Here is a 57671-nt window from a genome sequence, read left to right as displayed (position 1 = left end):
CCGAAGGGACGGCGTCCGGCACCCGGCCGGCGAGCGCGCCAGTGCCGGCTAGCCAGGCGCGATCGGCATCGCAAAGCGGCGATGCCGGCCTGCCGACGATCCCCGCCAACCTGCCGCAATGGCAGACCATGCTGCGCGCGGGTGCCGGCGGGCCGGCGTCGCAGCACTATTCCCCGTTGCTCTTCGATGCGGCTGGCAAGGCGTACATGACGCTGCAGACGCCGGTGGTCCGCGCCCGTCGGCAGATCGGCTCGATCGCGATGCTGCTCTCGATCGACGCGATGCTCGCGCACCAACTGCCCAGCGAGCTGACCTCCAAGTTCAAGATCTCGCTGGTGGCCGAGGACGGGCGCGAACTGAGCACGTCCTCGACCCGCCCGCGCCTGCCGCGCGACGCGTTCTCGCAGTTGCGCCTGCAACCGCCCGGCAACGGCCTGTCCGTGCGGGTGTATACCTACCCACGCATCGGCAACCTCACGAACAATACGCTGGTGTGGCTGGTCGCCGGTCTCTCCTGCCTGGTGCTGTGGAGCCTGCTCAGCCTCTGGAAGTTCACCCGACAACGGGCGGCGGTTCAGCAGGCCCTCTTCGAGGAGGCTTCGTTCCGGCGCGCGATGGAGAACTCGGTCTCGCTCGGCATGCGCGTACTGGACCTGACCGGGCGCATCACCCACGTCAATCCCGCGTTCTGTCGGATGACCGGGTGGGACGAAAGCGATCTGGTCGGCCAGGTTGCGCCGTTCGCCTATTGGCCGCCGGACTCCTACGCGGAGATGGCGCGCCAATACGACATGACGCTGCGCGGCAAGGTGCCGGCCAGCGGCTTCGAGATGCGGGTGCGGCGCAAGGACGGCTCGATCTTCCACGCCCGCATGTACATCTCGCCGCTGATCGACGCAAGCGGCAAGCAGACCGGCTGGATGGGCTCGATGACCGACATCAGCGAGCCGCGCCGGGTGCGCGAGGAGCTGTCGGCCGCGCACGAGCGTTTCACGACCGTACTCGAAAGCCTGGATGCCGCCGTGTCGGTGCTCGCGGCCAACGAGGCGGAGTTGCTGTTCGCAAATCGCTACTACCGCAACCTGTTCGGCGTGCGCGCCGACGGCCACCTGGCGCTGGCCGGCACCGGCTTCGACATGACGCAGGTCTCGAACGATTCGATCGACCTGGTCGACACCTATGCGGGACTGCCGGCCAGCGCGCTGACCGACAGCAGCGCCGACACCATCGAGGTGTACGTCGAACGCGCGGCCAAGTGGTTCGAGGTGCGCCGGCAATACATTCAGTGGGTCGACGGGCATGTCGCGCAGATGCAGATTGCCACCGATATCACGGCGCGCAAGCAGGCGCAGGAACTGGCCCGTCAGCAGGAAGAGAAGCTGCAGTTCACCAGCCGGCTGACCACGATGGGCGAGATGGCCTCGTCGCTGGCTCACGAGTTGAACCAACCACTGGCCGCGATCAGCAACTACTGTTCGGGTGCGGCCGCGCTCGTCAAGTCCGGCCGGGGTTCGGATGCGACGCTGCTGCAGGCGCTCGACAAGACCGCGCAGCAAGCGCTGCGCGCCGGCATGATCATCAAGCGGATACGCGCGTTCGTGAAGCGCAGCGAGCCCAAGCGCGAGCCGGCCGACGTGCACGATATCGTCGCGGACGCGGTCGGGCTGGCCGAGATCGAAGTGCGCCGCCTCGGCATGCGCGTGGCGATCGACGCCGGCAGCCCGCTGCCGGCGGTGTCGGTCGACCCGGTGCTGATCGAACAGGTGCTGGTCAATCTGATCAAGAACGCGGCGGAAGCGATGTACGGCGCCCCACGGCAGAACGATCCCGAACGGAGCACGATACACGTCTGCGCCTCGCGCGAGGACGAGATGATCTGTGTGACAGTGCGGGACACCGGCCCGGGCATCGACCCGGCGCATGCCGAGCAGCTGTTCGAACCCTTCTTCAGCACGAAGCGGGACGGGATGGGGATGGGCCTGAACATCTGCCGCTCCATCATCGAGTCGCATCGCGGCCGTTTGTGGGCCGAAAACAGGCAGGACGCGGCCGGCCAGGTGCTCGGCTGCGAGTTTCATTTCACCTTGCCGATAGGCGAAGCGCCGTCGGCACGCTACGATTCCTAACAACAGTCACAGGGGGACGCCATGAGCAGCCAGCCAGGCCAACACGAAACGGTCTTCGTCGTGGACGACGATGAGGCGGTCAGGGATTCCTTGCGTTGGTTGCTCGAGGCCAACGGCTATCGCGTCGAATGCTTTGCCAGCGCCGAAGCCTTTCTGGAGGGCTATCAGCCGAACCAGATCGGCTGTCTGATCCTCGACGTGCGGATGCAGGGCATGAGCGGCCTGGAACTGCAGGAGCGGCTGATTGCCGCGAACTCGGCGCTGCCGATCATCTTCGTGACCGGCCATGGCGACGTGCCGATGGCCGTCTCCACGCTCAAGAAAGGCGCGAAGGACTTCATCGAAAAGCCGTTCGACGAGGCCGAACTGCGTGCGCTGGTCGAGAAGATGCTGGCCATGGCGCGCAGCGAGAGCAGCGCGGTGGAACAGCAGCGCGAGGCCCAGGAACGCCTGGCCAAGCTGACGGCGCGCGAGAAACAGGTGCTGGAACGCATCATCGCCGGCCGCCTGAACAAGCAGATCGCCGACGACCTGGGCATCAGCATCAAGACGGTGGAAGCGCACCGCGCGAACATCATGGAGAAGCTCGAGGTCAATACGGTCGCCGACCTGCTGCGCCTGGCGCTGTCCGGGAAGTAGCGCGGCCGGATTCGGTGTTTCGCGGGGCGCGACGAACCGCTGACGGCACGATCTCGCGACCCTGGCGCGTCACGACCCGTCGCGGTCGCGACGATGACACCTCGCATGCGTCCGAGCAGGCAAGACACCGGGCCCGCGCGCGCTGGCGCCACCACGCGGTGCCGTCCGCGTTCCTGCATGCAGGTCCTGATGCTTTGCGCAAGGAGGGTTTGCGCACGCAGGTGCCGCCCACGCAGGGCCGTGCGCTGAAGGGACTTGCCGAGAACCGTCCGCATCGGGTCGCGGGTACGCCGTTGCCCCGGCCCCGGCGCCGCCATGGCCGTCATTGCTGCCCGTTCGTTACCGCCGTGTGCAACCGCGCACGCCCGCGGGGCGCGAGCCACGCGGCTGCCGCCGAAGGTGCCTGCACGCCCGTCGCAGCAGGTCGACGCCCGGCTGCCAATGGGGCAAAGGGGCAAAGGGGCAATGGGGCAATGAGGCGAAGGGGCAATGGGGCAATGGTCAGCGCGACAGCGTCGGAGAAATGCCTGCGAACCCGGACCAGGCTCGCGCGACCGTCCTGGGTCGGCGCGGTGTGCGGCGCACCTTGAAGTCGTCACCAGCGAGCGGCAGCCTCGTCACGCTGGAGGGTCGCTCCGGAGGCAGGCCCGCGAGAGCATATAATCGCGGCTCCGCTTGATCCAGATTGCGCCTGCCATGACTGCCCAAACGATTGACGGCAAAGCCGTCGCCCAACAATTGCGCGCCGACGTGGCGCGCCGCGCCGCCCTTCTCGCCGCCGCCGGCCACCAGCCCGGCCTCGCGGTGGTCCTCGTCGGCGACGATCCGGCCAGTCAGGTCTATGTGCGAAACAAGGTCAAGGCCTGCGAGGAGAATGGCCTGTTTTCGCTGCTCGATCGGCTGCCTGCGGACGTCACCGAAGACGCGCTGCTCGCGCGCATTGCTGAACTGAACACCGATGCCCGCATCGACGGCATCCTCGTGCAGTTACCCCTGCCCGCTCACATCGACAGCCACAAGGTCCTCGAAGCGATCGCGCCGGACAAGGATGTCGACGGCTTCCATGTCGCCAACGCGGGCGCGTTGATGACCGGCAAGCCGCTGTTTCGTCCGTGCACGCCGTATGGCGTGATGAAGCTGCTGGAAGCGTACCGGGTGCCGCTGGCCGGCGCCGAGGCAGTGGTGATCGGGCGCTCGAACATCGTCGGCAAGCCGATGGCGCTGCTGCTGCTTGAAGCCGGCGCAACCGTCACCATCTGCCATAGCAAGACCCGCGATCTGATCGCACACACGCAGCGCGCGGACATCGTGGTCGCCGCCGTTGGCCGGGCGAAGATGCTCAAGGGCGAGATGCTGAAACCGGGTGCGGTCGTGATCGACGTTGGCATCAATCGCGACGAGAACGGCAAGCTGTGTGGCGACGTGGATTTCGACAGCGTGGTCAACGTTGCATCGGCGGCGACTCCGGTGCCGGGCGGCGTCGGACCGATGACGATCACGATGCTGCTGGTCAACACGCTGGAAGCCGCCGAACGCAAACGCCCGTCGCCGCAGGCCTGACGCGCCGGCTCGGCGTGTCCGCAAGCGTCAAGTGCTGGCCTCGCGCGCTGGCGGTGCGGACCTCGATGGCGAGCGCGCCGGGCTTCGCGGACCGCGTGCCGGCGTGACCGGCGGCCGCTTCGATGCGTGTTGTCGATGCGTGTGGTCGATGCGTGTGGTCGATGCGTGTGGTCGATGTGCATAGCCGATGCCTTTCGCCAACGCATCTCGCCAACGCATCTCGCCGATGCAGTCGCCGGGTTTTCGCACAACTGAAAGGAATACGATGACAGCCACCAATCCGCTGCTGGACTTCTCCGACCTGCCCCGCTTCGCCGACGTGCGGCCCGAGCATGTCAGCCCTGCGCTCGACGTCCTGCTCGAACGCGCGCGCGACGCCGTGGCGCGGGCCGCGGCGCCTGAGACGCCGGCCGGCTGGGACGCGGTGGTCGCGCATCTCGAGGCGGCCACCGAGCCGCTGGGCCGGGCCTGGGGCATCGTCGGCCACCTGAGTTCCGTTGCCGACACGCCTGAACTGCGCGCCGCACACGCGGAGAACCTGCCGCGCGTCACGGAATTCTTCGCCAGCGTCGGCCAGAATCTGGCGCTCTACGAGAAGTACAAGGCGATCGCCGCGTCCGGCGCACCGCTCGATGCGACGCGCCGCAAGATTCTGGACGACGCGCTGCGCGATTTTCGCCTCTCCGGCGCCGAATTGCCCGACAGCGAGAAGCCGCGTTTCGCCACCCTGCAGGAAGAGCAGGCGGCGCTTGCGAAGCGGTTCTCGGATCACGTGCTGGACGCAACGAACGCCTTCGCCCACTTCGTCGAGGAGGAAGCGGAATTGGTCGGCCTGCCCGACGATGCCAAGGCAGCCGCGCGCGAGGCGGCCGAGAAGGCCGGCCGCGACGGCTGGAAGTTCACGCTGCAGTTTCCGTCCTATTTTCCGGTGATGCAGTACGCCGCGCACCGGCCACTGCGCGAGACGATGTATCGCGCCTATGTCGCGCGCGCCTCCGAACTCGGCCCGGCCTACGCGCAGGGCAAGGCGGATTGGGACAACAGCCAGGTCATGCTCGACCAGCTTCGGCTGCGGCGCGAAGAAGCGACGATGCTCGGCTATGCGAGCTTCGCCGAGGTCTCGCTCGCCACCAAGATGGCCGAATCGCCGGCGCAGGTCGTCAGCTTCCTGGAGGATCTGGCCAAGCGCGCGCGTCCGTTCGCCGAACGCGACTGGGCGGAGCTGCAACAGTTCGCCAGCGAAGCGCTGGGCATGGCGACGATGGCCCCGTGGGACGTGTCGTTCGCCGCCGAAAAGCTGCGCGAGCGGCGGTACGCGTTCTCTGAAAACGAGGTCAAGCAGTACTTCCCTGAGCAGAAGGTGCTCGACGGCCTGTTCGGCCTGGTCAGCCGGCTGTTCGACGTGACGATCGAGCGCGACGAGGCCAGCGTCTGGCATCCCGACGTGCGCTTCTTCAAGGTTGTATCAGGCGGTCGGACCATCGCCCAGTTCTACCTCGATCCGTATGCACGGGAAGGCAAGCGCGGCGGCGCTTGGATGGACGACGCGCGGGGCCGCCGTCGACACGCGGACGGCACGGTGCAGACGCCGGTCGCCTACCTGGTGTGCAATTTTTCGCCGCCGGTCGGCGGCAAGCCGGCGCTGTTCACGCATGATGAAGTGATCACGCTGTTCCACGAGTTCGGCCACGGGCTGCACCACATGCTCACGCAGGTGGACGAGTTGAGCGTGTCGGGCATCAACGGCGTCGAATGGGACGCCGTCGAGCTGCCGTCGCAGTTCATGGAGAACTTTTGCTGGGAGTGGGACGTGGTGGCCGCAATGAGCGCGCACGTCGATACCGGCGAATCGCTGCCGCGCGCGCTGTTCGACAAGATGCTGGCCGCCAAGAATTTCCAGAGCGGCCTGGGCACGCTGCGGCAGATCGTGTTTTCGCTGTTCGACATGCGGCTGCACATGGATTTCTCGTCCGCCGACACCGGCGCGATCATCGCCTTCGCGCGCGAATTGAACGATCGCTATCATGTCGTGCCGCAGGCGTCGTTCTCGCGCTGGCCGAACAGCTTCAGCCACATCTTCGCCGGTGGCTACGCGGCCGGTTACTACAGCTACAAGTGGGCCGAGGTGCTGTCCGCCGATGCCTACGAGGCGTTCGAGGAGGCGGCGCGACTCGAAGGCCGTGGCATCGTCGATGCGGAAACCGGGGCGCGCTATCGCCGCGAGATCCTGTCGGTCGGCGGTAGCCGTCAAGCGATGGCCTCGTTTGCCGCGTTCCGCGGCCGGCCGCCGCGTATCGACGCATTGCTGCGCCATCACGGCATGGACGGCGGCATCGACGGCATTACCGGTGCGGAGAAGACTGCGCACTGAGTCGACCGCGCGCCAGCGCGCGTTGGAACGCACAAGACAAAAGGCCCGCTTCGTCCTGAACGAAGCGGGCCTTTTGCGTTTCCTTCAGCCGGCGGTCGCGGCAGAGGCGTGTCGGATCGGCACAGTCACCGGAAGCTCAGCTTCGGCGACCGCGTCGCCAGACGCGCCGCCGCGTCATCGGTTGAAGACGCCCATCAACAGCGTGATCACGAAGATCACCAGGAAGATGTAGAACAGGATCTTCGCGATTTCGGCGGCGCCTGCGGCAATGCCGCCAAAACCGAACACCGCCGCGATGATCGCGATCACAAAGAATATGGCTGCGTAGCGAAGCATGCGAAGTTCTCCTTGTCGTTGACGGCTATGCGCCGCCTCAGTCGTCGATGGTCAAGACGCGCGGGACGCGTCCCCGCCAGAGGCGGGCCGCTTCAGCGGACCGTCCCGGAGTGACGGCGCGTCGGCGAGACACTAAAAGCAAGCTTCGGACCATCGCCGTGCACAGACTGGAACGGTAAGGTGGGGCGAACGCCTGCATGGCAGCGCGGCTGCCCCCGTGAGCGCGTCAGAGCCTGGAGGACTGGTACGTTGGCCGGCGTACGGACAGCGCCGACGCCATGCGCCGCATTCGATGCGCAGATGGGCACAAGGCTGCCGGCGCCGGCACCGAGCGCCCGACGTCAGGAAAAAGCAAGGTGCGTCGAGCCATCGACGAGGCGAACTTTCCCTGGGATCAGAAAATCTTGCCGGGATTCATGATGCCGGCGGGGTCGAATACCGCCTTGATCTCACGCATCAGTCGCTGTTCCAGCGGCGATTTATATTTCGCGAAATACTCGCGCTTGAGCTGTCCAATGCCATGTTCGGCGCTGATGCTGCCCCCGTAGCGCATCACCTCGTCCAGCACCTCGGCCGTCAGCGCCTCCCCTTCATGCTGGAAGAAGTCGCGCGGGCTGCCCAGCGGGCGGGACAGGTTGTAGTGCAGATTGCCATCGCCGAAATGGCCGAACACGATTGGACGCACATCGGGGCAGAGCCGCCGGACACGCGGCTCGACCGTTTCCAGAAACGTCGGGATCGACTCGATCGGCAAGCTGACGTCATGCTTGAGATGGGGACCGTCGGCGCGTTGCGCCTCGGAAATTTCCTCGCGCAACGCCCACATCTCGTTGATTTGCGCGAGCGAGCTGGATACCACTGCGTCGACGCAGCGCTCCGCTTCCAGGGCCGCGCCGATGACCTGTTCGAGCAGCGCCTCCAGTGCCGCCGCATCGGCAGTGTCCGCCAATTCGATGAGCACATAGGCCGGGTAACGCGCACCGAAGGGAAAGCGCGCGGTCGGCACCTGTTCCAGCAGCAAGTCGACGCAGGCGTCGGTGAAGTACTCGAACGCCTGCAGGCGCGGGCCGCACTTCGCGTAGATCAGTTCGAAGAGCGACAGCGCATGGCCCGCGTCGTTAACCGCGGCCACCACGACTTGCCGCTCCGGGGTGGCCGCGTAGAGCCGCAGGGAAGCGGCGGTGATCACGCCCAGCGTGCCTTCCGAGCCGATCAGCAATTGCTTCAGGTCGTAGCCGGTGTTGTCCTTGCGCAGCGGCCGCAATCCTTCGAAGATCTCGCCGTTCGGCAATACCGCCTCGATGCCGAGCACCAGGTCGCGCGCCATCCCGTAGCGCACCACATTGACGCCGCCCGCGTTGGTCGCCAAGTTGCCGCCAAGTTGACACGAATCCTCGGCGGCCAGGCTCAGCGGCAGCAAGCGCCCCGCATCGGCCGCGGCCCGCTGCAGGTCGCCCAAAATGCAACCCGCCTCTGCGACAAGCGTATTGGCGACCGTATCGATGGCGCGGATCGCCTTCATCCGGTCGAGGCTCAGGATGACGTTCTGCGCGCGCGAGTCCGGCGTCGCGGCCCCGCACAGTCCGGTGTTGCCGCCACGCGGTACGACTGGCGCTCGCTCGGCGGAGCATAGCGCGAGGCAGGTGGCCACCTCGGCCGCCGTGCGCGGCCGGACGACTGCCTGGGCGTTACCACGATAGATGCCGCGCCAGTCGGCAAGCCAGGGCGCGATTGCGTCCGGTGCGGTCAGCACGCTGTCGGGCCCGAGGGCGTTGAGCAACGTGTCGGCGAAGGCGGGGCGCGAAGCGGCTGCAGCAGTCATGAGAGCGGGTATCAATCGGCGTGGATTGGCCTGACCGGCGTGGCTCGGCGGCTTGGATCAGCGCAACGCAGCGGGTGGAGCGAGACGGTCCGCGCGAACGCAAAACCCGATCTTAGCCCAAAGCACTGGCCAGCTCAGGCCCTGCTGCCGGTGGGGCGGCCGCGCGTCGGCCGCGTCGGCCGCGTCTACCGCGTCTACCGCGTCTACCGCGTCGGCCGCGTCTACGGCGCCTAGCGCGTCGGCCGTGGCAGTCGCGCCGTGCGACGCAACGCGGCCGGCGTACGTCGCCTTCCCCGGTCGGCCGCCCCAAAGCGGACGACCCAATCCGGGCGCCGCAACGCGGGCGCGGCTTCAGCGCCTGCCCTGCTGCCTGTCCGCCCCAGGCGCCTCGTCACGCACCGGCTGCCGAACCCGCGTTACTCCGCCGCGTTACTCCGCCGCGTTACTCCGCCGCGAGACGCGCCGCCAGCCTGCCGCGCAATTGCAGATACGCATCCGCCAGACTGTGGCCGCTGGTGTCGAAAGCCATGTCTGCGCGGTTGTACAGCTCGGAGCGTCCGGCCAGGATGCGCCGCAGATCATCCATTGCCTCATCGTTGCCCGACATCGGCCGCAGGTCGCCCTGTGCGATCACGCGACGCATGTGGTCCTCCGGCGTGGCCTGCAGCCATACCGTGTAGCAATGCGCGAGCAATCGATTGAAGGTGGCCGGTTCCGACACCAGCCCGCCCGGCGATGCGATGACGGCTTTCGGATGGGTATCGATCACCGCTTCGAGCGCGCGATGCTCATAGCGTCGGTAGGCGCTCGCCCCATACAGCGAATGGATCTCGGCCGGCGGACAGCCGGCGAGCTTCTCGACCACGCGATTCAGCTCGACGAACGGCACCTTCAGGTCGTCGGCGAGCATGCGGCCAAGCGTCGACTTGCCAGCGCCGCGCAGGCCGATCAGCGCGATGCGATGGTCGCGATTCGGGTCGCGCGGCGTTTGAGAGAACAACTCCGTCAGGGCGAGACGCGCCCGCTTCAGGGCCTCGCTGTCGCGCCCCTGCAGCACCTCGCGGATCAGCAGCCATTCCGCCGACCCGGTAGTCTCGTCGCCGACGATTTCGGCGAGCGAGCAATTCAGCGCACTCGCGACCTGACGCAGCACCAGCACCGACGCATTGCCGACGCCCGATTCGAGATTCGCGAGGTGCCGCTCGGAAAGCGCCGCCTCCACCGCCAGCGCCTTGCGGGTCAGGCCGCGCCGCAGCCGGAGCGTGCGCACGCGTTCGCCGAGTGCGGTCAGGAACGGATCGCGCTCCTCCCGCTCGGGCGCCGCGCGCTCGGTGGCGCCGATTTCGTCGGCGGAAAGCTTGGCCATGCTACCGGTCCGTCTTCAGGGAATCGCGTCATCTTACTCGACCTCGCCGCCGCCCGGCACACCGCATCGCCGTCGCGTCCGCCGGGGCACGTGGCGCTTTCCCCGCCCGGGCACCCGACGTGCCGGCCGACCCTGCCGACCAACCTGGACCGGCGGCACGGTCGACGTTTGGCGACCCATGCGCGGCTCACGCGTCGCCCGAGAGGTCGAAGAAACTGGTTGCGACCAGATCCAACACGGTTTCGCGGCCGTTGCTGACCAGCCAGCGCCATCGCAGCACGCCCAAGGTCGGCTGCGAACTGGATCGTCGTTTCTCCAGCACGGTGGCCGTCAGCGTCAGCGCGTCGCCGGCGCGCACGGGCGCGGACCACTTCAGATAGTCGAGACCAGGCGAACCGAACGACTCGGACCCGTCCAGCGCTGCGTCGCATGCCAGTCGCATCGCGATGCCGCAGGTCATCCAACCGCTCGCAATCAGACCGCCCCACCGCCCACCCGCCGCCCGTTCGGGGTCGACGTGAAATGGCTGCGGGTCGTATTGCCGCGCGAACGCGACGATCTCTGCCGCATCGACCTCGCGCGGCCCCGCGACGATCGTCTGTCCCACCTCGAATTCGGCAAACTTCATCGGCTCTCCCGGCGTCGGCCCCGAGGCGCCAACGCGTGTTCAATAGGTCTCGATGTGCAGGCGTCCTTCGCGACGCAAGCGTTCCCACAACACGGGCCAGTCCAACCCTTCCTGTTCCGCAATGGCGGCCAGCGCCTGTAGCACGCCCTCTTCCATCGCCTTCAGACCGCACACGTAAATATAGCTGTCTTCGCCACGCAACAGCGCGGCAACGTCGGGCGCCCGCGCGCGCATCAGGTCCTGCACATAGCGCCGCGGTTCGTCCGGGGAGCGCGAGAATGCCAGGTTGGTGTCGATGAAGTCCTTCGGCAAACGGGTCAGCGGACCGAAGTACGGCAGCTCGTCGGCACTGCGCGCGCCGAAGAACAGCATCAGCCGGCCCGTGGCGCCGCTCAGCCGCTTGCGCCGGCGGTATTCGGTCATCGCGCGCATCGGCGCCGCGCCGGTGCCAGTGCAGATCATCAACAGGTCCGAGGCGGGATGGTTCGGCATCAGGAACGTGTGGCCGAACGGACCGATGACCTGCACGCTGTCGCCTTTTTGCAGGTCGCACAGATAGTTCGAGCACACCCCATCGCGGCCGTCGCGGCCGTCGTTCCGTGCCGCACGCACCCGCTTCACGGTCAGCGACAGATTGTTGTAGCCCGGACGTTCGCCGTCGCGTGGACTTGCGATCGAATACTGGCGCGCATGATGCGCACGACCATCGGCTGTGCCACCGGGCGGCAGGATGCCGATCGACTGGCCCTCCAGTACCGGGAACGGCAACTTGCCGAAGTCCAGCACGATGTGATGGATCGCGCTGTCGGCATCCTCCGCGGTCAACCGGTAGTTGCCTACCACCGTCGCGGTGGTAGGCAACTTGTGCGTGTAGAGATTGACGTAGGGCCGCGCGGCAGACCATGGCGGCAGTTGCGAGCCGCGCGCCGTATCGACCGTCAGGCCATCGCCCGCTTCTTCGCGTGCGCCGCCCGGCTCCTGTTGCTCGGCGCCAGGGGCGTCGGCCGACGTCGCCACGGTGCCTTGCGCCGGCAACACGTCCCAACCGTACTGGTCCTCGAGACTGTAGGCGTCCTCCCGTGCCACCATCCGCCAATTGTCGATCGCGCCGGTCGGACAGGGCGGCACGCAGGCCATGCACCCGTTGCAGGTTTCGGCGCGCACGACATAGTTGGTGTCATCGTGCGTGATGGCGTCGATCGGGCAGGTTTCCTCGCAGGTGTTGCAGCGGATGCATACCTCCGGATCGATCAGATGCTGGTTGAGTACTCCGCCTGCAATCATGCTTGGCATTGGTCCGTTCATGCTGCCTCTCCCTCCTCGGCGCCTGGCGGCCACCATCGGTGGCCGGGGTCCGTCGACTACCGGCCCGCCCGCCGCGGCCGCTATGCGCTACCGCGCGCTCAGTTGAAACGCACGTACTCGAAGTCCACCGGTTGGCGATTGATGCCGATGGCGGGCGGCGCGATCCAGTTGGCGAACTTGCCGGGCTCGGCGACCCGCCCCATCAATGATGCGACGAACGCGCGGTCCTCCGCGCTCGGTAGCCATTCGTTCTGGCGCGCCTGCCATTCGCGGTCGCTGACGATCCGGCCATCCGGTGCAACGCGCACCCCTGCAAAGGTGCCGATCTGCCGATTGAACGCCTTGTGGGGCACGCTCAGGCGGAAGTCGACGCCGGCCTTTTCCAGCACCTTGTTCCAGCGATTGACGCCGGCCATCGAATCCTTGATGTAGTCGTCGCGCAGCACCTCGTTCATCGCATTGAGCATCGGCACTTCGCGCTCGACCAGCCGTCCATCGGTAACGTCGAGCAGCCGGTAGGTCTGGTTGTCCAGCCGGTGGTCGTCGTCGCGCTTACCCTCCTCGTAGCGGCCCTTCAGACCCGAGCTGTAGAACGTCGCCGCGTTCGACGAATGGTCGGCGCCAAACAGGTCGATGGTCACCGAATAGTGGAAATTGATATATCGCTGGATCGTTTCGAGATCGATCACGCCGGCCGCGCGCAGCTTGTTGACGTCGTCCGTCTTCAGCTCGTTCATCACCTGCGCCGTGCGCTGGATCACGCGCGACACGCCGGACTCGCCGACGAACATGTGATGCGCTTCCTCGGTGAGCATGAACTTGGTGGTCCGCGCCAGCGGATCGAAGCCGGACTCCGACAGCGCCGCCAGCTGGAACTTGCCGTCGCGGTCGGTGAAATACGTGAACATGAAGAACGACAGCCAGTCCGGCGTACGTTCGTTGAAGGCGCCCAGAATGCGCGGATTGTCGTCGTCGCCCGAACGCCGATCGAGCAGCGCCTCCGCTTCTTCGCGACCGTCCCGGCCGAAGTAGCGGTGCAGCAGGTAGACCATCGCCCACAGGTGCCGCCCCTCCTCGACGTTGACCTGGAACAGGTTGCGCAGGTCGTACATCGACGGCGCGGTCAGACCAAGGTGGCGCTGCTGCTCCACGGACGCCGGCTCGGTGTCGCCTTGCGTGACGATGATGCGGCGTAGGTTGGCGCGGTGCTCGCCCGGCACTTCCTGCCACGCCGGCTCGCCACGGTGCTCGCCGAAACCGATCCGCCGATCGGCGTCGCCGGGCGTCAGGAAGATGCCCCAGCGATAGTCCGGCATCTTCACGTGATCGAAGTGCGCCCAGCCACCGGCATCGACGCTCACGGCGGTGCGCAGGTAGACGTCGTAGCCGTGAGAGCCGTCGGGTCCCATGTCGCCCCACCATGACAGGAAATTCGGCTGCCATTGTTCGAGCGCGCGCTGCAGCGTGCGATCGTCGGCCAGATTGACGTTGTTCGGAATCTTCTCGCTATAGTTGATCGACGACATCGTGTGTTCCTCTTTCCGGTTGATCGAAGTTCGGGGTCAGACGCGCGACACGTCGAATTGCGCCTTGCTGCCTTTTCCGTACACCTTCAGCGCACCCTTCTCGCCGACGGCGTTCGGACGGTTGAAGATCCAGTTCTGCCAGGCGGAGAGGCGCCCGAAGATGCGGGTTTCCATCGTTTCGCGGCCGTTGAACCGCAGGTTTGCTTCCAGGCCGGTAAGTGCGTCCGGCGACATCGCCGCGCGCTCCTCGATCGCGATGCGGATCTCGTCGGCCCAATCGATGTCGTCCGGTGCCGCGGTAACCAGGCCCAACCGCTCGGCGTCCACGGGTCCGATCGGTTGACCGATGCGTGCCCGCGCCGCGTCGAGTGGCTCGCGCTCGCCGTAGAAGCGCCGCACGATGCGGGACTCGCCGCTCACCATCGGATAGAGACCGAAGTTGGCTTCGGAAAGCGTCAGGGCCGGCTCACGCGACGGCTCGTCCGGCAGCGCCGCCATATAGGTGCGGTCGGCGGCCAGTGCGAACTCCGCGAACGTGCCGGTGAAGCAACTGCCCGGCTCGATCAGCGCGAACAGCGAACGCGACGAGACATCGAGGCGCGCCAGGGTGCGGCGCAGCATGCCGATTGTCTCGCGCACGAACCAGTGCTCGCGCTGCGCGAGCAGTACCGCGTCGACGTCGAGCAGCGCCTGTGTCTCGCCCTCGGCGCGCAGCAGCCAGGTGCCGATGTCGAGCTCGTTGGTGCGCAGCGAAAGAATCGCGTCGTCCAGTTCGCGCGCGAAACGCAGCGGCCACCAGTTCGCGCCCGCGGCGACGATGTCCGCGCATGCCGTCGGTTGCGCGGCGCGCGGCGCGCGCATGGTCAAGGTCGCGGTACGACGCGCGCGGTCGATCGTCACGTCGACCGTTTCGTAGGACAGTCCGTCTTCGCGTTCGCTCCGTTCGATGCGTGGCAACGCCACCCCTTGCGCGTCGTGCGGACGGTCGCTTTGCTGAGCAAGCTCCAACGCCCTTGCCTCGATCGCTTGCTGGAAGCCATTGGGCTTGACCACTTCGTCGACCAGGCGCCACGCCTTGGCGCGCTCGCCGCGCACGCCTTCGACGATCGTGCAGAAGATGTCCGCCCGATCATGCCGGACGCGCCGTTTGTCGGTGAGCCGCGTGAGCCCACCCGTGCCAGGCAGCACGCCGAGCAGCGGCACTTCCGGCAGCGCGACCGACGACGACCGGTCGTCGACCAGGAAAATCTCGTCGCATGCGAGCGCGAGCTCGTAGCCGCCGCCGGCACAGGCACCGTTGACCGCGGCGATGAATTTCAAACCGGAGTGGCGCGACGAATCCTCGATACCGTTGCGAGTCTCATTGGTGAACTTGCAGAAATTCACCTTCCACGCGTGCGACGAGACACCAAGCATGAAGATGTTCGCGCCCGAGCAGAACACACGCTCCTTCAGGCTGGTGAGAACCACCGTCCGAACCTCCGGGTGCTCGAAGCGGATGCGTTGCAGCGCGTCATGCAATTCGATGTCGACGCCCAGATCGTACGAATTCAGCTTGAGCCGGTACCCATCGCGGATGCCGCCCGCCTCGTCGATATCGATGCCGAGGGTCGCCACCGGCCCGTTGAACGACAGCCTCCAGTGCCGGTATTGCGAGGGGTCGGTGCGATAGTCAACTGACGTCATGAGTGTTCTCTTTATGCCGGGGTTAACGCACTATAGTGCCTAATATTCAAGATGTGAAGCATTTTTTTGCACATGACATGTTAGGCCCCTCCTCACCGCGCTGGTCATCTCGACGAACAGATCGACGCCGGCCCGCGAGACCAGCCATCGCGCTGCTGGCGCTAGCCGCTAGACGCGCTTGGCCACGATGAGCCGACAACGGAAGTCGCCACCGCGTATGCCGCGCGACGCCTCAGCAATAACCCGAACATGCACTATATTGCTTGACAGGCATTGGCTTGCCCGCTACTTTTGCGAAAAACGCGACCACCGCACGAGTGGCGCAGGCCGGCGCACCTGCCAAGGAGGCCCATGTCCCCGAATCACCTGCAAGACCGGATTGCGGTCATCACCGAAGCCATCGCCGGACGCACGCTCGACGCGCAGTTGGCGAGCTGGTTGAACGAACGGTTTCCGGCCGATGGGCCAGCGGTCCGCGACATCACCGCCGCGTGCCATGCCGGTGTCGCACAGGGATGGCTGTGTCAACACGAACACGGCGGCATCAGATACGGACGGGCCATCGAGGCACATGCGGCAACGCATGGCTTCTCCGTCGACGTGGTCGACATGAACGACGTGGCGGGACCGCATCACGTTCACCCGCACGGCGAGGTCGACCTGATCATGCCGCTCGACGCCGCGGCCCGCTTCGACGGCCACCCGGCGGGATGGTGCGTGTATGGCCCGGCATCCTCGCATCGCCCGACCGTTAGCGGCGGCCGTGCGCTGGTGCTCTACCTGCTGCCGGACGGCGCGATCGAATTCACGCGGCGCACAGGGCTCGCGGCCCGCCAGGCTGACGCGTCCGCGTCGTGAGGACGCGTGCGTGCAAATCTGCGTCGCAGCAGTCACGCCGGCCGCGACACCTTTGAGTCCGCGGCCAGCATGGCGGCACGGTAGCCCGCAGAGCCGGGACACGGCGCGTCCATTTCTTCGCATCACACCCAGGAGCCGAGACCAATGACCGACACCCTGCCCAATCTGATCGCTGGCGAATGGCAGCTCGGCGGCGGCGACGGCACCGTGCTGTCGGATCCGGTTACCGGCGAAGCGCTGGTGCGCGTGTCCAGCCAAGGACTCGACCTCGACCACGCGTTCGACCATGCACGCGGGCCCGCCCGCATGGCGCTGCTCGAACTCGGCTATGCGCAGCGCGCCGCCCTGCTGGGGGAAGTGGCGAAGGTGCTGCAAAGCCATCGCGATGACTATTACGAGATCGCGTTGCGCAATTCCGGGACGGTGCGTGCGGACTCCGCGGTGGATATCGAAGGCGCGATCTTCACCTTGTCAGCGTACGCACGCTCGGGCACGTCGCTCGACGGCGATGCCGTGCTCGCGACCGGACAGGCATTGCCCGATGGCGCCGTCGACTCGCTGAGCCGCGACGCCAGTTTCGGCGTACGTCATCTACTGACGCCGACGCCGGGCGTCGCCCTGTTCATCAACGCCTTCAATTTCCCCGCCTGGGGCTTGTGGGAAAAGGCCGCCCCCGCGCTGCTCAGCGGCGTTCCGGTGATCGTCAAACCCGCGACCGGCACGGCATGGCTGACGCAACGCATGGTGGCCGACGTGGTAGCGGCCGGCGTCCTGCCGCGCGGGGCGCTGTCCATCGTGTGCGGCAGCGCGGAAGGTCTGTTGGACCGGATCGAGGCCTTCGACGTAGTGTCATTCACCGGCTCCGCCCAGACCGCGACGCGACTGCGCACGCATCCGGCATTCGTGGTGCGCGGCGCACGGCTCAACGTGGAGGCCGACAGTCTGAACAGCGCGATTCTTGCCGCGGACGTCAAGGCGGACGACTCCGCGTGTGCGCAGTTCGTCGCGGAGATCGTCCGCGAGATGACGGTCAAGTCCGGCCAGAAATGCACGGCGATCCGCCGGGCATTCGTACCCGCCCCGCTGCTCGCGCCAGTCGCCGATGCGTTGCGCGCGGCGCTTGCCGGTGTGCGGTGTGGCGACCCGCGCGACACTTCGGTGACAATGGGCAGCCTGGTCAGTCGCGCGCAGTGGCAGGCCGCGCATGAGGGCCTGGAGATGCTGGCCGGCGAGACCGAACGACTGGTCGACGGGCGCCGCGCCGCGCTGATCGGCATCGACCCCGAGCGCGCGGCGTGCATGGCGCCCTCGCTGTTGCTGTGCCCTGACCCGGAACAGGCTCGCCGCGTTCACGACCTGGAAGTGTTCGGCCCGGTGGCCACGCTTGCGCCCTACGAAGTCGGCAGCGCAAGCGCTGCCACGGATCGCGCGTCCTCGCTAGCCAGGTTGCCGGAGGCGCGCGCGGTCGCCTATGCGCGACGTGGTGGCGGTTCGCTCGTCGCGTCGGTTTACGGCAGCGACGAAACGCGGCTTGCCCATCTCGCCGCAGCACTCGCCAGCACCCATGGCCGCGTGCACGTTGTGTCACCGTCGGTTGCCAAGACGCAGACCGGCCACGGCAATGTGATGCCGCAGGCCATGCATGGCGGCCCAGGACGCGCGGGCGGCGGCGAGGAGCTGGGCGGACTGCGCGCGCTGAACTTCTACCATCGCCGCAGCGCAGTGCAAGGCCCGGCGGCGACTCTCGCCGCGCTTGCGGTCGCGCCGGAGCCGCTGCGGTGACCACGGCGGCATCGATCCATTGCAGATCGGTATGTACGCGCGCCTGTCTGGCGCGTCGCCCACGCCGAGGTACACGCCGACGTAGATCTCGAACGGGCGCGCGCTGGCACCGATGCGGGCCTTGGACCAGTCAAACGGCGCGGCCGCCAAGCAGCGCTCACGCCGACGACGCGCAGCGCGACGGCCAGCGATGCAGCGATCCCTGCCGTGGCCGCGCACGCCACAAAGCACCCCACAACGCTCGCTACAGCTTGCAAGGCCGCCTCGAATGCATGCCACCCCGCAACCCGCGCGGCGGCGCACTCAGCGACCCGTCATGCAGCGCCCCCTCCGACAGGCATCGAGGAGAACAGCAATGGAGACACTGATCGAGCGCCCCGCCACGCCGACGCTCGGCGGCTGGCGAGCGCCGCCACCGCGTTACAACTTCGCCGAAGCGGTGTTCGCGCTCAACGCCGAACGCGGCGACAAGGTCGCTTACATCGACGATGCCGGCACGACGAGCTACGCGGCTCTCGAAGACGCGGCGCGGCGCTTTGCCGGCAGCCTGCGCACACTTGGCATCCATCCGGAAGAGCGCATTCTGCTGGTGATGCTCGACACGGTGGCGCTGCCGATCGTGTTTCTCGGCGCGCTCTATGCCGGCGTGGTGCCCGTGGTCGCGAACACGCTGCTGACGCCGGCGGATTACGCCTATATGCTCGAGCACAGCCGGGCGCGCGCCGTCATTGCATCCGGCGTGCTGTTGCCGACCGTCGCCCAGGCGCTGGCCGACGCACCGCACGAGGGCGCAATGCTGATCGTCTCGCAGCCGGCCGACCCGGACCTGCCGTGCGAGCGCGTGCTCGAACGCATGATCACCGAGGCGGCGCCGGCGCCGCGCGCGCTCGCCACCTACGACGACGACATCGCCTTCTGGCTGTACTCGTCGGGGTCCACTGGCCGGCCCAAGGGCACGGTTCACACTCACGCCAACCTGCATTGGACCGCCGAGCTGTATGCGAAGCCGATCCTCGGCATCCGGCCGGACGATGTGGTGTTCTCCGCCGCCAAGCTATTCTTCGCGTACGGCCTCGGCAATGCGCTGACGTTTCCACTGTCGGTTGGCGCAACCACCGTGTTGATGGCCGAACGCCCGACCGCGGACGCGGTTTACCACCGCCTGCGTCAGCACCGTCCGACGATTTTCTGCGGCGTGCCCACGCTGTACGCGAGCATGCTCGCGCATCCGGACGTGCCGGCGCGCGAGACGGTGGCGATGCGCGTGTGCACATCGGCCGGGGAGGCCTTGCCGCGCGAACTGGGTGAACGCTTTCGCGATCATTTCGGCTGCGACATCCTCGACGGCCTCGGCTCGACCGAGATGCTGCACATCTTCGTGTCGAACGTGCCGGGCGACGTCGAGTACGGCACCACCGGCCGCCCGGTGCCCGGCTACGAAGTGGAACTGCGCGGCGAGGACGGCCAGCCGGTGCCGGATGGGGAGATCGGCGATCTTTATATCAAGGGCCCGAGCGCGGCCTTGATGTACTGGACCAACCGCGAGAAGTCGCGCGCCACCTTCCTCGGCGACTGGATGCGCAGCGGCGACAAATATCGCCGCCTGCCGAACGGCTGCTTCGTCTACGCGGGCCGCAGCGACGACATGCTCAAAGTCAGTGGCCAGTACGTCTCGCCGGTCGAGGTGGAGATGGTGCTGTGCCAACACGAGGCGGTGCTGGAAGCGGGCGTCGCCGGCGTCGAGCGGGACGGCTTATTGAAGACGCGCGCCTTCGTGGTGCTGAAGCATGGCGCGGCGGATCCGGCACTGGCCGACGAGTTGCGCGCCTTCGTCAAGGCACGCCTCGCGCCGCACAAGTATCCGCGCGAAATCGTCTTCGTCGAGGCACTGCCGAAGACCGCCACCGGCAAGATTCAGCGCTACAAGCTGCGGGAGCAGCTCGCATGAGCGCACCCGGCGAGACGCCGCCGCGCGGGCCCGCGATCAATCGCGCGGCAGCCGGCGAGACGCGGCGCGGCCGCGGCAACGACTCCGCCTACGACTTCGGCGGGCCCGGCAAGTCCGACGGGGCCGGGCCGATGACGCCGGCGCCGCGGCAGGTGCAACTCACCGTTGCCGGTGCGCCGCTGGCGATCGAAACCGTCTGGCTGAACGGCGCTGCGGCGGATCGACCGCTGGCCGTGTTTCTTCACGAAGGGCTGGGGTCGGTCGCGCTGTGGAAGGACTGGCCCCAACGCCTGTGCGATGCGCTCGGTTGCCAAGGCCTGGTGTATTCACGTCCAGGTTACGGCCGCTCGACGCCGCGCGCCGACGGTGAACGCTGGCCGCTCGACTTCATGCGGCATCAGGCGGACACCGTCTTGCCGGCGCTGCTCGACGCCTTGTCGGTAGCGCCGGCCACGCGCCGTCGCATGCTGCTGGTCGGTCACAGCGACGGCGCGTCGATCGCGCTGTGGTACGCGGCCCTGTTTCCGCAGGCCCTCGCTGGCGCAGTGGTGATTGCGCCGCATACCTTCGTCGAGCCGCTGACCGTCGCCAGCATTGCCGAGGCGCGTACCGCCTTCCTGGAAGGCGGCCTGCAGACCGCGCTGTCGCGCTATCACGACGACGTGGCGTCCGCGTTCTGGGGCTGGAACGAGGTCTGGCTCGACCCGTCGTTTCTCGACTGGGACATGCGCAGCGCGCTCGGCACCATCGCGCGCCCGCTGCTGGCGGTGCAAGGCATCGACGATCAATACGGCACGCTCCGCCAGCTCGATGCAATCGTCGAGCAAGTGCCGCATGCGCGCACGGCCGCCTTGCCCGACTGCCGGCACTCCCCGCATCGCGACCAGAGCGAGGCGCTGAATCGCCTGATCGCCGATTTCGCTGCTGGTCTGGAGGGCTGGCGCGCGCCTACTTGACCGGGATTTTCTGGTTGGCCGGGATCGGCACCGCGCTCACGCCATTCTTCGCGCTGCCGGTGACGACCCGGTCGCTGTAGGTCAGATAGACCAGCGTGTTGCGTGGACGATCGACGATGCGTACCACATGCAGCGTCTTGAAAATAAACGACAGGCGTTCGGAGAACACGTCGGTCTGCTGGGGAAGCGGGCCGGCGAAACTGACCGGGCCGGTCTGCCGGCACGCGATCGACGCCTCGGTCGGATCTTCGGCAACGCCCAGCGAGCCCTTGATGCCGCCCGTGCGCGCGCGCGACACGTAGCAGGTGACGCCGGGCACCAGCGGGTCGTCATAGGCTTCGACCACGACGCGGTCGGAACCGGTGATTTTGAAATGCGTGCGCACGCTGCCGATCTCCTCGGCCTGCGCGGCACCCGGCGCGAGCGTGGCAGCGCCGGCGCCGAGCAGCAAGAGCGACAGCGCCGCGCCGGCGACGCGGCCGATGCCAGACGTTCGCCACCCGGCATCGGATCTGTGCGACTGCGACTGCAATTGCGGCTGCGACTGCGACTGCGACGCCGCTTCGCTCGCGCGCCCGCGATGACGGAAGTCTGACTGGAATGAACGTTTCATCGAGAGCTGGCTCGGTTCGGACGAGGTGGGTGGCCCTGCACCGCCCGACCCTCCGGTCGGCACGGACCGACTCCTACCTTACCCGATAAGCGGCGCCGCCGATGACCGACGCGCCGCCGTTCCGCCTTGCGATGCATGGCTCAGGGCGAGACCAGCTTCCAGTTGCCCTTTTCGATGCGGACCACCACCATGGCGCGCGCATCCATGCCCTGATGATCGGTCGGCGATGTGTTGATCACGCCGTGGGTCACCGGCAGCTCGCGAATCTGTTCGAGCCCCTGCCGCAAGGCCTCTCGAAACGCCGTGGTGCCCGGCTTGGCCTTCGCCAGCGCACCCGGCAGCACGCGCTGGAAGGCCAGGAAGGAGTCCCACATGCCCGCGCTCTGCGCGGTGGCGCTACCGGCGCCGAACTGGGCGTCGTAGCGTTGCGTGTAGGACAGCCCGACCTGGCGGGTCGGATGATTCGGCGGCAGTTGGTCGGCAACCATCACCGGCCCGACGGAGACGAAGGTGCCGTCGCAGGCCTTGCCGCACACCCGCAGGAAGTCCTTGTTCGCCACGCCCTGGGTTTGGTAAATGCCGCCGCGATAGCCACGCTCGGCCAGCGATAGCTCCGGCAGCGCCCCCGCGGTACCCGAGGCGCCGATGAACACGGCGTCCGGTTTCTTTGCCAGCATGCGCAGCACCTGGGCGGTGACGGACGCGTCGTTCTTCGCATATCGCTCGTCCGCCACGACCTGGATGCCAGCCGCCGGCGCCTTTTGCTTCAGCAGGTCGATCATGCCCTCGCCGTACGAGTCGGCGAAGCCGATCGCGGCAACCGTCTTGACGCGCTGACGTTTCATCTCGGCCACCAGCGCATCGACGTTCTGGCTGTCGTGCTGCGAGAACTTGTACGCCCACTTGCGCGGCCCATCGAGCGGGATGACGATCTTCATCGACGACGCGAGACTGATTACCGGCGTCTTCGCTTCGGCAGCCACCGGCATGATCGCGAATGCATTGGGCGACACCGACGGGCCGATGATCAGGTCCACGTGTTCCTCGTTGATCAGCTTGCGAACATCGGTGACGGCGCGGGTGGTGTCGGTGGCGTCGTCCAGCACGATGTATTGGACGCGCGTGCCATTCATCTCGCTCGGCATCAGCTTGAGCGTATTCATCGCAGGCTGACCAAGCGAGGCCGCTGGCCCGGTGAGCGACAGCACCACGCCGACCTTCACGTCGGCCCAGGCTGGCGCAGCGAGCAGCGCCAGGCCGATCGCGACTGCGGACGCCAGCGTCGCGCTTCGAACGCGTGAGGGGATCGTGGCCGCCGCCCTGCCGCGCGAACGCATTGCTGCCCACCGCGCGCGTGAGCCGAGCCGCCGCGAGCCATGCGCCGACCCGCTGGCGCCGAGTCGGCGCGCGCACATCGGTGCGCTCGCGGTGGCCCGATCGCGCGTCCGCTGCGGCGCGACCTCGGTCGCAACATCAGTTGCAATCTCAGCTGGAATCTCAACTGCAAGCCGCGCCGCAAACCGCGCTGCAAGCTCAGCTGCAACCTGAGCTGCGCCCCGGCTGGCCATCGAAGCCACCAGGTTGCTGGCCGCGCTCACCACCGGCGGCGATGCACTGCTCACTTCAACCTCGCGGGCCCCGCCGTTGACTGCTGCTTTCATCGTCTCTCTCCTTGCTGGCTGTCCCGTGCCTGCGCAGCCGTGACGATGGCCACGGACACGGGGTTGTTGTATGCGTGCCGCCGCGCGGCGTCAGCCGCCGTCCGGTCGGCTGGCCGTGACAGCTGCTCCGGCGCCGTCGGCGGGTGCAAAGATGTGCGGCACGCCAGCGTCCTCGCAGCACTGCCGAAGACGACGCACCGCGCTCTCAGGCGTGGTCAAGATCGGCACCCCGCTGAGCGCGGCGCTTGCCTCGCGTGCGCGGGCCAGTGAGAACTGGCCGAGAATCACTGCGTCGACCTCGCGCAGTTCGGCAACCGCCGCCGCGACCAGGCGGTCATGCTTCGCGCCGTCTCCGGCCTGCAATGCCGCCAGCGCGCCTGCGACGCAGTGGCCCTGAACCGACACGCGTCGACCACGCGTATCGGCCATCGAACCCAGCTCGTCCAACAGTCCGGCGAGACTCGGTTCGAAGCTCACCATCACGGCGAGGCGGTCGCCGCGCGCCAGCGCCGCCTCGAACGCGGCTTCGTTCGGGCGCAACACCGGGATGGCCACCGCGCGCTTCGCTGCGTCGATCGCCGCCCCGAACGCCGAGCAGGTGAACAAAATGCCGCCAGTCGGATCCGCATCGCCGCCGCTCGCGGCGGCATAGCGCGCCAAGGCGACGATGCGATCCGTGATCGCCGGCGCCAGCGCGCCCGCGGCCTGGCGGTCGACGGCGAGCGAATCGTCCATCAGGTTGAAGACGCGGGCGGCCGGCCAGTGCGCGGCGAACGCCGCATGCGCCGGTGCGGGCGACTCAGGCAGCGCGTGGATCAGCATCACACGCGGCTGGCGCGCGTGGCTATGCGCATGGGTGTGCGCGTCGGTGTGCGCGTGGCCGCAGGTCGCCTCGGCGCTATCGGGAGGCTGGGCTGACGGAACTGACGCGTTGGACGGAACGGACATCGAAGGCATCGGATCAAGGCGGCGCAGTGGACGCGGCGGCCGCGTCCACGCGCGCAAGGAAGGCATCGATCAACTCGTTGAACGTGTCGGGCACCTCGAGATTCGGCACGTGGCCGGCGGCCTCGATCGTGACGCGCTCCGCGCCACTGATGCCGTCGCCCAATGCCGCGGCGATCTCGCGATAGCCGTCGCAGTCGCGTGCGCCGCCCACGATCAGCGCGGGCGCACGCACTTCGCCGAGACGAGCCTCGATCGGCGGCAGCGGCGCCGCGCCGTCATGCGTCCATTGCCAGCCATCGTAGCGCTCGATCATCTCAGCCAGCAGCGCACGCGCCACCGGCCGGGCGCGGGCCGCCTCGAAGATCGGATGACCGAACCAGTAGCGCTTCGCCGCCGCGACGCCGCGCGCGCGCGCATGCGCCGCCGCTTCATCCGGGGGACGCGGCGTAGTCCACCGATGGCCTGGCAGCCCGGGCGAAACCAGCGACAGCGAACGAACAAACTCCGGACGCGCGAGCGCGGCGGCCAGCGCGACGTTGGCGCCGAGCGATACGCCCACCAGGTCCGCGCGCGCAACACCGAGCGCGGCGCACAACTCGAACAGATCCTGCACGTGCGCAGGCAGCGCGGACGCGGCTCCGGTCTCGCGTGCTCGACGCGTCGAGCGGCCGAAGCCGCGCAGTTCATAGCGGATCACGCGACGCTGCGCGGCCCAATGCGGGAACTGCAGATCCCAGCATGCGGCGTCGAATGAAAAACCGTGCAGCAGCACGAGCGCAGGGCCGGCACCGGCTTCCTCATACCAGAACGCGTCGCCGTCGAGTTCGATGTAGCCCTCGCGTGCATCGTTCATGCACGGCGCTCGACGGGGTTGGACAGCGTACCGATGCCGCTGATGCTGACCTCGATCGGACCGCCGAAGCGGGTCAGGTCGACGTTCTGCACCGCCTGACCGCCGTTCGACTGCTTCAGCGCGGTACCCATCGCGATGATGTCGCCCGCTTCGAGCGTCATGTAGGTCGACATGAACGCAATCACGTCGGCGACTTTGTAGAACAGATTCGCAGTGTTGTCCTCGGTGACCAGGCGGCCCTGGTGGACACAGCGCACGGCCAGGTCGTGCGGATCCGGAATCGCATCGCGGGTCGCGATCCAGGGCCCCATCGGCCCGAAGGAGTCGCTGCCCTTGTACCGGCCCGGATAGCTCACCCAACTGTCGACGTACTCGATGGTTTCGGGATCGTCGCGCTTCGGATGAATCGCGCGGTAATGGAAAGTGTCCTCGCCGCGCATCGTCGGCGCGGTCAGATCGTTGATGATCGTGTAGCCGAACACGTGCGCCAGCGCCGCTTCGTGCGCGATGTCGCTGCCGGTGCGGCCGATCACGACCGCCAGTTCCGGTTCCGGATGGACCCGCCCGAAGTGTTCGCGCAGACGAATGGGCTGGCCATGTCCGATCAACGACGAGGCGGGCTTCACGAACGCGGCCGGGTGCGACGGACCGCGCATGATGCGATCCTTGTTTGCGCTGTTGTTCAGCGCGACGCACAGCACCTTGCCGGGTCGCGGCAGCGGCGGTAGCCAGTGCAAGGTGTCGACCGCGACCGGAGACGCGCCCTCGCAAGCCACCTCCAGTGCCGGGCGCGTCGCGGGCCAGCCATCGATGACCGCCTGCATGGTGAAGTCGCGGCCATCGGGCGCGGCGCCCGGCAGGACCGCCAGGCCATCGTCGACCGCGACCGCGAGCCGTGGCCGACCCTGATGCAACACTGTACCGAGCCTCACTGGGTCATCTCCTTGAAGTCATGCGCCGGACAGGCCGCGGGATCGATCATCACGAGCGCACCGCAACCGGTGATCTGGGGAAAGGTGTAGAAGTCGTAAACCGCGCGCGCCGTCTCGTCGAGCGCGCTGCGCATCGCGAACCACACGGTCAGTTCCGCCGCTTCGGTGCCGCCACAACGCATCAGCGTCTCGGTCGGCAATGCGACCAGTTCGTCGAGGCGATCGGGCAACGCACGCAGGAAGTAGCGATCGAAGGCCTCGTTCGCGATGCCGAAGCGCGCGCCGCTGATCTGGTGAGACATGCCGCCGGTCGCAATCACGACGACGCGCTCGGCGCCCGGCCGCGCCGCGACGGCCCGGCGCAACGCCTGCCCCAGGCGCAGCAGACGACGCGGCGTCGGCAACGGTTGCCGCACCATGTTGACCGCGAGCGGCGTGATCGTCACCGGCCACGGCACCTCGCTGAGATACGGCAGCCACGAATAGATGCCGTGGTCGACGGACAGCGCATGGCAGACGGTCAGGTCGAACTCCTGCGCGACGAGCGACTCGGTGAGGTGGATACCCCACGCCGGATCGCCGGGCAGGTCCGGCAAGGGTCGCACGCCCCACCCTTCGTCCGCCTGCGGAAAGCGCTCGCCGACGCCGATCGCGAGGGTTGGATAGGCGTCGAAATCGAAATGGTTCAGATGATCGTTGTAGACGACGATCAGGTGATCGGGACGCATCGCCCGCAGCAGTTGCTTCACCCGATCGGTGCCGTCGCGCCACGCCTGCCAGCGTGCATCGAAGCCCGCGCGCACGCCGCGATCGAAAGCGACACCCATCGAGGGCGAATGCGAGATGCCGATGCCGCCGACCACGCGTGCCATGGTCAGCTCCGCGACGGCAGAAAGTCTACGTGCCGCGGACAGGCTGCTTGCAGCGTCCCGACATCGGTGCCGACATTGTGGGCACCAATGTGCCAGAGCGACTCGCCGACGGTCGCCGCCAGTTTCAGGATGGCCTGCAGATGCCCCCCTGCGTAGAGCAAGGCGGTCCAGTCGCGCTTCCGCACGGCGGCCTGGACGGACGGCGTCAGGTCGTAGCGCGCCATGTATGCGCCTTCGTCGGCGAGGAACGCGTCGCGCGCCTGGGCGGCGCGCAGGCTCAGCGCGAAGCGGTTCAGCGCGCGTCCGGCCAGCGCCCGCTCGGACGTGAACAGGATGGTGCCGGGTTCGTCGAGATCGCAGGCCGGCAACGGCAGCGCCGCTGCGTCGCACGAACCACGCATGGCGGCGACCGGTGTGGGCGAGGAAGGCGGTGTCGGCATCGTCTCGGGCGGCGCAGGATTGTGGGAGTCGTTCATGCCGGCGCAGCATGCAGATGACCGGTCGAACAGCACGATCTTAGGAGTCGTGTGTCCGCCGCGCTGTCCATCGCGTTGAGGACACGCCCGCGCATGGTTAACCACGATTGCCGACCCTGCGCATGCTGCCTAGTTTGAGCCACGCCACGCCGGATTCGCGTCGCAACGCCGGCATCGAGCAGCCGTGAATGCGGCGCACCGCCCGTGCGCGGCGCCAACCCTGAAGAACCACAGCCCGACGACATATGCGATATTGGACCGTAGGCTCGCGAGGTACCGGATCGCGCTCCGGTGAATTGCTGCTGCGCCTGCTCGATGTGATCGGAGCGCCCGGTCCGCAGGAATTTTGCGACGGTGTCCTCGACGGCTTGCGGGACGATATAGCGCTCGACCACTGCATGGCGTTTCACTACCCGGCCCACGATGCGATCCGCGTGGTGTCCGGAGCCGGCCTGCGCCGCGACTTTGCCGGCTTCGACAACGCGCGGCCGTACATCGCTCAGCGATTGTTCCGGCTCGATTCGAACCATCCGCTGCTGACCGATCCGCAACTGCGTGAAGCCGGCCAGGTGCTGGTTCAGCATCAGTCGCTCGACGACGTCAAGCTGAACGCGCATCGCGCGCTCTACGCAGGCACCGATACGGCCGAACGGCTGTCGGTGCTGCATTGCCTGCCGGATCGCAGCTGGCTCGCGCTCAACCTGTATCGGCCCAGCAGCCTCGGCGCGTTCTCACCGCAGGAGATCGCGCATCTCGACGACGTGGCCGCGCCGCTGGCGCGCGCGGCCGCGCGCCATATTGCGCTGTCGGCACCGTCGGCACCGTCGGCGTCGTCCGGGCCGGCCGTCGCCGCACCGCGGCCACGGAGTGCGGATGCGAGGATTGCCGCGCTCGAAGCGGCACTGGCTGGGCGACAACCGCCGCTGCCGCTGCGCGAACGACAGGTGATGGCGCGTCTGCTGTGCGGCATGACAGCCGACGGCATCGGCGCCGATTTGGGCATCGCCAGCGCCACGGTCGTGACGTACAAGCTGCGCTTGTTCCGTCGGCTGGGCATCAACACGCGTGCGCAACTGTTCGCGCGACATTTCGGCGGCTGAGCGACGGGCATCCGGGCGGCCCGACGCGCGCGCTGTCGTCTTCGCTGGGGACCACGCGGCGTGGCTGGCGGCGTTAGCCTCGCGAGACACGCCTTCGACAGCCGCCGCGCAGCGGAGCGGCGAGCGGGCGCGATGCGGCGCGCACGCCTGGCCGCGTTCACCCATGCCGAGGCCAAGGCCCGAGCCCAAGCCGTCGCAGTCCGACGGCCCCACCCCTTGCACCGGCGCGTCGTCAACGCGTGCCGCACCGAACGATGAAGCAACCGGCCAACCTGTCAGCGGCCGTCCAGCAGTCCGCCACCGACAAGCTGCTGATGCGCGTCGCGATCGACGAGATCCAGGCGGAATTCGCGCATTGTCTCGATCACGCCCGTTACGAGGCGCTCGCGCAATTGTTTACGCCCGACGCTCGCTATACCAGCGGTGCCCGCGCGCTGCGCGGACGCGAGGCGATTCGCGCGTTCTTCGCGACACGCGCGGCGCTCGGGCCGCGCGCGTCTCGGCATCTGTACAGCGGACTTCGGCTGGTCGACACGCAGCCCGATCGGATCACCGCGACCAGTGTCTGGCTATCGTTCGCAGCAAACGCTGCGTTGCCGCTCGACGAAGTGCCCATCTTCATGGTCGCGGATTTTCACGACACGTTCGAGCGCGGCGTCGACGGTCGCTGGCGGATCGCGGCGCGGACCATCATCGCCGCGTTCCGCAACCCCGCCGCGGCGCCGCGCGTGGCCTGAGACGGTAAGTCGCCGGGTGCGAGTCACGCGCCGATCCGGGACACGCGCCAACCGAGCGGCGCCGTGTGCAGTTCGGCGAGCGACAGCGGCGCGACATCGATCCGCCAGAACGCCTGTGGCGGCGCCTCGAGGGCGACAACCAACGCCGCGCGGATGATGGCCGCATGCGTGACCGCGACCACGCGCCGACTGCGCTGCGGACCGGCCGATGGCGCGGCCCGCGCGGCCTCCGCTTGCGCATCGAGCCAGTCACCGACGCGCGCGAGCAACGCCCGCAGCGACTCGCCGCCGTGCGGCGCCGCGTCCGGATCGGTGCGCCATGCGGCGAGCGCATCGGGTTCCGATGCCTGCAGGTCGGCGAGGGAGCGCCCGCGCCATCGTCCCGCATCCCAGTCGCAAAGCGCGGGCACCACCTCGACACCGTGCGCCACGCCGTCGTGTGCGCCGTCGAGCCGGATCGCGCACCCCAGGGCACACGCCGCGGGACTGCTCTGAACCGCATCGCGCCGTCCGACACGGGTGCGCAGTGCATCCCGGAGGGCGTCATCGAGATCGGCTTCCGGCGGCTCGTCGTCGGCGAACGCCGCCCGCCGCGTGGCTGCCGTCGCCGGCTGGCAGAGCATCGTGAGTCGGAGGACCATCGCAGCGGGGGCGCCGGGCCCCAGAATTGTCGCAACTGGCATGATAGCGTTGTCGCTGTCCGCCGACGCCGCATGGCGCACGTTGTGCGGCGACGGATGCGCGCCGCTGCCGGCACAGCTGCGCGTGCACTTGTCGCTGCCGCCATCAGTGCACTTTCGGCGCGCTTTCAGCGCACTTTTCAGGGCACTTTTCAGCGCACTTTTCAGCGCACTTTTCAGCGCACTTGTCAGCGCACTTGTCAGCGCACTTACCGGCGCACCTGCCCTGGCGCGCGCGATGGGTCGCCGGCCGCGCCCCAATGCGCTTAGAATGCAGGGCAACAGGCCCGGGGAAGCCGGTGAAATACCGGCGCGGTCGCGCCACTGTAAGCGGGCAGCTTCAGCTTGCCCATGAGCCAGACCCCCGCGCCGTTGCGTCGCGCAGCCGCGCGACGTCGATCCTTCGATCCACCGCTGGGGCGCGCAACCCCGAGGAGAACCTGATGGCTCACGCCGCCTTCCCGTCCCCGGCCGACACGCTCGGCCAACCCACGCCCATCCCGGTCGGCGAACTGCTGCCCTGGGCGATCTTCGCCGGTCTGCTGCTCCTGCTCGCGCTGTATTTCGTCGGCGCGGAACAAGGCGCGACTGCGATCTTCTCGGGCACCGCGGTGCATGAATTCGTCCACGATGGCCGGCATCTGCTCGGCTTCCCGTGCCACTGAGGATGCGCAGCATGGTTGGCAAACTGCTCGTCCGCGGCATGCTCGCCGGCTTGCTCGCGGGCTTCGTCGCCTTCGGTTTCGCGCGTATCGTCGGAGAACCCCGCGTCGACCGGGCCATCGCGTTCGAAAGCCTGCACGAACACGGCGAGGCTGCCGCATCGGACGCACCAGGGCTTGTACACGACCACGGTCATGCGCATGCCGGCGCGGCGCAGGCGGACGGTGACGACGATGCGGTGGTCAGCCGCTCGACGCAGCGTGGCCTCGGCCTGCTGACCGGCGTCGCGGTCTACGGCACCGCGATGGGCGGCCTGTTCGCGTTGGTCTTCGCGTTCGCGCATGGACGCCTGGGGCCCCTGCGGCCCCGCGCGCTGGCACTGACGCTCGCACTGCTCGCGTATCTCGTGCTGATCGTCGTACCGGCCGTCAAGTATCCGGCCAACCCGCCAGCCGTCGGCTCGGGCGACACGATCGGCACGCGCACCGCGCTGTTCTTCGTGATGATCGCGGCCTCGATCGTCTGCGCGGCAATCGGTTTTGCGGTGCGTCGCCGGGCGCTGGCAGCGCTGGGCAACTGGAACGGCAGCACGCTGGGCGCCGTCGTCTTCGTCGTGCTCGTCACGGCCGTGCAGCTCGCGCTGCCCACCATCGATGAAGTGCCGGCCGGCTTTCCCGGCTCCCTGCTGTGGCAGTTCCGAGTGAGCGCGCTGGGCTTGCAGCTGATCCTGTGGACTGTGCTCGGCCTGGTGTTCGGTTGGCTGGTCGAGCGCGATGCGCGACTGCCAGCTAGCTCGGGCGCCGCGCTGCGCGCCTGACCGCCCGCCTCGACCGGCTACCGCCGCTGCTGTCGGGCCGCGTACCCGCTGCTGGCGGTGCAAGCGGTGCTGGCGGTGCTGGCACCGGGCGCGCGCCTCGCGGCGCGGCCCTTCAGGCGCTCGCCGCCTTGCGCGAAGTCGCGCGGTCTCATGATCGGTCCGCCGCCGACGCGGCGCCACGATACAAGGTCGACTCGGTGAAATCCTCGCAGCCGAGCACCCGGCCGATCAGGATCAAACTGGTGCGTTCCAGGCCCAAGCCGGCGGTCCTCGCGACGATGTCGCCCAGCGTGCCGACGACCTTGCGTTCGTCCGGCCAACTCGCGCGATAGACGATCGCGACCGGACAGTCGGCGCCGTAGAACGGGAGCACCTCGTCGATGATCCGCGCCAGATGACGCACGCCGAGGTGGATTGCCAGCGTCGCGCGGTGACGTGCCAGCTCGCCGAGCGTTTCTCCTGGCGGCATGTCGGTCTTGGCCGCAAAGCGCGTCAGGATTACCGTCTGCGACACCGACGGCAGCGTCAATTCCACGCCCAACGTCGCCGCGCTGGCCGCGGTGGCGGTCACGCCCGGCACGATGTCATATGGAATGCCGAGCACACGCAGACGTCGAATCTGCTCGCCAATCGCGCCGTATAGCGCTGGATCGCCGGAATGCAGCCGGGCCACGTCCTCGCCGCGCCGATGAGCCTGCGCGAGCAATGTCACGATGGCGTCGAGGTCCAGCGGCGCGGTATCGACAACCTGGTGGGCGCGGTGACCGTCGAGCACCGCCGGTGGCACCAGCGAGCCCGCGTAGAGGATCACCGGGCAACTGCGCACCAGCCGCTGCCCCTTGACGGTGATCAGCTCCGGGTCGCCCGGACCCGCGCCGATGAAGTAAACGGTCATGCCGTGGTCTCTCCTGCGTCGTTGTACCCGCCCCGCCGCCATGCGCGTAGCGCCGACGCCAACGCGTCGACCGCATCGAAGCAGCGTACGCCGGCGGGCAGCATCGGACGGCGTTGCATCATCACCGGCACGCCGCGCTCGCGCGCGACGCGCAACTTGGCTTCGGTCGCCGGCCCGCCGCTGTTCTTGCTGACCAGCACGTCGATGCCGAGGCGCTCGAACAGCGCGCGCTCGTCGTCGAGCGAAAACGGCCCACGCGCGGCCAGCACCGTGGCGCGTGCGTTGCCGGGCTGCGGGTCGAGCACGCGCACATGCCAATGCTGCGTGGCAGGCACCGCATCGAGATGCGCGAGCGCCGCGCGTCCGTTGGTGAACAGCGGCCGGCCGAACGGCGCCAGCAATTGCCGCAGCGCCGCCCAATCGTCCCATTCGCGCCAGTCGTCGCCGACGCCGGGCGTCCACGCCGGGCGGCGCAGCGCCCAGCACGGCACACCGACGCGATCCGCGGCCGCCGCGGCATTCGCGCTGATCCGCGCGGCGTAGGGATGCGTCGCATCAATCAGCAGCGCGATCGCATTGCGCCGCAGATAGTCCGCCAGCCCGTCGGCGCCGCCATACCCGCCGACGCGGACCGCGCAGGCAAGCGTCTCTGGCACGCGACCCAGACCGGCCAGGCTGTACACATCGTCGCCCGCCAAGCCATCCGCCAGCCTGAGCGCGTCGCCCGTGCCGCCGAGCAGCAGCACGCGCGGTGCCGATTCGTCTTTCATGACGCGGCCCCGACGATCAGACCCGCGCGATCGATCGCGAATACTTCGATTGCAACCTCCGCGGGAGCCACGTCGCGGGCTACCGCGCGAGCGCGCTCGCACACCGCGTCGCCCAACGCGATGCCGGCGCCCCGGGCAAGGGCCAGGGCTTGCTGGCTGGTATTGCAGGCAACGATCGCCTCTTGCAACGGCGCCGCCGCGCCCAACCGCGCCGCCCAGTCGGCGAGCAATCGCAGGTCGATCGACGCGTGCCGGCTGTGCAGGTCGAGATGACCGGCCGCCAGCTTGCTCAGCTTGCCGAAACCGCCGCACACGCTCAGACGCGCGACCGGTGCACGCCGCATGTGCTTGAGCACGGCGCCGGCGAAATCGCCCATCTCGATCAGCGCGGTGTCATCGAGCCCGTAGCGCTCGCGCATCGCCTGCTCGCTGGCATTGCCGGTACACGCGGCCAGATGCCGATAGCCATTGGCGCGCGCGACGTCGATGCCTTGATGTATCGAGGCGATGTAGGCCGAGCACGAAAACGGCCGGACGATGCCGGTGGTGCCAAGGATCGACAGGCCACCCACAATGCCGAGACGCGGATTCATCGTCTTCAGCGCCAGCGCCTCGCCGCCGACCACCCCGATCGCCACCTCGAAGCCGCCCACGTAGTCCGCATCCGCGGCGAGCCGTTCCAGATGCTCGGCGATCATGCGTCGCGGCACCGGATTGATCGCGGGCTCGCCGACCGGCAAGGTCAGCCCGGCGCGCGTCACCGTGCCGACCCCTTCGGCCGCGCGAAACACCACGCCGGGCCCGGCCTGACGGCGCACACGCGCAAAGACCGTGGCGCCGTGCGTGACGTCGGGATCGTCGCCGGCATCCTTGACGGTGCCCGCCTCGACCGTGCCATCGTCGCGCCACCGGCAGAACACCAGCGGCAGCGTCACCACCTGGCCCTTCGGCAGGACGATCTCGCTGGCCTCGCCGGGATCCATGCCCAGCAGCAGACGCGCCGCCGCGAGCGCGGTCGCCGTCGCGCAGCTTCCGGTCGTCAGCCCGGTGCGCAGCGGGGCGGGCCGTTCGGGCGACTCGTCGCGCATCATCGCGGTCGCCCGCCAACGATCCGTGCCGACCGGGCTGCCGGTGTACCGTGCACTTCGACGCCCACGCCGACGCGCGCGCGGCGGCACGCTCGCGCGCTCATGCCGGCTTGCACGCGTGCCACAGCGTGATCGGCAGTGCCGGCCGCCAGGTCTCGAAACTGCCGAGCGGCCGCGCTTCGGCCAGCGCGATGCGCAACAGTGCGCCGCCGTGCCGGCCGTGCCAGTCGAGCAGACGCGCTTCGGTCTGCAGGGTCACCGCATTGGCCACCAGCCTGCCGCCCGGGCGCAGCGCCTGCCAACAGTGCTCCAACACGCCGTCGTCGGTCAGGCCACCGCCGACGAAGATCGCGTCCGGCGCCACCAGGCCCACCAGCGCCGCGGGCGCGGCGCCCTCGATCAGCGTCAGATTCGTTGCGCCCAGCGCGTCGCGGTTGTGGCGGATGAACGCCTGGCGCTGCGGCGAGGACTCGATGGCGATCGCGCGGCAGCCGCCCCCGGCCCGCACCCACTCGATGCCGATGGCGCCGCTGCCGGCGCCGACGTCCCACAGCAGTTCGCCGGGGCGCGGACCGAGCCGGCCCAACACCAGGGCGCGCATGTCGTGCTTCGTCAGTTGCCCGTCGTGCCTGAAGGCATCGTCGGGCAAGCCGGGCGTCAGCGGCAGCGCGGCTTCGGCTTCGGCTTCGGCTTCGGCTTCGGCTTCGGCTTCAGGCAGCGACTGCGACCGCATCGCCAGCGCGGATGAGCCCTCTCGGCAGGTCAGCGCAACCAGGTTCAACGCGGGTGCGCTGCGCGCGCCCCATGCCGCGGCGCGCGCGTGATCGACGCGGCTTTCCAGCGGACCGCCCAGGTGACCGAATACGGTCATGCCGCTATCGCCATACCCGTTCACCGTCAGCCAGCTCGCCAGCGCCGCCGGTGCGGCACCATCGGGCGTCAACACCAGCAGCCGCGCGCCGTCGCGCAAGTGCGCACGCAAGCTGTCGAACGGCCGGCCGAGCAGCGACAGCATGACCGCATCGGCGAGCGGCCAGCCAAGCCGGGCCGCCGCGAGCGAGAAGGAGGATGGCGCCGGCAGCACGCGGTACTCGTCGGGCGGCAGCGCACGCGCGAGGGACGCGCCGACGCCGAAGTGCATCGGATCGCCGCTGGCCAGCACGCAGACCGGCTCGCCACGCCGGGCGAGCACCGGCTCCAGCGAGAACGGTTGCGGCCACCGCACACAACGCGCGTCGAAACGGGCCGGCAGCATCGCGAGATGGCGGGCGCCGCCCACCACCAGCGACGCCTCACGCAGCGCCCTTCGCGCCGGCGTGCCGAGGCCAGCCAGCCCGTCCTCGCCTATCCCGATTACCGTCAACCAGGGCTGCATCGCCGCCTGTCCCCAAGAGGACCGCTGCCGCGGTCCAACCGTGCGCCCGCTTGCGCCGCCGTCAAAGCCGGCATAATACAGCGTTTGCCAAGCCAGGCGGGGCGCCCAGGTGCGCCGCGGATCTAGCAGTCGCGCGCTGGGTACGTCCGGTACGGCGCTTGGTGCGGACCCTGGTGCGGACGCTGGTGCGGCGGATGGTGCGGCGGATGGTGCGGACGGCCGCGCCGCCGTCTCGTCTGTCTGCGCCGCGCCCTGCTCGGGCCTGCAACAACGCCGCTCGCCATCGCCGGCCACCGCGCGAAGCGACCGGCATGCGGCGCTTCGCAGCGGCCCGCGTCGGTCCCGCGTCGGTCCGCCTTGGCGAACGCGAGCGACGCAGGGGGGCAGCGCGCAGGGCAGTCCGGAGGGCAGTGCGGCCGGCCGCCGATTCATCGGGTATCCGCCCGGCCACCCCGCGCCGGCACCGTATTGCCTTGCATTCCATGCCGCATTCGAACTGAGCCCTATGCCCGATCGTGTCTCCGAACCGCCGACTCGCGCGACCAGCCCGCATGCGGGCTCGGCCTGTCCGGGTCTGTTGCGCGTGGTACCGGCCGCGGATGGCGGCTTATGCCGGATCCGGTTGCCCGGCGGTGCATTGCGCGCCGACCAGGCGCGCGCGGTCGCCGATGCTGCCGAGGCCTTCGGCAACGGCATCATCGAAACCACCTGTCGCTCGAATCTGCAACTGCGCGGCGTGAACGACGCAGCCGCGCTGCTTGCCCGGCTGCTTGCGGTCGGGCTCGGTCCGAGATTCGCGGGGGCCGACGACGCGCGCAATGTGATGATCAGTCCGGCGGCCGGCCGCGATCCCGCACAGCTGGCCGATGTCCGCGACAGCGCCGACGCGCTGCTGGACGGTTGGCAACGCGACGTGCGTCTGCATCGGCTCTCGCCGAAGTTCTCACTGCTGCTCGACGGCGGCGAGGCGCTGGCCGCGCCCGACCATCCGCACGATGTCTGGCTGGCGGCGCTGCCGTGGCCGGCGGACCCGACCGATGGCCCCTGGTTTGCAATCGGCCTGGCCGGCTGCCCGCCGATCGCCGGGCGCCACTCGCCAGTCGTCGACACCGACGGAGAGGCCCGCGACGCCACCGGCCACATACGCGACCGCAGCCATGGTTCAGTACGCACATCACCACCATACGATGGGTCCCGCGTGCTCGGCGCGGTCGGCCAGCGCCGCCTGCCGCGCTTCGTGCTGTCGCTCCTGCACGCTTTCCTGACGTGCGCCGACGCACATGCGCGCGAAGGCAGACCGCTGACCCGCATGCATGCCTTGCTGGCCGATGATCCGGCCGCCGCAGACGCGCTGATCGCCGCGGCCAGCGCGGCCAGCGGCGTGACGCTGCGCAACGACCCGGCACTGTCCGCCTGGCAACGGCACGCGCCCTCGCGTGCCTTGCACGCCGGCATCCGGATGCAACGCCAGACCGGTCTGGCGATGGTCGCCGTGAAACCGCGACTCGGCCGGCTTGCGCCGGCGGACCTGCGCGCGCTGGCGGCGCTATGCGATCACGCTGTCACCGGGACCGGCACGTCAGCGGCAGCGACGCGATGCAGCGGCACGGACCACGCGGCGAGCCGTGCCGCTTCCGACGCCAGGCACGGCGCGGTCGCCAGCGATGCCGCGCGCTTGCGGATCACACCGTGGCACGGCGTGATGCTGGTCGACGTCCCCGCCGCCGCCGCGATTGCCGTACAAGGCAAACTGGCGCGCCTGGGCATGGCGGTGGCCACCGCCGACCCGTACAGCCGGCTCGGCTGCTGTGCCGGCGCGCCGGCGTGCGCCCGCTCGCTCGCCGACGTACGCGCCGACGCGGCCCGCGTTGCGCGTATCATGCCGTCCTTGCCCGCGGGTGCCGACGTTCACCTCAGCGGCTGCGATCGGCAGTGCGCGGCCGGCTCGCCGCCCGCCATTCTGCTGCTGGCACGCGCGGCCGGACGTTATACCGTGGTGGCGCGGGAAACCGGCAGCGGCGGGACGTTGCACACGGAAGAACTTGCGCTCGACCGACTGCTGGAGCGCCTCGCACCGATCGACCATCGCGCCCCGACACCGACCGACCTGCACGAACCGAATGCTTGACTACATCCGCGACGGCGCCGAGATTTACCGCCAGTCCTTCGCCACGATCCGCCGCGAGGCCGACCTGTCCGGCATGCCGGCCGATCTGGAAAAACTGGCGGTCCGCGTGATTCACGCCTGCGGCATGGTCGACATCGTCGACGCGCTGGCCTACTCGCCGGGCGCGGGCACCGCCGGACGCCTCGCGCTCGCACGCGGCGCGACGATCCTGTGCGATGCGCCGATGGTTGCCGACGGCGTCACCCGCGCGCGGCTGCCGGCCGACAACCGCGTGGTGTGTACGTTGCGCGAGCCGGACGTACCGTCCCATGCACAGGCGCTCGCCACGACCCGGTCCGCGGCCGCGCTCGATCATTGGCTGCCCTTCCTGGCGGGCAGCGTGGTCAGCATCGGCAATGCGCCGACGGCGCTGTTCCGCCTGCTCGAACTGCTCGACGCCGGCGCGCCGCGGCCGGCGCTGATCCTCGGTTTCCCGGTCGGATTCGTCGGCGCGGCCGAGTCGAAGGCGGCTTTGGCCGCCGACAGTCGTGGCGTGCCGTTCGTCGTCGTGCACGGCCGGCGCGGCGGCAGCGCGATGGCCGCCGCGGCCGTCAACGCACTCGCGACGGAGACCGAATGATGCGCAGTGGCACGCTGTACGGGATCGGCGTCGGTCCAGGCGATCCCGAACTGCTTACCCTGAAGGCCGTGCGCCTGTTGCGCGCGGCACCGGTGCTGGCCTACTTCGTTGCGAAGGGCAAAAAGGGCAATGCGTTCTCGATCGTCGAGCCGCACCTGCCGCCCGCACAGCGGCAACTGCCGTTGGTCTATCCGGTGACCACCGAAACCCTGCCGCCGCCGCTCGATTACGAGACGGTGATCGGCGACTTCTACGACGAGGCCGCCGCCCTTCTGCGCATCGAGCTCGACGCCGGCCGGGACGTCGCGGTGATCTGCGAGGGCGATCCGTTTTTCTACGGCTCCTACATGTATCTGCACGACCGCCTCGCGGCGCACCATCCCAGCGAAGTGGTGCCGGGCGTGTGCTCGATGCTGGGCGGCGCGGCCGTGTTGGGCGCGCCGCTGGTGTACCGCAACCAGAGCCTGAGCGTGCTGTCGGGCGTGCTGCCCGAACCCGAGCTGCGTCGCAAGCTGGCCGACGCGGACGCGGCCGTGATCATGAAGCTCGGCCGGAATTTCGAGAAGGTGCGACGCGTGCTGGTCGAGCTCGGCCTGGACCGGCGCGCCCGCTACGTCGAGCGCGCCACCATGGCCGCACAGCGCATCGTGCCGATCGACGAGGTCGAACCGATGCGCTCGCCGTATTTCTCGCTGCTGGTCGTACCGGGGGTTGCATGGCGGCACTGAACGATGCGCTGGTGCTGGTCGTACTCGGTCCGGGCGCCCTGCCAACGGCGCGCCGCCTGCGTGCGCAGTGGCCGGGCGCGGCACTGCACATTCTCGCGCCGCGCAGCGACGGCGTGGCCGACGACGAGATCGACGTGCGTTACGCTCATCTCGGCACGCACCTGCGCGCGCTGTACCGTGCCGGCCAACCGCTCGCGGTGTTCTGCGCCGCCGGCATCGTGATCCGCGCGCTCGCGCCTGTACTCAGCGCTGGCGGCTCGGTCGGTGCCGTCGGCACCGTCGGCGACGCCGAGAACGACAGCGGTCGCGCCGGCGCGCGTCCCGCCAAACAGCTCGAACCGCCGGTGCTGGCGATTGCGGAGGACGGCAGCGCGGTCGTGCCGCTGCTTGGCGGGCTGGGCGGCGTCAACGCGCTGGCGCGGCGCATCGGCACGATCTTGGCCGCGCCGGCCGCGATCACCACCAGCGGCGAACTGCGCTTCGGCGCCTGTTTGCTGGACCCGCCGCCCGGCTATGTGCTGCCGGATCTCGAACGCGGCAAGCACTTCGTGTCCGATCTGCTGGCCGGCGCAACCACCCGCGTCGAAGGCAGTGCGCCGTGGCTCGACGCGCTGCCGCTGCCGCGCGCGGCCGACGCGCGGCTGACGATCGCGGTGAGCAGCGAATCGCGCGCCGCCCGCGCGAACGAATTGCTGATCCACCCGCGCGTGGCAGTGATCGCGCTGCATGCCGGTGACGAAGATGCGGACAGCTTGCTCGGCACCCTCCAGCGTCTGATGCATCGCCACCGCATCGCGCCGGAGTCGCTGGCCGCGCTGTTGGCGGACCCGACCGAGATGGCGAAGCCGGCGTTGGCGACGCTGGCGGAGTGCTTGCGAGTGCCGTTGCGCTTCGCCAGCGTCGCGACGCACGTCGACGCGCCCGCCCAGCGCGCGCCGCTGCGGCGCTTGTTGAGTGCCGCGCTCGAGCCCTTCGAGACAGGCGCCGATCCTTTCGATACCGCACCGCTGCTACCGACTGTGCTCGGCGCGGCGCCGGAATTCGCGGATGCGGTGGACCGCGACGGAAAAACGGCGGCCTGCCACGAAGCTGTGCCGGACGCGAGCAGGCGGACGGAGCACGATGACGGCGCGCGCGCAGCGATGGTGCTGGCCGTGTTTCCAAAACCGATCGACGCATCGCGTCTCGGGCGCCCACGCGGCCGGCTCAGCGTGGTCGGGCTTGGGCCCGGCAGCCGGGCGCTGTTGACGCCGGCCGCGCGCACCGCGCTCGCCACCGCCGATGACGTGCTCGGCTACGCAACCTATGTGCGCATGGCCGGGCCATTCGCGCCGCATCAACGGCTGCATCCGTCGGACAATCGCGAGGAACGCCAACGGGCGGCGCACGCGTTCGCGCTGGCCGCCGAGGGGCGCGCGGTCGTGCTGGTCTCGTCGGGCGACCCGGGCGTCTTCGCGATGGCCGCGGCGGTGCTGGAGGTGCTCGACGGTGCGTCGGACCCCGCATGGGCGAGCGTTGCACTGGAGATGGTGCCCGGCGTTTCCGCGGCGTTCGCGACCGCGGCCCTGGCCGGTGCACCGCTCGGCCACGACTTCTGTGCGATCTCGCTGTCCGACAATTTGAAGCCATGGACCGTGATCGAGCGCCGTTTGCGGCACGCCGCCGCCGCGGACATGGTGCTCGCGTTCTACAACCCGATTTCGCGCGCGCGTCCCTGGCAGCTGGGCCGCGCGCTCGACATCGTGCGCGCCTACCGGGAACCCGGCACGCGCGTGGTCCTGGGCCGCGACGTCGACCGACCAGGCGGCGCGATTCGGCATCTGCCGCTGCGCGAACTGCAGCCAGCGGACGTGGACACGCGTACGACCGTGTTGATCGGCGCCTCGACCACGCGCAGTTTTACGCGGGCCGACGGCGGCGAGTGGACGTACACGCCGCGCAGTTATCCATGACGCGCGAGCGCACACACTTGTGCGGCGACCTCGCTCGTCGAGTCGCCGCGGGTGACAGGCCGCGGCTGGTGGCCGGCATCGGCTGTCGACGCGGTACTGACGCAGCGTCGATCGCCGAGGCGGTGCGCGCCGCGCTGGCCAGCCTCAACGCGCGCGACGCGAATGCGGCCACGGCAAGGCCCTGGTCGCTGGACGACATCGCCACCGTCGCGACCGCCGCGTTCAAGGCGCACGAGCCGGGACTGCTGGCGTTTTGCGACGCGTATCGCCTGCCACTGCGGCTCGTGCCGGAACACCTGCTCGGCACCGCACGCCCGTCAGCGCCCACCGACGGCACGGCCGCCCCACAGGCGCTTCATGCCCTTCCTGCCCTTCACGCCGTGCAAGCCCTGCCGGCCGCGCTTGTGCGACGCGCGCCAGCCGGCGTGTGCGAGCCAAGTGCGCTGCACGTCGCCGGCCCAGGCGCGCACCTGCTGGCCGGCAAGTCGCGCCACCGCGACGTGACCGTGGCACTGGCCGTGCCGGCATCCTTCCCTCGAACCGGAGACCGAACCATGCATGACGATCCGATCGGCAAGCCCGAAAACGAGCCGCGGCAAGCGTCGCCCGAGCCGGATCGCGCGGCCGCGGCAACCGCCAGCGGCACCCACGCCGCCGATGTGGGTGAAGCGGACGCAGCGGACGCAGCGAGCGCATCCGGCGCTGTGCACGGCGCGGCGGCGGGCGACGCGGCCCATTTGCGAATGACGCAACGGCGCAAGGCCGGATTCGACCGCAAGCAGGCGGCAGCAGACCGCGAGAAAGGCTTGCTGATCGTCAACACGGGCACTGGCAAGGGCAAGAGCACCGCGGCCTTCGGCATGGCACTGCGCGTGGTCGGCCACGGCATGCGGCTGGGTGTCGTGCAGTTCATCAAGGGCGCGCATTACACGGCGGAACGCGACTTCCTCGGCGCGTTGCCGAACTGCGATTTCGTCACGATGGGCGATGGCTACACCTGGCACACGCAGGATCGCGACGCGGACATCGCCACCGCGCGCAAGGGTTGGGACGCGGCACGCGCGATGATCGAAAGCGGCGCTTATGCGATGGTGATCCTCGACGAGCTGAACACCGTCCTGAAATACGACTACCTGCCGCAGGAAGAAGTGTTGGCCGTGCTGCGCGCGCGACCGCCAATGCTGCACGTGGTGGTCACCGGCCGGCATGCCAGCGACGCACTCGTCGAGGCGGCCGACCTCGTCACCGAGATGCGGGCGGTCAAGCATCCGTACCGCGAGCAAGGGGTGAAGGCGCAGCGCGGCGTGGAGTTCTGACGATGCCCGCCTGCCCCGCGCTGTTCATCGCCGCGCCGGCCTCGGGTCAAGGCAAGACCACCGTGACCGCGGCGCTGGCGCGTCATCATGCGCGCCTGGGCCGTCGTGTGCGGGTGTTCAAGACCGGCCCGGATTTTCTCGACCCGATGATCCTCGAACGCGCCAGCGGCGCGCCGGTGTACACCCTGCATCTGACCATGGTCGGACGCGACGCGTGTCAACGGCTGCTCGCCGATGCCGCCGCGCAGGCCGATCTGATCCTGATCGAGGGCGTGATGGGCCTGTTCGACGGTACGCCGAGCAGCGCCGATCTGGCTGCAGCGTTCGGCGTGCCGGTGCTGGCCGTGATCGCCGCGCACGGGATGGCGCAGACCTTCGGCGCGCTGGCGTTCGGTCTTGCCAACTTCCGGCCGGGCCTGCCGTTCTTCGGCGTGCTGGCGAATCGCGTCGCGTCGGAAAGGCATGGCGTGATGCTCGCGGAAGCGGCCGCGCTCGCGCCCCATGCGCCGGCATGGCTCGGCGGCCTGCCGGCGCGTGCCGACATCGCGCTGCCGTCGCGCCATCTCGGCCTTGTCCATGCCGGCGAGGTGGACGACCTGGACCTCCGCCTCGACCGCGCCGCCGACGCGTTGGCCGACACGGCGCTGCAGGCGTTGCCGCCAGCCGTGGCCTTCGACGCCGCGCGCAGCGCACCGGTGCCGCGCTGGCTCGCCGGGCGCACCATCGCGGTGGCGCGCGACGCGGCGTTCTGCTTCGTCTATCCGGCGAACCTCGATCTGCTTCGGGCAATGGGCGCGGCCTTACGTTTCTTCGCGCCGCTCGACGACGAACCGATCCCGGCGGACGCCGACGCGCTGTACCTGCCGGGTGGCTATCCGGAACTGCACGCCGAGCGGCTGGCCGGCGCGCGGCGCACCGCCGACGCGGTCCGCGCCCATGCCGGCGCCGGGCGGCCGATCGTGGCGGAATGCGGCGGCATGCTCTACCTGCTTGACAGGCTTGGCGTGATGAACCAACAAGCCCGCGAGGCAGCGCTGCCTCGCACGACTGACGACGCCCGCGCGGAGCCGCTGGCATTCCACGCGATGCTCGGCGTATTGCCCGGTGAAGCGCGCATGCAGGCGCGTCTGTCGCGCCTGGCCATGCAGGTGCTGGACACCGCGCATGGCCCGCTCATGGGTCATACCTTCCATTACTCGTCGATGCAGACCGCGATGGCGCCGGTCGCGCAAGCTCGCCACGCCACCACCGCTGCGGCGGGCGAAGCCGTGTACCGTGCCGGCAACACGGTCGCCACCTATATGCATGCGTACTGGCCGTCGAATCCTCGCGCGACGGCAGCGATGTTCGTTGGCGAACCGTTTTGAGATCGCGCCGACGCCACCCGTGAGCCGGACAGGCATCACGCCATACGGACCCTGAGCGACGTGCGAGCGCCGCCTGTCGTGGTCGGCAACTCAGTGGCGGTCGCCGCTGTCTTCCGCGGCTGGCTTGCACCGCTGTGCGTCGCCGTCGTTCATCGTCACTGCTCAGTACCGCTGCTCAGTACCGCTGCTCAGTACCGCTGCTGAGCACCGCTGGCATCGCGCAACGTCACGCGCCGTCGCGCATGCGACTGGTCAGTGCTTCGCGTAGCGCGTCGGCATCGATGCATTGGGCCTGCCAGCGTTCGGCCAGGCGCGCGGCACGACCGAGACGCAGCGTCCCCTGTTCGAAGTCCACGATGAAGGCCGCGTCGGCGGCGGCGGGGCGCGGCGGTAGCACGGCGGTACGCGCATCGGTGAACACCCATAATTCGCGTAATTGCGCGGGCCGGCGCAGGGCCGCGCGCCGCAGCGTCTGCGCGGCCAATGCCGCCGCTGCCGCGAGCGGTGTTCCGCCGCCGCCGCCGATCGGCTGCAACCAGCGCGCGACGGCACCGGCCACGCCACCCGGCACGCGCGACGGCGGCACCCGCAGGGCGGCACCGTTGCCGTCGAAGCAAATCAGCGCGACCTCGCTGCGTTGCAGATAGGCGTGCTCGAACAGTGCGACGAGCAAGCCCTTCGCGAGCGCGAGCCGCTGCCCGGCACGCATCGACGCGGAACAGTCCAGCAACACGCATTGCAACAGGCCGCGCTCGCTCGGCCGCGCGCGATGACGCAGGTGGTCGGCGACGAGCGCCGACGGCCCCTTGACGCGCAGCGTGGCGGGCCAGTCCAGCGCGCCGACCGGCGCCGCTGCACGGCCGCGCCGGTGTCGCCGCCCGCCGACACCGCGCATCGCGGGCATCGCGCCGGGAACGGACAGCCATCGCAACGCACCGCCCTGCTCGTCAGTGCGCCCCGAAGTGCGATGGCTCAGGCTTTTTTTGCGGCTTGCCGTCCGGTGACACCCAGCGCCTGCGCGTCGATCGGCGTCGGGGCGAGATAGCCCCAGTCTTCGTCACCGCGACCGCTGGCATGGCCTTCGGTTGCAGCGTCGCCGGGCTGTCCGTGCGACTTGCCAGACCCGTCGCCGCCCGGTAACGACGCAGCGCGCCCGCCACCGGCCATGGGCCGTGCCATCTGTGCTGTCACCGCGTCGGGCACGACTTCATCGGCTCGCGGCGAACCTTGCGCGTCCGGTGCTGCTTCGCGCCCGCTCTCGGGGAAGTCGGTCGACGACCGCGACGGCTGCCCGTGTGTCCGCTGCGATGCCGATGCCGTCGTGGGCGACGTCGGCGCACCCTCGTGCCGGCGGTGCGCGAGCACCAGCTCGGCAACGCGTTCGACGTGTCCGACGTCGAGCGCTGCGGCCGTCTCGAAAGCCGCCAGGGCCCGCGCGGCGCGCAGCATCACCAGGTCCGCGCGGATGCCGTCTACCGCGGCGGCGATGCACAGCTCGCCAACGCGCCGATGGACTGCGTCGCTGAAGTCGAAGCCGGACACCGCCTGGCTGGCCGCGACGATTGTCGCCGCCAGCCGAGCCTGCTCGGCGGCATGACGCGCCCGGTAGGCGTCGGGCGCGGCATCGAAGGCGAGCCGCGCTGCCACGATCGCACGTCGTTGGTCCGGTTCCCAACAGTTTTCCAGCGCGACGGACAGACCGAAGCGGTCCAGCAGTTGCGGCCGCAGTTCGCCTTCCTCGCGATTCATCGTGCCGATCAGGACGAAGCGGGCAGCATGCCGATGCGAGACGCCATCGCGTTCGACGGTGTTGACACCGCTCGCCGCCACGTCGAGCAGCAGATCGACGAGCGGATCGGGCAGCAGATTCACTTCGTCCACATACAGGACGCCGCCATGCGCGGCCGCCAGCAGCCCCGGTGCAAAGCGCACCTCGCCGTCGCGCAGCACCGCCTGCAAATCGAGGGTGCCCGACAGCCGTTCCTCGCTCGCGCCCAGCGGCAGCGTCACGAAGCGGCCTGCCGGCAGCAGTTCGGCCAGCGCGCGTGCGGCGGTGGATTTCGCGGTGCCGCGCGGCCCGCTGATCAGCACGCCACCCAGGCCCGGGTCGATCGCCGCGAGGATCAACGCGAGCTGCAGGCGCGCCTGTCCCACCAGCCCGACAAACGGAAAGACCGGCAGCGGTGCCGCCTGCATGGACGCGCTCATTGCGCTCCCTCCTGTTGTGCTTCGCTGTCGAGCAGGTGTTGCTCGATTCGGTCGCGGTAGGCGCCCGGCTCTGCCCATAGGCCGCGCTGCATTGCTTCCAGCAGCCGCGAGCAGATGTCGCGCAAGGCCTGCGGATTGTGTTGCGCGAGAAAGGCGCGCGTGTCGGACGCGTCGACGTAGGCGTCGGCCAGCAGCGCGTATTGATGGTCGGTCACCACGCCGGCGGTTGCGTCATAGCCGAACAGGCAATCGACGGTCGCCGCCATTTCCGCCCCGCCCTTGTAGCCGTGGCGCTTCACGCCGGCCAGCCACTTCGGGTTGACGACGCGCGCTCGCACCACGCGCGCGATTTCCTCGCGCAGGGTCCGGACGCGCGGCGCGGCCGGATGGCTATGGTCGCCAAGATAGATGGCCGGCTCGCTGCCGGCGAAATGGCGGACCGCGACGGCCATGCCGCCCTGGAATTGATAGTAGTCGTTCGAATCGAGGATGTCGTGCTCGCGGTTGTCCTGGTTCTGCACCACGACATCCAGCGTCGCCAGACGCGCGCGAAACGCGGCGGGCGCGGCCTGGCCATCGTCGCCCTGCGCATACGCGTAGCCGCCCCAGTCACCGTACGCTTCGGCCAGATCCGCGCGGTCGCGCCAGGTGCGTTCATCGATCAGCGACTGCAGTCCCGCGCCGTAGCTGCCGGGCCGCGCGCCGAACACGCGCCAGCCAGCCCACTGGCGTGCCGCGGTCTCGTCCGCGCCGGCCGCCCGATACCGCGCGGCCTCGGCAAGCACGCGCGCGCGTACCGGATTCACGTCGGCAGTTTCGTCGAGCGCCGCGACCGCCTGCACTGCGGCGTCGAACAGATGGATCAGGTTCGGGAACGCATCTCGAAAGAAGCCCGACACGCGCAGGGTGACGTCGATGCGCGGCCGGCCGAAGATGGTGATCGGCAGGATCTCGAAATCGGCGACGCGATGACTGCCGGCCGACCACACCGGCCGCACGCCGAGCAGCGCCAAGGCCTGCGCGATGTCGTCGCCGCCGGTGCGCATGGTGGCCGTGCCCCACACCGACATACCCACCGCGCGCGGGAAGTCGCCGTGCTCCTGCATGTGTCGCTCGACCAGTTGATTGGCCGCGCGCAGCCCGAGCTCCCATGCCGCGCGGGTCGGCACCGCCCGCGTATCGACGGAATAGAAGTTGCGCCCGGTCGGCAGCACGTCCGGCCTGCCACGCGACGGCGCGCCGCTGGGGCCTGGCGGCACGAAGCGCCCCGCCAGGCCGTCGAGCAGATGACGCATCTCTTGCGGGCCGCATGCATCGAGGCGCGGCCGCAGCGTCGCGTCGATCCAACCGAGCACCGCGTCGGTGCGCGGCAGTGCGGGCGCGGCCAACGCCTCCGCGGACCTGCTGGCCGATGGCGCCGTCGGCTCGCCGGGCGGCACCGCCATGACGGCGGACTGCTTGGCCGTCGCTTCGGTCGCCGCCACGGGCAGCGTCGCTGGCAGCGACAGCAGACCGTCGAGCAGGCGTGCAGCCAACGCTTCCAGGCGCTCGCGCGTGTGGCCGTGATGGCGCCAGGGACCCGCATCGACCGCAAGCAATGCGGCCGGACGCGCACCGGTCCAGGGCGCCGCGGCATCGGCCGTGAACGGATCGAAATCGTCGCCGAGCGCCAGGTCCGCGGCCAACGCGCGAATCAGGCCGGCATGTGCGCCGGTGCCGTCGCCGCTCGGAAAACGCGCAAGCGCCAGCAGCGTGTCGCGCCGCTGCGCGCCGGCGGGCGAGACGCCAAACACGTGCAGGCCGTCACGAATCTGCGTCTCCTTCAACTCGCACAGATAGGCGTCGGTGCGGGTCAACAGGCTGTCCTCGTCCGACGGTGCGGCCGGAGCCGGCAGGCCCAGTTCGTCATGCAGCTTGTTCGCGACGATGTTGTCGACGATGGCGCGCCGCAGCAGCCGCGCGCGGCGCGGATCGACCAGCAGCGCTTCGTAGTATTCGTCGACCTGACGTTCGAGGTCCTGTAGCGGTCCGTAGTTTTCCGCGCGCGTCAACGGCGGCATCAGGTGGTCGATGATCACCGCCTGCGCGCGCCGCTTGGCCTGCGCGCCCTCGCCAGGGTCGTTGACGATGAACGGATACAAGTGCGGCAGCGGTCCGAGCGCCAGGTCCGGCCAGCAGCCCGGCCCGAGCGCCACGCTCTTGCCTGGCAGCCATTCCAGATTGCCGTGCTTGCCGACATGCACCACCGCATCGATCGCGAACGATTCGCGCAACCAGAAATAGAACGCGAGATACGCGTGCGGCGGCACCAGCGTCGCATCGTGATAGCTCGCATAGTCGTCGGCGCCACCGACCGGCGTGCCCAGCCGGGACGGTTGGATGCCGACGAAAACGTTGCCGTAGCGGCGTCCCGCGATCGTGAAACGTCCCTGCCGCACCGTCGGGTCGTCCTCGGGCTCGCCCCAGCGGTCGCGCAGCGCCGCGCGGGCCGCCGCCGGCAAGGTCGCCAGCGCACGCCGATAGTCGTCCACCGCGTAGCTTTGAAAGGCCGGCCGCAGCGGATGCTGCGCCAAATCGTTGCTGACGCCCGCGGTCAGCGCGTCGAGCAGCGTCGCGCCGTCCGTCGGCGGCGCATCGACCCGATATCCGGCATCGGTCAGCGCGCGGAGGATCGCCGTCACCGACGCGGGCGTGTCGAGCCCGACGCCGTTGCCGATGCGCGCTTCGCTGCTCGGATAGTTGGCCAGGATCAGCGCCAGGCGCTTTGCGCCATTCGGCACGGTGCGCAGGCGGCACCAGCGCTGCGCGAGCGCGGCCACGAAGGCAATGCGCTCGGCGTCCGGACGATAGCGCACGACGTCGGTCTGCGTCGCCTCGCAGCGGTACGCGAGCCCCTTGAAGCTGACTGCACGCGTGATGATGCGGCCATCCACTTCCGGCAGCGCGATATGCATGGCAATGTCACGCGCGCGCAGGCCGTGCTCGCTGGCGAGCCAGTCGTCGCGGTTGCCGCCGCTCAGGATCACCTGCAGCACTGGCGCATCCCCGGCCAGCGCGACGGTCGTCTCGGCCCCCAGCACGCCGGCCGCGAACGCGGTCGTGTTGAGCACCAGTGCGGCGCGGGTTTGTGCGCACAGCGTCGCGACGACTTCCAGGGCGACCGAATCCTTCAGCGACGTCAATGCGATGGGCAGCGGGTTCAGGCCCTCGCCGCGCAGCGCATCGGCCAATGCATCGAACACCGCGGTATTACCCGCCTGCAGATGCGCTTTGTAGAACAGCACCGGCACCACCGGCGCGCCGGGCCGCCAGTCCGCGCGCCAATCGTCGAGGCTGGCCGCGGCGCGCGCCGGATGGTAGATCGACACGACCGGCAGCGGGCGCGGCGGCAACGGCAGCGGGCCCCAACCGAAACCGCGATGTGCGAGACAGCGCAGGAACTGCTCGGCATTGTCGATGCCGCCCTCGCGCAGATAACGCCACAACACGCCGCACAGTTCGGGCTCGGCGGTGCTGCGCGCGACCAGCGCCGGGTCTTCCTGCAAATCGCCGGAGAACATCGCCAGCAGTTGGCCGCGCTCGCGCGCCAGCGTGGTCAGGCGTTCGATGCCGTACGGCCAGTATGCTTCGCCACCCAGGTGGTCGACCACTACCACGCGCGCGCCGTCGAGGACGTCGTCGACGTAGTAGTCCAGCGACGCGTTCTGGCGCAGGTAGGCGAGATTGGCCAGACGCAGGCTTGGCCGGTCCGGCGCCAGCCGCGCGTAGGCATCCGCGAGCAGCGCCAGCGTCGTGTCCGCGGAGCTGAGCACCACCATGTCGGCCCGCGTCTGCGCGACGCGGACCACGCCTTCGCTGTCGTCGACGAAGCCGCCGGGCGTGGTGCTCAGCAGGTGCATTGCGTCAGCCCCGCCCGGCCACCGGATCAGCCGCGGCAGCAACCACGGACGCAGCCGCGGAGCCAGCCACCGGAGCGGCATCGAGCGCCGTCTCGAATGCCCGTTGCAGCGCGTCGGCGTCGAGATCCTCGCCGATCAGCACGAAGCGGCTGACGCGTGCCTCGGCTTCGCGCCAACGACGGTCGAAGTAGCTGTCGAAACGTCGGCCGACGCCCTGCACCAACAACCGCATCGGCGCGTCCGGGAGCGCCGCGAAACCCTTCACCCGATAGATCGCGTGGCCGGCCACCAGGGTCTGCAATGCGGCCAGCAAACGCTCGCGCGACGGCGTCGGCGCGCTGACGATGACCGAGTCGAAATCGTCGTGATGGTGATCGGGATCGCCCGCGTCGTTGTGATGATCTTCACGCAGGTGGATGGTTTCTTCGGAGGCCGCCTGCAAGCCGAGCAAGGCGCGCAGATCGAGCGCGCCACGCTGGGCGTGCACGACGCCGACACTCGCGGGGATCTCGGCGCGTACCAGCGTTTCGACGCGCGCCAGGTCGGCCGAGTCGACCAGATCCGACTTGTTGAGAACGACCAGATCGGCCGAGCCAAGCTGATCCTCGAATAGCTCGTGCAGCGGCGACTCGTGATCGAGGTTCGGATCGGCGCGGCGCTGCGCATCGACTGCCGGCACGTCGGCGGCGAACTGGCCGGCCGCGGCGGCCGGCGTGTCGACAACGGTGATCACCGCGTCGACCGTGAAGCTGTTGCGGATCGACGGCCAGTTGAACGCCTGCACCAGCGGCTTGGGCAGCGCCAGTCCGCTGGTCTCGATCAGCACGTGGTCGATCGCGTCGCGACGCTCGACCAGTTGCTCCATGACCGGAAAAAACTCCTCCTGCACGGTGCAGCACAGGCAGCCATTGGCCAATTCGTACAACTGCCCGCCTGCCTCGGCGTCCTCGCAGCCAATGCCGCACCCTTTCAGGATTTCGCCGTCGATGCCCAGCTCGCCGAATTCGTTGACGATCACCGCGATGCGGCGTCCGTTCGCATTTTCGAGAATATGGCGCAGCAGGGTCGTCTTACCGCTGCCGAGGAAGCCGGTGACGACGGTGACGGGAATCTTGCGCAGCTGCATCGAATGCTCCTGTGGCGTGGCGCCGGGGAATGACCAAGAAATCGATCGAAAAATGGATCAAGAAAGGGATCAAGAAACGGCCGAAGAAAATGGACGAAGAAACGGCATGGACCCGGGTGACGGTACCGCCGGCCCGGCGGCGACCGACGCAACGACGGAGCCCGCCGTCAGTCGGGCGCCCCCGCGCTCAGGCGCCGCCGCCCGGCTCCATCGGTGGGGGCGGCGCCTTCAACACCAGCGGCAGCCCGGCGGCCACGAAGGTGACCACGCTGCAGCGCGCGGCCAGCTCGCGATGCAGGCGCCCGGCCTCGTCCCGGAAACGGCGCGAGAGCGGATCGGCGGGCACGATGCCGAGCCCGACCTCGTTGGACACGAAGATCACCGGTCCGCGCACGCGGTTCAGACAGTCGAACAGCGCGGCGCGCTCACGTCGGAAGATCGCATCGTCGCATGAAGCCACGCCTTCTGCTGGCGTGACATCGGGCGCGCCGCCGTCCACGCCCGGCGGCGCGGCGAACAGGGTATTGCTGAGCCAGAGTGTCAGGCAATCGACGATCACGCAGCGCTCGCCGTCGGCTGCGGCGAGCAAGGCCTCGGCCAGCCGCACCGGCGCTTCGACCACCCGCCACTGCGCGGGCCGCTCGGCACGATGTCGCGCGATGCGTTCGCGCATCTCGTCGTCGCGCGCCTCGCCGGTGACGATCACCGTCACGTCCAGCCGGCTCGCGCGCGCCAATGCTTCGGCATGGCTGCTCTTGCCGGAACGGGCGCCGCCCAACACAAGCTGATGCACCGCCTGGTGCCATTTCATCGTCCGGGTTCTCCTTCGAGGACACGCGGTGCGCGGCGCTTCGCAGCACCGAAGGCCTCGACCTGCGCAAGCAAGGCGTCGACGTCCAGTTCGGCGGCGACCGCGTCGGCCAGCCGGTCGAGATCGGCTTCACGGCGCAGCGCGCGATCCGGCGTCGTCGCCGTGCCACGATAGCCCGCCCAGGCAAGCAGCGCATCGGCGGCGGCCGGCGTGTCAAAAAGCCCGTGCAGATAGGTTGCCATGATTTGTCCGTCCGCCGACAGCGCGCCGTCGCCGCGTCCATCGTGAAGTCGGACGGCCGGCTGGCCCAGCGCCGGTCCCTCGCTGACACCCGCGTGGATCTCGTAACCGCTGATGGCGACCGGCTGTCCGGCGGCACGTCCCCTCGCTGCTTCAGTCGCTGCTTCAGTCGCTGCTTCAGTCGCGAGCGTGCCGTGCGTGGTGCGCAACTGCTTGGCCGGCTGCAAGGTCGTCTCGAAATCGAGCCAGCCCAGTCCCGCCGCGCTGCCCGGCGGCCCTTCCAGGCCGCTCGGATCATGGATCGTCCGGCCCAGCATCTGCATGCCGCCGCAGATGCCGAGCACCCGCCCGCCATACCGCAGATGGCGCGCCAACGCCGTTTCCCAGCCCTGTGCGCGCAACCATTCGAGGTCGGACCTGACGCTCTTGCTGCCCGGCAGCACGATCAGATCGGCGGCAGGCGCATCCTGCGGCGCAGCGACGTCATACACCGCCACGCCGGGGTGCAGGCGCAATGCGTCGAGGTCGGTGGCATTGGCGACACGCGGCAGCGTCGGGCATACCACGGTGAATCGCGACGGTTCGCGGGCAGCCGCCTCGCGCCGGTTCGACAACGCATCCTCGGCGTCGAGCGCCAACGATGCGAGGTACGGCAACACCGCGAGTACCGGCTTGCCCGTATGGTTCTCGAGCCAGTCGATGCCGGGGCGCAGCAGCGCGGGGTCGCCACGGAAGCGGTTGATGACGAAGCCGAGCACGCGCGCCCGTTCGCTCTCGGAGAGCAGCGCCAGCGTGCCGACCAGATGCGCGAACACGCCGCCCCGGTCGATATCGGCGACCAGGATCACCGGGCAGTCGATGGCCTCGGCAAAGCCCATATTGGCCAGATCGCGTGCACGCAGATTGATCTCGGCCGGACTGCCGGCGCCCTCGATGACGATCGTGTCGAAACGCCCGGTCAGGCGCTTGTGCGCGGCAAGCGCGGCGGCCAGCGCACGCGGCTTGAAATCGTGATAGCCGCGCGCGTCGAGGGTCGCCACCACCTGCCCGCAGATCACGATCTGCGACGAGCGATCCGAGTTCGGTTTGAGCAGCACCGGGTTCATGTCGGTGTGCGGCGCGACGCCGGCCGCGAGAGCCTGCAAGGCCTGGGAGCGACCGATCTCGCCGCCGTCGGCGGTGACCGCACTGTTCAGTGCCATGTTCTGCGGCTTGAACGGTGCGACGCGCAGTCCGCGACGTGCGAGCAGCCGGCACAGCGCCGCGACCAGCGTCGTCTTGCCGGCGTCCGACGTCGTGCCCTGCACCATCAGACTGTGGACCAGGCCGCCGTCGCATGTCGCCTGTCCAACCTGTGCAGCCTGTCCAGCCTGTGCCAATCGTGCTCCCGCCATGCTCATTCGACGCCCTCCCGCTCGCATGTCGGCCGTGCGCCGGCCCCACCCGCGCGGGCGTCCAATCGCCTGCGCAGCGCGGCGCATCTTAACAGATGGACCGTGGTGGCAATGCCCGTGCGCGCTATACTGCGGCCGCGTGCACCGGCACGTCCGCCCGAGCGGCCCACGCGCAGCGTGCCGCGCTGCCGGCCTCGCATGCGTCCTGTTCCGCGCCCGCCACTCGTTCGATGTCCGTCCCGTCAAGCCGCGCGCCGCATCTCATCTTGCGTCCCACCCCACGTCCCACCCCACGTCCCACCCCACGTCCCACCTCACGTCTCGCCGTTCGTGCCGCCGTGCGTCCCGCCTTGCCTCCCGTTGCGGCGCTGCGGGGACGCGCGTGACGCTCGCGCTCGCCGTGCAGATGGGGCTCGCGTGCCTGTTGGACCGCTGGCTCGGCGATCCCCGGCGCGGCCATCCGGTGGCGCTGTTCGGACGCTACGCCACCGCAGTCGAACGTTGCTGCCGCGGCCGGCGCACCAACGCGCGGGCGCTGCGGCTGGCGGGCCTGCTGGCCTGGGCGCTGGCCGTGCTGCCGCCCGTGCTGCTTGCCGCGTGGCTGGCCCCGCCCCGCCTGGCCGCCATCAGCGGCACGGCCATCGCCGGTGCGCTGCCGGGCTGGCTCGCGCACTGGCAGATGCCCATCCCGCTGGCGATCGAGTCTGCGGTGCGGGACACGTTTTCATTGCACGGCGTGTTCGCGATCGCGTGCCTGTACTTCGCGCTGGGTGCCCGCAGCCTTGCCGAGCATGGCCGCGCAGTGGCCGACGCGCTGGCGGCCGGGCGCCTCGCCGAGGCGCGCGTGGCGGTGTCGATGATCGTGTCTCGCGACACGCGCGCGTTGGATCAGCACGCGGTCAGCGCCGCGGCGGTCGAATCGATGCTCGAAAACGGCAGCGACGCCGTGTTCGCGGCGCTGTTCTGGTTCGCGGTCGCCGGCGCGCCCGGCGTGGTGCTCCACCGCTGCGCGAATACCCTCGACGCGATGTGGGGTTATCGCAACGCCCGCTATCACGCGTTTGGCTGGACGGCGGCCCGCATCGACGACGTGCTCAATTACGTGCCGGCGCGGCTGACGGCCCTGACCTACGCAGTGCTGGGGCGCACCCGGCTCGCGCTTGCCTGCTGGCGCACTCAGGCGCCGGCCTGGGACAGCCCGAACGCCGGGCCCGTAATGGCCGCCGGCGCAGGTGCGCTCGGTGTGCGTCTCGGCGGCGACGCAGTCTACTTCGGGCGACGCGAGCGCCGGCCCACACTGGGCAAGGGCCGCGTGCCGGTCGGCACCGACATCGAACGCGCGATCCGCCTGGTCACGCGCGGTATCGGGTGGTGGCTGATGCTCTGCGTGCTGGCCAGCCTGGCGATCGCAACGGTGGCGTCGACCGCCGCGGCGGCAACGCCAGTGCCAACGTCGGCGCGAACGTCAGTGCGAACGTCAGCCCCAACGGCCGCGGCTACGGCTACGGCAGGCGTGACGTGCGGGGTGCCGCATGCTTGAGCATGGCGGTCGACTGCGCCGAGCGGCGCAGCACTACGGGATTCCGCTCCCCGATTGGCTCGATCTGTCGACCGGCATCGCGCCGTGGGTCTATCCGCTCCCGCAGATCGACACGAGACACTGGCAGCGCCTGCCTGAAGATGACGACGGTCTTGTCGAGGCCGCGTGCGCCGCCTATGGCGCGCCCCATGTGTTGCCACTGCCTGGTTCACAGGCGGCGATCCAGGCGCTGCCCACGCTGTTCACGCCGCAGCCGATTGCAGTGCTCGCGCCCAGTTATGCCGAGCATGCACATCAGTGGCAACGCGCCGGCCATACCTTGGCGCCGTTCTCGGACGCGGCCGGATTGGCGCAGCGAATGGCCAGCTGCAACATCGTCGTGATGGTGCAGCCGAACAATCCGACAGGCTGGCATCTCGGCAGGGACGCACTGCGGCAGGTGGCCGCCGAACTGGCCGGACGCGATGGTCTGCTGGTCGTCGACGAGGCCTTCATCGACGCCGATCCGGCGCTATCGCTTGCGCCGTTCAGCGCGTCGCGCGGACTGCTGGTGCTGCGCTCGCTGGGAAAGTTCTACGGCCTGGCAGGTGCGCGCGTGGGCTTCGCGTGCGGCGAGCCGATCCTGCTCGCGCGTCTGCGCGAGGCGATCGGCCCGTGGCCGGTGAACGGCCCGGCACGGTGGGTGGCGACGGCGGCACTGCGCGACGCGACGTGGCAACGCAACAACGGGCAACGCCTGCGACAGGCGTCGCAGCGCCTGGCCATGCTGTTGCGCGCGCATGGCCTGACACCGGATGGCGGCACGCCGTTGTTTCAATGGCTCAGGCACCCGCAGGCGCAGGCGATCCATGCCGCGCTCGCCCGGCGCGGCGTGCTGACCCGCTGCTATGCGGATCCGGCCAGCCTGCGTTTCGGCCTGCCGGGCGCGTCGCCGTTCGTTAGCGAACCGTGCAGCGGCGACGCGGCGAACGCCGACGCGCGGGCGTGGCAGCGCCTTGCCGACGCGCTGGCGCAGCTGCGCGATGCGCATCTCTGCTGAGCGCACTGCCTGAGTGGCTTGCCTGAGTACACTGCATAAGCGCCCTGCATCAGCGCATCCACGTGGCTGCCGGCATCCAGCGCCACGCCCTGCTCAGTCGGCTGGCAGTCCCATCGCCGGATCGCTGATCGCATCCCGGCCGGTTTCGACGCGGCCCGCCGCCCGCCGCTGGAAACCATCGTCAGCGTCGGTCGAGACCTCGAAGTCGTACCACTGCCCGCTATCGCCGAGCGCGAACTCGACGCTTGCCTGCTGCCCGGCGGCAACCGTGCGCGTCCACGGGCCGTCGCTACGATAGGCCCGCGCGCGCACGGTGAACACGCAGTCGGCGCTGCCGGCCACCCCGTCGTTGCGCAGTTCCAGCGACACCACCGGCGGATCGCACGGCTCGTAACAGACGCGCAGTTCGGGCCGGGCGGCGGCAGTCGTCGACACCCGGCCGGCGAACGCACGGTGGAAGCCATTGGGTCCCAGCACCCAGAGGTCGTAGTTGCCGTCGTCGTCCGCGACGCTCCACGTATCGTCGAGCGACTTGCCGGCCTCGACCACGTAGCGGCGCGGTATCTGGTCGAGATGAAGTTTGTCGTAGACGTGAAAGACGGCGCCGGCCTGCGCGTCGCTGCCATTCGCAAAACGCAGCCGAATCCGGCTCGCGTCCGCCTCGACCACGGCACTCGCATGCAGCACGTACGGCAATGCGCGCGACGGCCGCGCGCCACTGGTCTGCGCCACCAGCGGCGGACTGGCCGGCACCGCGATCGCGGCCAGCGCTTCCTGCGAGGCGGTCAGCGCGACGGCCTGTTCGCGCGTGGTGCGTCCGGCCAGCACCGGCAGCGCTTCCTGATTCGGAGTCTGGAAGTTGAACGCGCTGGTCAGGTCGCCACACACGGCGCGTCGATACGCGCCGATCTGCGGTTCCTGCACGCCAAAGCGCGCTTCGAGGAAGCGCAGCACCGATGTATGGTCGGCAACCTGCGAATTGACCCAGCCGCCCCGGCTCCACGGTGACACCACCCACATCGGCACGCGCGGCCCTGGTCCGAATGGGCGTCCGTCCTGCGGCGGCTGCTTCTCGGTGGCCGGCGTGTAATTGAAGTACTCGAATGCCATGTCGGTGTCCGACAGCGTCGACTTGCCGGCGAGACTGCCGTCCGCGCGGCGCGACGGTGCGCTGGGCGGCGGCAGATGGTCGAAGAAGCCGTCGTTCTCGTCGTAGTTGATCAGCAGCACGGTCTTGCTCCACACCGCAGGATCGGCGGTCAGCGCGTCGAGCACCGCCTGCATATACCAGCCGCCCTTGGCCGGGCTCGACGGTCCCGGGTGCTCGCTGAACTCGCCGGGTGGGATGATCCACGAGACCGCCGGCAGCGTGCCTTTCGCGACGTCGTCGCGCAGGCTTTGCAGGAAACCGCCGTCGGGCATGGTGTTGCAGAAGCCCTTGGCGAGCGGGCTGTACTTGTCGTCGATGGCGGGATCGTACGGCGGATTGACGCCCTCGCCGCTGACGTTGGCCAGGCGCCGGCCGGCCGGCAGCTTTTCCATCTCGGCGCGCCAGTGCCGGAAGCTCATCATCTCGTTGCAGCCAAAGTTCTCCGGCACGTTCTGGTACACCTTCCAGCTCACGCCAGCCGCTTGCAGGCGATCCGCGTACGTCTTCCAGGTCCAGCCCTCGGTGGACGGCCCGACGTCGGCGCCGTCGTTGTACTGGTTGATCATCACCGCGACATTGTCGCCGGACGGGCCATTGGTACCGGTCCAGTAGAACAGGCGGTTGGGGATCGTGCCGGTATGCATCGCACAGTGGTACGCGTCGCACAGCGTGAAGGCGCTGGCCAGCGCGCGCTGGAACGGCACTTCGGCGTCCTCGTAGTAACCCATCGACAGCGGTTGCTTCGCCACCGGCCACTGATTCATG

46 protein-coding genes, 1 pseudogene and 1 riboswitch (2 of these 48 cut by a window edge) are annotated in these 57671 nt (G+C 69.2%); of the genes and pseudogenes, 21 read left to right on the top strand and 26 right to left on the bottom strand.

Going from position 1 to position 57671, the window contains the following annotated elements; genetic code table 11:
- From BLU54_RS15180 to BLU54_RS15165, 4 genes are all read left to right on the top strand, one after another.
- Nucleotides 1-2126: the 3' portion of a PAS domain-containing sensor histidine kinase gene (locus BLU54_RS15180; protein ID WP_091910198.1), read on the top strand. It extends 439 nt beyond the left edge of the window; only the last 2126 of its 2565 coding nucleotides appear in the window; its start codon lies off the left edge, out of view; its stop codon occupies nt 2124-2126.
- Nucleotides 2127-2147: 21 nt separating this feature from the next.
- Nucleotides 2148-2765, top strand: a complete 618-nt coding sequence (fixJ, locus tag BLU54_RS15175; protein WP_091910194.1) for an oxygen response regulator transcription factor FixJ — start codon at nt 2148-2150, stop codon at nt 2763-2765.
- A gap of 696 nt (nt 2766-3461) precedes the next feature.
- Complete coding sequence (folD, locus tag BLU54_RS15170) at nt 3462-4325, top strand: bifunctional methylenetetrahydrofolate dehydrogenase/methenyltetrahydrofolate cyclohydrolase FolD (RefSeq protein WP_091910192.1); 864 nt, start codon at nt 3462-3464, stop codon at nt 4323-4325.
- A 265-nt stretch (nt 4326-4590) separates the two neighbouring features.
- Entirely contained in the window at nt 4591-6696 is a 2106-nt protein-coding gene (locus tag BLU54_RS15165) for a M3 family metallopeptidase (protein WP_091910188.1), read from the top strand.
- 174 nt (nt 6697-6870) lie between these two features.
- Here the strand turns inward: BLU54_RS15165 and BLU54_RS15160 are convergent, their stop codons facing one another.
- The 7 genes from BLU54_RS15160 to boxC form a co-directional block, all read right to left on the bottom strand.
- Nucleotides 6871-7032, bottom strand: coding sequence for a DUF1328 domain-containing protein (locus BLU54_RS15160; RefSeq protein WP_091910185.1), 162 nt, complete (start codon nt 7030-7032; stop codon nt 6871-6873).
- A gap of 394 nt (nt 7033-7426) precedes the next feature.
- A complete protein-coding gene (locus tag BLU54_RS15155) occupies nt 7427-8854 on the bottom strand; it encodes an FAD-binding oxidoreductase (RefSeq protein WP_091910182.1) in 1428 nt (475 codons plus the stop codon).
- Between the two features lie 442 nt (nt 8855-9296).
- Nucleotides 9297-10220 (bottom strand): helix-turn-helix transcriptional regulator, encoded by a 924-nt coding sequence (locus BLU54_RS15150; protein WP_091910179.1) that lies wholly within the window; start codon nt 10218-10220, stop codon nt 9297-9299.
- Between the two features lie 187 nt (nt 10221-10407).
- On the bottom strand, nt 10408-10848 hold the full coding sequence (locus BLU54_RS15145; protein ID WP_091910176.1) for a MaoC family dehydratase: 441 nt from the start codon (nt 10846-10848) through the stop codon (nt 10408-10410).
- A gap of 39 nt (nt 10849-10887) precedes the next feature.
- On the bottom strand, nt 10888-12153 hold the full coding sequence (boxA, locus tag BLU54_RS15140; RefSeq protein ID WP_091910173.1) for a benzoyl-CoA 2,3-epoxidase subunit BoxA: 1266 nt from the start codon (nt 12151-12153) through the stop codon (nt 10888-10890).
- Between the two features lie 98 nt (nt 12154-12251).
- The gene (gene boxB / locus BLU54_RS15135) at nt 12252-13679 is read right to left on the bottom strand and encodes a benzoyl-CoA 2,3-epoxidase subunit BoxB (RefSeq protein ID WP_091910170.1); all 1428 of its coding nucleotides are present in this window, start codon (nt 13677-13679) and stop codon (nt 12252-12254) included.
- Between the two features lie 36 nt (nt 13680-13715).
- Nucleotides 13716-15365 carry a 2,3-epoxybenzoyl-CoA dihydrolase gene (gene boxC / locus BLU54_RS15130; RefSeq protein WP_091910167.1) on the bottom strand — a complete coding sequence of 550 codons (1650 nt, stop codon included), beginning with the start codon at nt 15363-15365 and terminating at the stop codon, nt 13716-13718.
- A 351-nt stretch (nt 15366-15716) separates the two neighbouring features.
- Here boxC and BLU54_RS15125 point away from each other — a divergent pair, with 351 nt between their 5' ends.
- The 4 genes from BLU54_RS15125 to BLU54_RS15110 all read left to right on the top strand — a co-directional run bounded on the left by BLU54_RS15125 (nt 15717) and on the right by BLU54_RS15110 (nt 20909).
- Nucleotides 15717-16223: a DUF4863 family protein gene (locus tag BLU54_RS15125; protein ID WP_091910164.1), complete on the top strand. Its 507-nt coding sequence runs from the start codon at nt 15717-15719 to the stop codon at nt 16221-16223.
- 144 nt (nt 16224-16367) lie between these two features.
- On the top strand, nt 16368-18005 hold the full coding sequence (locus BLU54_RS15120) for a 3,4-dehydroadipyl-CoA semialdehyde dehydrogenase (RefSeq protein WP_091910160.1): 1638 nt from the start codon (nt 16368-16370) through the stop codon (nt 18003-18005).
- A gap of 355 nt (nt 18006-18360) precedes the next feature.
- Nucleotides 18361-19953, top strand: a complete 1593-nt coding sequence (locus tag BLU54_RS15115; protein ID WP_091910156.1) for a benzoate-CoA ligase family protein — start codon at nt 18361-18363, stop codon at nt 19951-19953.
- A 131-nt stretch (nt 19954-20084) separates the two neighbouring features.
- On the top strand, nt 20085-20909 hold the full coding sequence (locus BLU54_RS15110; protein WP_091910546.1) for an alpha/beta fold hydrolase: 825 nt from the start codon (nt 20085-20087) through the stop codon (nt 20907-20909).
- Here BLU54_RS15110 and BLU54_RS15105 read toward each other — a convergent pair.
- The 7 genes from BLU54_RS15105 to BLU54_RS15075 all read right to left on the bottom strand — a co-directional run bounded on the left by BLU54_RS15105 (nt 20902) and on the right by BLU54_RS15075 (nt 27264).
- Nucleotides 20902-21369 (bottom strand): CreA family protein, encoded by a 468-nt coding sequence (locus BLU54_RS15105; RefSeq protein WP_235837989.1) that lies wholly within the window; start codon nt 21367-21369, stop codon nt 20902-20904. The genes BLU54_RS15110 and BLU54_RS15105 overlap by 8 nt on opposite strands.
- A gap of 293 nt (nt 21370-21662) precedes the next feature.
- Nucleotides 21663-22859 (bottom strand): ABC transporter substrate-binding protein, encoded by a 1197-nt coding sequence (locus BLU54_RS15100; RefSeq protein ID WP_091910544.1) that lies wholly within the window; start codon nt 22857-22859, stop codon nt 21663-21665.
- A 414-nt stretch (nt 22860-23273) separates the two neighbouring features.
- Nucleotides 23274-24131 (bottom strand): aspartate/glutamate racemase family protein, encoded by an 858-nt coding sequence (locus BLU54_RS15095; protein ID WP_211435358.1) that lies wholly within the window; start codon nt 24129-24131, stop codon nt 23274-23276.
- A gap of 13 nt (nt 24132-24144) precedes the next feature.
- Nucleotides 24145-24984, bottom strand: a complete 840-nt coding sequence (locus BLU54_RS15090; protein WP_091910151.1) for an alpha/beta fold hydrolase — start codon at nt 24982-24984, stop codon at nt 24145-24147.
- Nucleotides 24981-25916: a fumarylacetoacetate hydrolase family protein gene (locus tag BLU54_RS15085; protein WP_235837975.1), complete on the bottom strand. Its 936-nt coding sequence runs from the start codon at nt 25914-25916 to the stop codon at nt 24981-24983. Before BLU54_RS15085 ends, BLU54_RS15090 begins: the two co-directional genes overlap by 4 nt.
- Nucleotides 25913-26788: a DODA-type extradiol aromatic ring-opening family dioxygenase gene (locus BLU54_RS15080; protein ID WP_091910148.1), complete on the bottom strand. Its 876-nt coding sequence runs from the start codon at nt 26786-26788 to the stop codon at nt 25913-25915. The genes BLU54_RS15085 and BLU54_RS15080 overlap by 4 nt, the downstream gene beginning before the upstream one ends.
- Nucleotides 26789-26790: 2 nt before the next feature.
- Nucleotides 26791-27264 carry a hypothetical protein gene (locus tag BLU54_RS15075; RefSeq protein ID WP_091910145.1) on the bottom strand — a complete coding sequence of 158 codons (474 nt, stop codon included), beginning with the start codon at nt 27262-27264 and terminating at the stop codon, nt 26791-26793.
- 245 nt (nt 27265-27509) lie between these two features.
- Between BLU54_RS15075 and BLU54_RS15070 the strand changes: the two genes are divergently transcribed.
- Complete coding sequence (locus BLU54_RS15070; protein ID WP_091910142.1) at nt 27510-28364, top strand: helix-turn-helix transcriptional regulator; 855 nt, start codon at nt 27510-27512, stop codon at nt 28362-28364.
- Between the two features lie 254 nt (nt 28365-28618).
- Nucleotides 28619-29101: a nuclear transport factor 2 family protein gene (locus BLU54_RS15065; protein ID WP_091910139.1), complete on the top strand. Its 483-nt coding sequence runs from the start codon at nt 28619-28621 to the stop codon at nt 29099-29101.
- A gap of 23 nt (nt 29102-29124) precedes the next feature.
- Here the strand turns inward: BLU54_RS15065 and BLU54_RS15060 are convergent, their stop codons facing one another.
- A complete protein-coding gene (locus BLU54_RS15060; protein WP_091910540.1) occupies nt 29125-29742 on the bottom strand; it encodes a histidine phosphatase family protein in 618 nt (205 codons plus the stop codon).
- 305 nt (nt 29743-30047) lie between these two features.
- Nucleotides 30048-30168, top strand: a riboswitch (cobalamin riboswitch).
- Nucleotides 30169-30224: 56 nt separating this feature from the next.
- Here BLU54_RS15060 and BLU54_RS15055 point away from each other — a divergent pair.
- Together BLU54_RS15055 and BLU54_RS15050 are read left to right on the top strand one after the other, a co-directional pair.
- The gene (locus BLU54_RS15055; protein ID WP_091910136.1) at nt 30225-30446 is read left to right on the top strand and encodes a CbtB domain-containing protein; all 222 of its coding nucleotides are present in this window, start codon (nt 30225-30227) and stop codon (nt 30444-30446) included.
- An 11-nt stretch (nt 30447-30457) separates the two neighbouring features.
- Entirely contained in the window at nt 30458-31261 is an 804-nt protein-coding gene (locus BLU54_RS15050; RefSeq protein WP_091910537.1) for a CbtA family protein, read from the top strand.
- A 148-nt stretch (nt 31262-31409) separates the two neighbouring features.
- Here the strand turns inward: BLU54_RS15050 and cobM are convergent, their stop codons facing one another.
- The 4 genes from cobM to cbiE all read right to left on the bottom strand — a co-directional run bounded on the left by cobM (nt 31410) and on the right by cbiE (nt 35389).
- On the bottom strand, nt 31410-32156 hold the full coding sequence (gene cobM / locus BLU54_RS15045) for a precorrin-4 C(11)-methyltransferase (RefSeq protein WP_091910133.1): 747 nt from the start codon (nt 32154-32156) through the stop codon (nt 31410-31412).
- A complete protein-coding gene (locus BLU54_RS15040; protein ID WP_091910130.1) occupies nt 32153-32926 on the bottom strand; it encodes a cobalt-precorrin-6A reductase in 774 nt (257 codons plus the stop codon). Before BLU54_RS15040 ends, cobM begins: the two co-directional genes overlap by 4 nt.
- Nucleotides 32923-34014 carry a cobalt-precorrin-5B (C(1))-methyltransferase gene (locus BLU54_RS15035; RefSeq protein ID WP_091910535.1) on the bottom strand — a complete coding sequence of 364 codons (1092 nt, stop codon included), beginning with the start codon at nt 34012-34014 and terminating at the stop codon, nt 32923-32925. Before BLU54_RS15035 ends, BLU54_RS15040 begins: the two co-directional genes overlap by 4 nt.
- A gap of 100 nt (nt 34015-34114) precedes the next feature.
- Nucleotides 34115-35389, bottom strand: a complete 1275-nt coding sequence (cbiE, locus tag BLU54_RS15030; RefSeq protein WP_091910126.1) for a precorrin-6y C5,15-methyltransferase (decarboxylating) subunit CbiE — start codon at nt 35387-35389, stop codon at nt 34115-34117.
- A 505-nt stretch (nt 35390-35894) separates the two neighbouring features.
- Here cbiE and BLU54_RS15025 point away from each other — a divergent pair.
- From BLU54_RS15025 to BLU54_RS15000, 7 genes and pseudogenes are all read left to right on the top strand, one after another.
- Nucleotides 35895-37517 carry a hypothetical protein gene (locus tag BLU54_RS15025; RefSeq protein ID WP_091910123.1) on the top strand — a complete coding sequence of 541 codons (1623 nt, stop codon included), beginning with the start codon at nt 35895-35897 and terminating at the stop codon, nt 37515-37517.
- Entirely contained in the window at nt 37510-38136 is a 627-nt protein-coding gene (locus BLU54_RS15020; RefSeq protein WP_091910120.1) for a precorrin-8X methylmutase, read from the top strand. Before BLU54_RS15025 ends, BLU54_RS15020 begins: the two co-directional genes overlap by 8 nt.
- Nucleotides 38133-38864, top strand: a complete 732-nt coding sequence (locus BLU54_RS15015; RefSeq protein WP_091910116.1) for a precorrin-2 C(20)-methyltransferase — start codon at nt 38133-38135, stop codon at nt 38862-38864. The genes BLU54_RS15020 and BLU54_RS15015 overlap by 4 nt, the downstream gene beginning before the upstream one ends.
- Entirely contained in the window at nt 38852-40816 is a 1965-nt protein-coding gene (gene cobJ / locus BLU54_RS15010; protein WP_091910113.1) for a precorrin-3B C(17)-methyltransferase, read from the top strand. Before BLU54_RS15015 ends, cobJ begins: the two co-directional genes overlap by 13 nt.
- Nucleotides 40813-41133 (top strand): annotated as a pseudogene (locus BLU54_RS24480) (cobalamin biosynthesis protein); the annotation flags it as partial. The gene cobJ and the pseudogene BLU54_RS24480, both read left to right, overlap by 4 nt.
- 387 nt (nt 41134-41520) lie before the next feature.
- The gene (gene cobO, locus BLU54_RS23800; RefSeq protein WP_407919432.1) at nt 41521-42132 is read left to right on the top strand and encodes a cob(I)yrinic acid a,c-diamide adenosyltransferase; all 612 of its coding nucleotides are present in this window, start codon (nt 41521-41523) and stop codon (nt 42130-42132) included.
- 2 nt (nt 42133-42134) lie between these two features.
- The gene (locus BLU54_RS15000) at nt 42135-43499 is read left to right on the top strand and encodes a cobyrinate a,c-diamide synthase (RefSeq protein ID WP_091910107.1); all 1365 of its coding nucleotides are present in this window, start codon (nt 42135-42137) and stop codon (nt 43497-43499) included.
- Nucleotides 43500-43725: 226 nt separating this feature from the next.
- Here BLU54_RS15000 and BLU54_RS14995 read toward each other — a convergent pair whose 3' ends face one another.
- The 6 genes from BLU54_RS14995 to BLU54_RS14970 all read right to left on the bottom strand — a co-directional run bounded on the left by BLU54_RS14995 (nt 43726) and on the right by BLU54_RS14970 (nt 53093).
- Nucleotides 43726-44403, bottom strand: coding sequence for a VWA domain-containing protein (locus tag BLU54_RS14995; protein ID WP_328586134.1), 678 nt, complete (start codon nt 44401-44403; stop codon nt 43726-43728).
- A gap of 68 nt (nt 44404-44471) precedes the next feature.
- Nucleotides 44472-45707 (bottom strand): ATP-binding protein, encoded by a 1236-nt coding sequence (locus BLU54_RS14990; RefSeq protein ID WP_091910103.1) that lies wholly within the window; start codon nt 45705-45707, stop codon nt 44472-44474.
- On the bottom strand, nt 45704-49606 hold the full coding sequence (gene cobN, locus BLU54_RS14985) for a cobaltochelatase subunit CobN (protein ID WP_091910100.1): 3903 nt from the start codon (nt 49604-49606) through the stop codon (nt 45704-45706). Before cobN ends, BLU54_RS14990 begins: the two co-directional genes overlap by 4 nt.
- 4 nt (nt 49607-49610) lie before the next feature.
- On the bottom strand, nt 49611-50732 hold the full coding sequence (gene cobW, locus BLU54_RS14980) for a cobalamin biosynthesis protein CobW (RefSeq protein ID WP_091910097.1): 1122 nt from the start codon (nt 50730-50732) through the stop codon (nt 49611-49613).
- A 187-nt stretch (nt 50733-50919) separates the two neighbouring features.
- A complete protein-coding gene (gene cobU / locus BLU54_RS14975) occupies nt 50920-51543 on the bottom strand; it encodes a bifunctional adenosylcobinamide kinase/adenosylcobinamide-phosphate guanylyltransferase (RefSeq protein WP_091910093.1) in 624 nt (207 codons plus the stop codon).
- Nucleotides 51540-53093 (bottom strand): cobyric acid synthase, encoded by a 1554-nt coding sequence (locus tag BLU54_RS14970; RefSeq protein ID WP_091910531.1) that lies wholly within the window; start codon nt 53091-53093, stop codon nt 51540-51542. Before BLU54_RS14970 ends, cobU begins: the two co-directional genes overlap by 4 nt.
- Nucleotides 53094-53583: 490 nt before the next feature.
- On the opposite strand from BLU54_RS14970, the gene cbiB reads away from it, so the two are divergent.
- Nucleotides 53584-54717 carry an adenosylcobinamide-phosphate synthase CbiB gene (gene cbiB / locus BLU54_RS14965; RefSeq protein ID WP_091910528.1) on the top strand — a complete coding sequence of 378 codons (1134 nt, stop codon included), beginning with the start codon at nt 53584-53586 and terminating at the stop codon, nt 54715-54717.
- Entirely contained in the window at nt 54710-55756 is a 1047-nt protein-coding gene (gene cobD / locus BLU54_RS14960; RefSeq protein ID WP_091910090.1) for a threonine-phosphate decarboxylase CobD, read from the top strand. Before cbiB ends, cobD begins: the two co-directional genes overlap by 8 nt.
- 93 nt (nt 55757-55849) lie before the next feature.
- Here the strand turns inward: cobD and BLU54_RS14955 are convergent, their stop codons facing one another.
- A protein-coding gene (locus tag BLU54_RS14955; protein ID WP_091910087.1) for a phosphocholine-specific phospholipase C crosses the window boundary here: on the bottom strand, nt 55850-57671 show its 3' portion. 398 nt of this gene lie beyond the right edge of the window; only the last 1822 of its 2220 coding nucleotides appear in the window; its start codon lies off the right edge, out of view; the stop codon is at nt 55850-55852.

Source organism: Chitinasiproducens palmae, from assembly GCF_900095735.1.
Lineage (GTDB): Bacteria > Pseudomonadota > Gammaproteobacteria > Burkholderiales > Burkholderiaceae > Chitinasiproducens > Chitinasiproducens palmae.
The sequence above is the reverse complement of the archived record's forward strand: the minus strand, read 5'-3'. Positions and strand labels throughout refer to the sequence as shown.

Excerpts from the sequence above, each read along its gene's own strand:
- BLU54_RS15040 (WP_091910130.1), bottom strand. The coding sequence starts at position 32,926 with ATGAAAGACGAATCGGCACCGCGCGTGCTGCTGCTCGGCGGCACGGGC.
- folD (WP_091910192.1), top strand. The coding sequence starts at position 3,462 with ATGACTGCCCAAACGATTGACGGCAAAGCCGTCGCCCAACAATTGCGC.
- BLU54_RS15015 (WP_091910116.1), top strand. The coding sequence starts at position 38,133 with ATGATGCGCAGTGGCACGCTGTACGGGATCGGCGTCGGTCCAGGCGAT.
- BLU54_RS15020 (WP_091910120.1), top strand. The coding sequence starts at position 37,510 with ATGCTTGACTACATCCGCGACGGCGCCGAGATTTACCGCCAGTCCTTC.
- cobM (WP_091910133.1), bottom strand. The coding sequence starts at position 32,156 with ATGACCGTTTACTTCATCGGCGCGGGTCCGGGCGACCCGGAGCTGATC.
- BLU54_RS15120 (WP_091910160.1), top strand. The coding sequence starts at position 16,368 with ATGACCGACACCCTGCCCAATCTGATCGCTGGCGAATGGCAGCTCGGC.
- BLU54_RS15075 (WP_091910145.1), bottom strand. The coding sequence starts at position 27,264 with ATGAACGACTCCCACAATCCTGCGCCGCCCGAGACGATGCCGACACCG.
- BLU54_RS15160 (WP_091910185.1), bottom strand. The coding sequence starts at position 7,032 with ATGCTTCGCTACGCAGCCATATTCTTTGTGATCGCGATCATCGCGGCG.
- cobN (WP_091910100.1), bottom strand. The coding sequence starts at position 49,606 with ATGCACCTGCTGAGCACCACGCCCGGCGGCTTCGTCGACGACAGCGAA.
- BLU54_RS15125 (WP_091910164.1), top strand. The coding sequence starts at position 15,717 with ATGTCCCCGAATCACCTGCAAGACCGGATTGCGGTCATCACCGAAGCC.
- BLU54_RS15155 (WP_091910182.1), bottom strand. The coding sequence starts at position 8,854 with ATGACTGCTGCAGCCGCTTCGCGCCCCGCCTTCGCCGACACGTTGCTC.
- BLU54_RS15035 (WP_091910535.1), bottom strand. The coding sequence starts at position 34,014 with ATGCGCGACGAGTCGCCCGAACGGCCCGCCCCGCTGCGCACCGGGCTG.
- boxA (WP_091910173.1), bottom strand. The coding sequence starts at position 12,153 with ATGAACGGACCAATGCCAAGCATGATTGCAGGCGGAGTACTCAACCAG.
- BLU54_RS15060 (WP_091910540.1), bottom strand. The coding sequence starts at position 29,742 with ATGGTCCTCCGACTCACGATGCTCTGCCAGCCGGCGACGGCAGCCACG.
- cbiE (WP_091910126.1), bottom strand. The coding sequence starts at position 35,389 with ATGCAGCCCTGGTTGACGGTAATCGGGATAGGCGAGGACGGGCTGGCT.
- cobD (WP_091910090.1), top strand. The coding sequence starts at position 54,710 with ATGCTTGAGCATGGCGGTCGACTGCGCCGAGCGGCGCAGCACTACGGG.
- BLU54_RS15145 (WP_091910176.1), bottom strand. The coding sequence starts at position 10,848 with ATGAAGTTTGCCGAATTCGAGGTGGGACAGACGATCGTCGCGGGGCCG.
- boxC (WP_091910167.1), bottom strand. The coding sequence starts at position 15,365 with ATGACGTCAGTTGACTATCGCACCGACCCCTCGCAATACCGGCACTGG.
- BLU54_RS15025 (WP_091910123.1), top strand. The coding sequence starts at position 35,895 with ATGCCCGATCGTGTCTCCGAACCGCCGACTCGCGCGACCAGCCCGCAT.
- BLU54_RS15090 (WP_091910151.1), bottom strand. The coding sequence starts at position 24,984 with ATGAACGATGCACGCGAGGGCTACATCGAACTCGACGGCGACGCGTTC.
- BLU54_RS15065 (WP_091910139.1), top strand. The coding sequence starts at position 28,619 with ATGAAGCAACCGGCCAACCTGTCAGCGGCCGTCCAGCAGTCCGCCACC.
- BLU54_RS15080 (WP_091910148.1), bottom strand. The coding sequence starts at position 26,788 with ATGGCACGCGTGGTCGGCGGCATCGGCATCTCGCATTCGCCCTCGATG.
- BLU54_RS15050 (WP_091910537.1), top strand. The coding sequence starts at position 30,458 with ATGGTTGGCAAACTGCTCGTCCGCGGCATGCTCGCCGGCTTGCTCGCG.
- fixJ (WP_091910194.1), top strand. The coding sequence starts at position 2,148 with ATGAGCAGCCAGCCAGGCCAACACGAAACGGTCTTCGTCGTGGACGAC.
- BLU54_RS15000 (WP_091910107.1), top strand. The coding sequence starts at position 42,135 with ATGCCCGCCTGCCCCGCGCTGTTCATCGCCGCGCCGGCCTCGGGTCAA.
- cobW (WP_091910097.1), bottom strand. The coding sequence starts at position 50,732 with ATGCAGCTGCGCAAGATTCCCGTCACCGTCGTCACCGGCTTCCTCGGC.
- BLU54_RS15100 (WP_091910544.1), bottom strand. The coding sequence starts at position 22,859 with ATGCGTTCGCGCGGCAGGGCGGCGGCCACGATCCCCTCACGCGTTCGA.
- BLU54_RS15115 (WP_091910156.1), top strand. The coding sequence starts at position 18,361 with ATGGAGACACTGATCGAGCGCCCCGCCACGCCGACGCTCGGCGGCTGG.
- cobU (WP_091910093.1), bottom strand. The coding sequence starts at position 51,543 with ATGAAATGGCACCAGGCGGTGCATCAGCTTGTGTTGGGCGGCGCCCGT.
- BLU54_RS15095 (WP_211435358.1), bottom strand. The coding sequence starts at position 24,131 with ATGTCCGTTCCGTCCAACGCGTCAGTTCCGTCAGCCCAGCCTCCCGAT.
- boxB (WP_091910170.1), bottom strand. The coding sequence starts at position 13,679 with ATGTCGTCGATCAACTATAGCGAGAAGATTCCGAACAACGTCAATCTG.
- BLU54_RS15055 (WP_091910136.1), top strand. The coding sequence starts at position 30,225 with ATGGCTCACGCCGCCTTCCCGTCCCCGGCCGACACGCTCGGCCAACCC.
- cbiB (WP_091910528.1), top strand. The coding sequence starts at position 53,584 with ATGGGGCTCGCGTGCCTGTTGGACCGCTGGCTCGGCGATCCCCGGCGC.
- BLU54_RS15150 (WP_091910179.1), bottom strand. The coding sequence starts at position 10,220 with ATGGCCAAGCTTTCCGCCGACGAAATCGGCGCCACCGAGCGCGCGGCG.
- BLU54_RS14995 (WP_328586134.1), bottom strand. The coding sequence starts at position 44,403 with ATGCCCGCGATGCGCGGTGTCGGCGGGCGGCGACACCGGCGCGGCCGT.
- cobJ (WP_091910113.1), top strand. The coding sequence starts at position 38,852 with ATGGCGGCACTGAACGATGCGCTGGTGCTGGTCGTACTCGGTCCGGGC.
- BLU54_RS15165 (WP_091910188.1), top strand. The coding sequence starts at position 4,591 with ATGACAGCCACCAATCCGCTGCTGGACTTCTCCGACCTGCCCCGCTTC.
- BLU54_RS15110 (WP_091910546.1), top strand. The coding sequence starts at position 20,085 with ATGACGCCGGCGCCGCGGCAGGTGCAACTCACCGTTGCCGGTGCGCCG.
- BLU54_RS14970 (WP_091910531.1), bottom strand. The coding sequence starts at position 53,093 with ATGGTGCAGGGCACGACGTCGGACGCCGGCAAGACGACGCTGGTCGCG.
- BLU54_RS15070 (WP_091910142.1), top strand. The coding sequence starts at position 27,510 with ATGCGATATTGGACCGTAGGCTCGCGAGGTACCGGATCGCGCTCCGGT.
- BLU54_RS14990 (WP_091910103.1), bottom strand. The coding sequence starts at position 45,707 with ATGAGCGCGTCCATGCAGGCGGCACCGCTGCCGGTCTTTCCGTTTGTC.